A 57,389-nucleotide genomic window follows, 5' to 3' on the forward strand; every position below is an offset into this window, starting at 1 on the left:
ATCGTTGCAGAAAGTGCAATGTAGCTTATCCGAACAAGCTAATTATGGCCAAATGGTTGTAGAAAGTTCAACATAGGCAGACGGAGCCGTTGCCACAGGCATAACTCAGCTGCTACGAAGTAGCTAGCTTGATTTCGTGCGGCTATCCACGGGTTAGCTAAGCTTGTTTTAGTGCTGCAGGCCCCCCTATGTTGTACATTGTGCAACGATGTTAGGGGGTTTTGCCGTTTTCTTTTCCCTTCATTGTACGAAGTGCAATGAAGGCACTGGATTTGTGCTCAAACGGTACTTTTGAGTGCAATTCGTTGCAGAAAGTGCAATGTAGCTTATCCGAACAAGCTAATTTTGGCCAAATGGTTGTAGAAAGTACAACATAGGCACTCGGAGCCGTTGCCACAGGCATAACTCAGCTGCTACGAAGTAGCTAGCTTGGTTTCATGCGGCTATCCACGGGATAGTTAAGCTTGTTATTCAGTGTTAACGAGGAACTTCCGAGCGATGACCACACTTTTATGCTGATACACAACGTTACAGCGAGAAACATGGCGGGATCGGCCTTGCCCGCAGCAGTTAAGCTTGTTCTACAGCATTAGCACAGAACTTCCGAGCGATGACCACACTTTCATGCTGATAAACAACGTTACAGCGAGAAACACGGCGGGATCGGCCTTCACCGCACAACTACGCTACCCGCCGCAACCACGCTTGCTTTACAACACTAACGCTGCACCTCCGGCTGCTTCCCCCCATCATCACGCGAAAAAAACCAATGATTAAACACAAGGGATAGCTGCAGAGTCACCCATATGCTAATGAACGTCCAATACCAGCTCCAAGTATGATATTTGATTAGCTGGGTTTGCGTTTCAAGGATAACCTCAATCACCGTAATCGCTGTCGGAAAGGCCAGCACGAAGAGAAAACGAGCCCACCCCTTTTTCACCTTCGGATAATAAATATTCAAATAAACGGCAATGATCGGATAGCCGATAAATTCAAACGTCAAGCTCGAGTAATTGCGCTGAAGCTCTCTAACCGGATATTCCAGCCATTTGTTTTCCACAACGATAAGGCCCAGAATCCAGCTTAAAAATTGCTGAAATAGAAACGCAACATGCGCTTTACGACGGTCGCGTTTGGGCACAAGGAGCATTCCAATGGCAGAGATCACCCACACGGCTAAGATAATGAAATAGTCTACCTTAACATTCATAACCGTCGTTCTACCCTTCCTTCTGTATCTTCCTCTGATAAAACCACTCCACATACGTTCTTACCGCATTTAAAACCAGCCATAAGAGAACCGTATGAAGGACGATATTGAAATGCACATATTTCAGAATTTCCGTAAAACTGGAAACCGAAGTTAAATAGATTGCCAAAAACAAAACGATGCGAAGATGATAAAAAAACTTGATTACGCCCGAGTTCTCGCTTGGATAATACAGAGCAAACAGCGTTGAGACCATTGGGAAAAAGATGTAGTTATTAGTGAAATTACTCCCGGAGGCAGCAGGGAATTCACGAATCGGATTGACAATGGCCTGCCATTCGACTAACAGCAAGCTCATGATCCAAGCGACCATTTGCGTAGATAAGAATAACAGAACGGCTTCCCGCGTCCGATGTTTGGGTATCTTAATCGGTATGAGAATGATGCAAACGATCCAAATGGCGATCAAAATTACCCGTTCCATTGTCATGGTACTCAGCCTTTCTGCATGAAATCTCCTATTTCCCAATATGCCCGAATTGCTTCCATTTAACCCTGAGACAAGGAGGACCGACTTCGCCGTCCTTTTAGAAAAAACCCGTTTGTCTTACAGCTCTTCGGTAACTTTTTCTACAGCTTGCAGCGGCGCGTCGTCGTTGTTGTCACGCACTGTTTTTTGAAGCACGAAGGAAGACATCGTAAGAAATAAGGCCGTAACCGCGTAATACCCTTTTACAGAAAGCAGTTGTTCGAGATTAATGATGCCGATGAACATGCCGAGCAGCGCAAGAGCGAAAGAGCTCCAGGCCAAGAAGGTGAAAGCCGATGTGTTGCGTTTCCGGGAATCATAGCTGTCTTCCAAATTATCGCGAATAACCTTCTGCAGAACGAACGCCGACATCGTCAGGAATAAGGCGCAGACGGCAAAATAACCTTTTACACTTAGTGATTCCTCTAACGTATATATGCCGATAAACATGGCCAGAAAAGCGCCGATAAAAGATGCCCATGCCATAAATGTAAATGCCGTTGTATTCCGTTTGCGAGTGTTGAGTATCATCTCTGAAATCCTCCTGTGGCTGCTGCTGCAACCGTTTAGTATCTTGCTCTTGATACTTAGTATAGGAGAATGGAAACATCCCAAAAAGTACTATTTACCAATAGTACCCATCATTCACAAACGGCCACACCCAACGCCATATGTTCCCAAAACATCGTCTGGATGTACTTGGCCTCCTCTTTGGTGCAGTTGACGAGAACGACCACTTCGGTCTTCTTGCCCGGCGCTGGATGTTTCACTCCTTTCTTCTTTTTATGCAAAATATCAATAATCACCCCTATCGTGAACCCCGCTGCTGCGCCAATCAGCCCCCAAAGAATCGCTCCTCCTTTTAACACAAAACCATAGGTGGAACCTATAACCGTGAAGGCTGTTGCCAAGGCCGCGCCCGCATCAAATAAACTAATGCCGTCCGATCCATGGATGCTGTCGAACATTCCCGGCTTGCCGGGTCTCTCCTGCAGCGGGACCGCGTAGATATTTTCCTTGAGAATACCCGCTTCTTCAACAGCCGTTATCGCCAGCTCCAAATAAATGGAATGTTCAAATGATGCTATGACATGCATGGTATCCTCCTTATTTTCGAAGCGGTGATTTAGGAAATGAAAACTGTGAAGGTTGGTAGCTGCTTTTTAACATCACAGCCTGTTCATGATCAAATAGCTTGTTGTACTCGACCGTATTGACGTAAGCATCATAAACGGCAAACCCGTAAATGGACGGCAGAAATAGAATCCAGTGCATATGCAGAACACTGCTCGCTCTAGATAGGTCCCAATACAAGAGATAATGAATTCCTTCAAGTAAATGGGACCAATAGGATACAAGGATCCAGTTCCCAAGAACAAAGAAGGCATTAATAATACGTTGGGTATAGAGCTGCCCCATTCCCGGCATCAGCAGCGACCAGACAACGGCTAGCCAAGGGGCGCGTTTATCTAAGTAGTTTATTTCCATTCCAGACATTTTGAAGGGTTCGATCACTGCGTTTTCCCGCCTGGCAAGCAAATAGTGATGATTCATATCCACAGCGGTGCGATAGCTGTCATAGATGGAAAATAAATAAACAGGAGCATAGAGTGACATCCACCGAATGTTTAACACCTCATTGGCTTTCTCGAATTGCCCTGTGAAGGTATACACAATAGCTTCGTTCAAATGCATTTGGCTGTTGATCAGCATCTCCCAACCAATCAGCATGAAGCCGCGAAAGTACTTGGATAGCAGCAAATGCCCGAAGCCCGGGAAAGCCGCAGACCACCAAGCAATGATATAGGGATTCCGCAAATGCAGCTGGGTAATGCCTAATAAACTGACGAAAGCGATTTGACGGCGGGGTTTCTGTGGCATGTGCAGCATCCTTATGAAGAATAAGTTTCCAGTTATTCTATTATCTTCGCTGGTGTGTAAGATATGCATGCCTTTTCGACAATTGTTTGTGTGTAGACATACACCCACTCGCCCGATTTGGAATATGGTAAAGAAAAAAGTAGGCTCGGATCCGGTTCCTTGCTTACGTAAGAAAGTGAGGAATCCCCATGCAAATCCACGTTGTCCAAAGAGGACAGACGTTATATCGCATTTCGCAAACATACGGTGTGTCCGTGGATACGATTGCTGCAGCCAATGAGATGACGCCCAGCCAATCACTGGTCATCGGACAGGCATTGGTCATTCCAATCGTAGGCTCGTACTATTGGGTACAGCCCGGCGAAAGCCTCTATTCGATTGCTCATAAGCTCGGTCTTGACCTCCACGAACTTGCATCTATCAATGGGCTAACCCTGTATCAGCCTTTACCCGTCGGCTTCCGCTTATATATCCCGCCAGCTCCCCGCACACAAGCGGAAGTAAATGCCTACTTGGAAGCAAGGGGGAACGAAGTGTCACCAGCCCTGACGCAAGCCGCCAGGGAAGCAGTTCCACACCTTACTTACTTAGCCCCTTTCTCCTTCCGCATTCAGCGGGATGGGACTTTGCAGCCTCCTCCTCTCGACGATCTTGGCGGCATCGCCTCGCAGCATGGGGCCACCCTGATGATGGTCGTGACCAACCTGGAGAAGGATCAGTTCAGTGCGGAGCTTGGGCATGTGATTCTCACGGACGAAACCGTTCAGAACCGCTTGCTCCAAACGATTCTATCCACGGCCAAGGAGCTTGGCTTCAAAGATATTCACTTCGATATAGAGCATCTATATCCGAATGATCGCGATGCGTACAACCGCTTCCTGCGGAAGGCGGCCGATCTGATCCATCAGCAAGGCTACCTGATGTCGACGGCGCTCGCGCCCAAAACAAGCGCCACCCAAGCGGGCGAGTGGTACTCCGCTCACGACTATAGAGCGCATGGTCAAATCGCCGACTTTGTTATAATTATGACGTACGAATGGGGCTATAGCGGCGGTCCCCCTATGGCGGTCTCCCCTATCGGACCTGTGCGCAAAGTACTCGAGTATGCCATAAGTGAAATGCCGGCATCCAAAGTGATGATGGGCCAGAACCTGTACGGCTATGACTGGACGCTGCCTTTCGTGAAAGGCGGTCCGTTCGCCAAAGCCGTCTCCCCGCAAGCTGCGATCGATTTGGCCCGCAAATACAATGCGCAGATTTTATACGATTACTCAGCGCATGCTCCTCACTTCAACTATTGGGATGATGCCGGCAAAGAGCATACGGTCTGGTTTGAGGATGCACGCTCCATTCAGGCAAAGTTCCGTTTGCTGAAAGAACTGGGCTTACGCGGTATCAGTTATTGGAAGCTGGGGCTTAGATTCCCTCAAAACTGGCTGCTCCTGGAGGAAAATTTCAAAGTCGTCAAACGTGCCTAAACTCGCATAAAAAAAGGATAGAGTGCCAGAAGAATACTGGCGGCTCTATCCTTTAATCGTTTATACACGGAAACGGTCAACTGCTTCCCGAAGCTGTCCTGCCATGTCGGACAACGTCCTGGAGGAAGTGGAGATCTCCTCCATCATGGCGAGCTGCTCTTCATTGGCTGCCGCTGAATCCTGGCTCGCAGCCGCCCCTATATTCGCAGACTCCGTAACGCGCTCCATATGCTTAACGACTTCGTCGCTGCGGGTCGTAACATGGGCGATCGCTGCGCTCACATCCTCCACTTTCATTAAGACCCCGCCAAAAGCTTGTTTCATCGACAGCAGCGAGTCGTTCACTTGTTGTGAAGCGATCACGCCATCTTCCGTCAGCTTCATCCCTTGACACATCGCCGTATCCACATCCCCGGCCTTGTCTTCAATCTCGCGAAGTAGGCTTGCAATCTGTTTCGCCGCATCATTCGTTTGTCCAGACAGCTTCTGCACCTCTCCCGCTACAATGCTGAATCCTTTGCCCGCCTCCCCCGCTCTGGCAGCTTCGATGGAAGCATTCAATGCCAGCATATTGGTTTGCTTCGCAATTTCCGTAATGACGCGAATGATGGAACCTATTTGGCCACAGCTGTCACGCAGTTCGTTCGCAATCGTCCCTGCCGCCGAAACTTTGTCAGAAACGAGCCCAATCCGCTCCCGCATTCTCCCTACAGCCTCCATTCCCGCTAATGACACATCATCTGCCGATTCTGCCAACTGTGCCATATGACGGCTGTCTGCGCTAATAGCAGCCATTTCCTCCTTCACAACTTGAATGGTAAATAACGTCTCTGTAACAATAGCCACTTGCTCCTGAATGCCTTGTGACAAGGAATCTGTCGAAACAGCGATCGTTTCCGCAGCCAGCTTGCTTTGCTCTGCATGGTTGGCGAACTGTTCGGCCTGTTGGGTGAGGACCTGCGCGCCTTGCTGAACATTCCCGATAAACGCCCGAAGGCTGATTAACATGGATTGGAACGAGCGCTGCAAATTGCCAACTTCATCCTTGGAAACAGCCCCCTCAATGAACAGAGAAAGGTTCCCCGCCTCCGCTTCAGCCATAAGCCCCTGCATAACATGCAGCGGTCTGACAATGAGCGCTGATAACCATCTTCCTATCACATAAAAGATGCCGATCGCACAAACCGAGGATATGATCAATGTCCAGATCAGATGTCGGTACTGCTGGTTACGCTCTTTGTTTATCGCCTCCGAGGTTTCCAAACGGTCGTTCAGCAAGCTCTCCACATAACCGTGGATGTCATCCATCGTGCCTTTTATGTGTGTTTTATAGTACTGATATGCCTCTTGGGTCTGCCCCGATGCCGACAGAGACTCCACTTTTCGCTGATTTTCCTCGTAAGAGATTAGCGCCTCTTTTAACTTGGATATCCATAAAGTCCCTACAGGCTCCCCTTCCAGGGATACTTCGTAATCCTTCAATAATTGATTGGTTTTGACACGTGTCTTGCTCATCTCATTTTCCAGTACATCCTTGTAGTGGTTATCCGGTGTTAAGACATGCTCCAGGAGCCTGTCATTTATCGTATGAACGTTGCTCTCCACTTCATTGATCCAAGTTGTTGGCAAATAATCGCTTTGGTACATCTTTTCCGCTTTTTTGTTGATTTCACTGAGAAAAAAGAAGCTCGTCAACGTCAGAACGATGAGGAAAACGACAGCCAACACATTCAACGCCAATATTTTCATGCTAATTTTCAAGTTTCCAACGATGCTTATAAATCTGATCTTCTTCATTTTCTCATCTCCTCTGAGTAATCTGCTTTTAATATACAGGTCATTCAAAAAGTAGACGATAAACACAATTAATTTTTATTTATTTTATTTTAATTAGTTGTTTTAAGTTGTTTTACGGAAAAATGGAACTTCTTTTATCATCCCAAGGTTAAAATTCGGTAGATATTGTGACAGCTATTCATTTCAAGCCCTGATTATCCGATACTAATTAGGTTCCCGGTTTTTCATTCATAACTTAATTACGGAACGATATCGGAGGGATTATTAACGTGAGGTTTAGACACAGCAAGTGGTTATCCTTGGTATTCATTTTCATTTTAGCCAGTCAATCTTTAATCGCAGGAAACGCCTTTGCCGCTGATGAGATTTCCAAACTCGTCCTGAACAAGAATGAGCTTGCTTTGCAAGTTGGGGATACTGCGAATCTAACAGCAACCGCTATTTTTGTAAGTGGATCTACCGAGAATGCAACGGTCAAAACGGATTGGAATTCCGGTGCGACAGATGTTGCTTCCGTTTATGCAGGTGTAGTAACAGCCAAAAAAGAAGGAAAAGCTGTGATTACCGCTACATATATGGGTAAAACCGAAATCGTGAATGTCACGGTAAGCAAAAAAGTAAAATCGTTAACGACAGACAAACGTTCTCTCGAGCTGCGTCTGAATGGCACAGATCAACTATTAATTACCGCTTATTACGATGACGGCACATCCGAGGATGTGACGAGTAAAGCAGACTACACAGTAGATACAAGCTCCATCGTTACGGTTACCAACGGTTTGGTCAAAGGACAAAACCCAGGCAGCGCAAACGTAACGGTCAAATATATGAATCAATCCCTGACGGTACCTGTTGATGTTGAGGTTGTCCGCCGTATTGACGCGGAGAGCTCGACCGTTTCCTTGCTTTTGAACGGAACAGCCGACATTAAAATAATGGCAACTTATCCAAACGGCGATATGGCCGACGTTTCGGAGAAAGTGGTTTGGACAACAGATAAACCTAATGTCGCCGACGCTATCAAAGGGAAAGTTACAGGCTACAGCGTGGGAACAGCCAACCTGACAGCAACTTACGGCACCAAAACTACGACAATTACGGTTGACGTGGATAGCACGCTTAAACTCGAATTAGATAAACAGAATTTGCTTCTGAAGAAAGATGCTACTGGCGTATTGAAATTAACCGCTACGTATGCCGATGGAAAAACGGAAGATATCACAGATCGCGCCGAGTGGGCGTCCAGTGATGCGGATATCGTTCAAGTTTCAAAAGGTAAGCTCTCTGCAATCGCGATCGGCGAAGCGAAGATTTACGCGAAATACGGAGATAAAGCTGTTGTAGCCAATGTAGACGTGGAAGTTCCGCGCCGCTTGGTTGTAGATACCGATCTTGTTTCCTTACAAACAGGACAAGAGCAGCTTCTGGTCCTTCACGCTACCTATGCCGACGGCACAAGTGCTGTCGTTACGGATAACGCCGACTGGAGCGTTGATGATGAGAACGTAGCTTTCGTCATCAAAGGAAAAATCACAACTTACAAACCAGGTATCGCTACAGTAACTGCAAAATACGGTGGCAAAACAACAACTACGAAAGTGGAAGTTGATATCCCTACAATTATTAAACCAAGCAAAAAAACTGTTAATCTACAGATCGGCGGTTCCGACAAAATCACTTTGATGGCGTCTTTCAAGGACGGTCGCGAGGTGGATGTTACGAACAAAGCGGAGTGGACAACCAGCTCCAAGGATATTGCTGAAGCACAGAACGGCGAAATCTTCGGTCTTGCAACAGGCGCAGCGACCATCACTGCAAAATACGGAACGCGCACAGCGGTCATTCAAGTGTCTGTTGGCGTGTTGAAGAGCCTTACGGTCAGCCAAGAGAAGCTGATTATGAAAAAAGGCGACTCGGTTACTCTAAAAGCCGAAGCGCTATACACGGACGAAACGAAAAAAGATGTTACTTCCGACGTGATCTGGACAAGCAGCAATGCGAAAACCGCGACGGTTGACGGCGGAGTCGTGAAAGCTATAGCTTCTGGGGAAGCTACATTGACAGCTCAACTAGACAGCAAAACAGTTACAATCCCGGTTCAAATCGATATGGCAAGTGATCTAACGGCGAATGTACCTAATCTGGTTTTTGACATGAATGAAACACGCACGATCGTTCTGACGGCTACCGATTCCTCAGGCGCATCGCGTACCGTTACCAATGATGCAGAGTGGAAAACAAGCAATAACGCGATTGTATCGGTATCCAAAGGGGTTGTAACTCCGGTATCACGAGGGAAAGCAACCATCACGGCAACTTACGGCGGTAAAAGCGTTTCGATCCCGGTTGAAATCGGCGTAGTTGCAGGACTTACGGCAGACAAGACGTTCATCGTCACAAAACGAGGCGATCAAGTCCAAATTAAATTGACAGCAACACTGTCGAACGGCACAACGAAAGATGTTACAGAATCGGCGACATGGAAAGTTAGCGCCTATAAGCTTGGTACCGTGACTAATGGACTTTTCACACCTACAGCTTCTGGTAAAACAACGATTACCGGGTCCTTCGGTGGCAAAATGGTTGCGATTCCTGTGGAAATCGATTCCCTGAAATATTTGAAAACCGATGTGGTCAAAGTCGAACTCAAAGAAGGCAGCACAGCTAACATTAAAGCTCTAGCCACTTACACAGACGGTTCTGAAGAGGATGTCACGAAGCCAGCTTTGTGGACATCGTCGAACATCATGATCGCAGATGTGAAAGACGGCATCATCAAAGCAACCGGCAAAGGAACAGCAAGAATTACGGTGACGTATTCCAACATGAGAACAACGGTTCAAGTGACGGTTACTAAATAGTACAAAGGGCTATCCTCAAGTAGATGTTTCTACTTCTGGGTAGCCTTTTTTGCGTCATAACGCTCGCCTGCTTTCCATATTTTGTACTATACTAAATAGGTACTTATTTGTTCATGAGAGGGTTGATATTATGTTTGGTAAAGTAGCAGCTGATATTCTGGGGTTAAGTGATGTAGGTTCCGTGATCAAGCCTGAAAATTACGATAAGGTCGATGCCGATGATTACGTTATGCATGAGGATAACGAGAAAATTTTCTTTTTGATTAAATCGAAATCGGATGAATACTGCTTCACGAACCAAGCATTAATTCATCTCGACGGCACTAGCGCCATAAGCAAGAAACGGGTGCTGAACCGCTACCCTTACAGCAAATATGCTCTTTCCCAAGTATCTTTCGAAACAGCAGGTACGGTCGATCTCGATGTGGAGATCAAATTCGTGCTGGGTTCTGTCCATTTCTCGATTGATGTGCACAAAAAGCATGTTGAAGAACTGAAAGACTTGTATAAAGCTCTGTTTAAAATTTCCGAAATTACGCAGGAGAATGAGCACTTCCTAGACTATGCGAAGCAAAGTATCGAGCTGGCTTCCGCCACATTAAACCGTACGACGCAAACCGAGGGGCAGAAGCTCTCTGAGGAATTCAAGCAGGTGAATCAAGGCGCTTTCGACTGGCTTGTGAGCACGCATAAGCAATACAAAGTGAAGGATTTCGGCTTTGTTTTTGAGAAATTCATTAATCAATAAGTTTGTCCTCATTTATTAAATACATAAGTTTTCATGTATTGGGAAAACTAATCCTACCTGCATTAACAGGCCACTATCTAAGAAGTGCTTGGAGGTATGGAACATGTTTCCCCGATTTATGAAACTGGCTTTGATTTCATTTCTGTGCATCACCGTCCTGCTTGGGGCTCATCATTATCGCAAGCATCCTCATAATCAGCAAATGATCTCATCTGCTGAAAGCTGGGAGGCGGCCAAGCAAGGTTCGCCCACTTTTTATCAGACCAATCCATTCGGTATGCCTGGGGCAGAGGCAAGACTACATATGACTACGGATATGAAGCAACATGCCGCGGCATATGGACTTACACCGCCAACCTCAATGAAAGCATTAATGGTCCCTACCCAGGACAAAGCAAATAAGGGCTGGGGCGGATGGAGCTATATCGGCCTGTTGGGACTGCTAGGGCTGCTCGGTATCCGAAGCCGTTCGGAGTCTTCTTATTCGGAATAAGCCATTCTAGGAGCACTGTTCCCGGTTTCGGGAGGCAGGCTCTTTTTCATTTGCGAACGTATCACAGACAAGTGTTTATTTGTTGGACATTTGTCTGAAACTGATATAAACTAGAGATAGTCTACGATCGAAAGGAGTCATTTCATGGATCGTGAACAGCAAATTTTAACGCTCATTCGTCAAAATCCATTCATCTCTCAGCATGAAATGGCCAGCATCATCGGCATTTCCCGATCCGCCGTCGCCGGCTACATCGCTGCTCTGACCAAGAAAGGCACGATCCGCGGGCGCGCATACGTGACCTCGGATGAGAATACGGTCATGTGTATCGGCGGTGCGAACCTAGACAGCAAAGCGACTAGCAAGCAAGCCATCCGTCTAGCCTCTTCGAATCCAGTCACCGTGACGGAGTCCTGCGGCGGCGTTGCGCGCAATATCGCGGAGACGCTGGCGGGACTAGCTTGCCAGGCGGCGCTGCTCACGGTTGTTGGCGATGATAAGGCCGGCCAATGGGTGTTAGAAGAAACGCGAAAGCGCGGCGTTGATGTCAGTCAAGCCATCGTACTCCAAGGTGAGAACACCGGAACGTACACGGCGCTGCTCGACGCGACAGGCGAGATGTTTCTCGCTTTTGCCAATATGGACATCTACGATAAATGTACACCTGCGTTGCTGCGGGACAAATGGCCGCATGTGGCTTCAGCCAAGCTCATCATTGCGGATACGAATTTGCCCGCCGAGACGCTCGCCGAGCTGATTGATCGATGCAAAGAAGAAAACCTGCCGCTATTTATCGATCCCGTGTCTTCGGAAAAGGCCAAAAAGCTCCCGCAAGATCTGCACGGCGTAACGGCTATTTTCCCTAATTGGGAAGAGGCTTGTCAGCTGGCAGGTATCGCTCCCAGCAGCAGCAGCAGCAGCGATTACAGCACGATTGCAGGAGCGATCCGCGCTCGCGGCGTCCGCCATGTCTTTATTACGCTCGGCAGTCAAGGCGTCATATATGCTGGCGAGGAAGGCGAGCGGCACTTCCCCCCTATTCCCACCAAGGTTGTGGAGGTCACGGGTGCAGGCGATGCTTTTGTCGCCGGTATTGCTTACGGGGTCATGCGGCAATCCACCTATATGGAATCGTGTATGTATGGACTTACTGCTTCACATATTACGCTTCAAACCGACCAATCTGTCGCGAGCGAGTTGACGGAAGAACGACTGCAACAAACCCTACTTCACTTGACCAAAGGAGACGAATCCCAATGATGAATACAACTTACTTAACGTTTACTGATGAAGTGAAAGACGCTTTGGCGAATAATAAACCTGTTGTTGCCTTAGAAACTACAATTATTTCTCACGGGATGCCTTACCCGCAAAATATAGAAATGGCCAAAAAGGTCGAACAAATCATCCGCGATAACGGCGCCGTTCCAGCTACGATTGGCATCATGGACGGCAAAATCAAAATCGGCTTGAACGAGCAGGAGCTCGAAGCTTTCGCAACGAACCCTCACGTGGAAAAAGTCAGCCGCCGCGACTTCCCTTACATCCTCTCGTCGGGCCAAATCGGCGCGACAACCGTCGCTGCCACAATGATCGGCGCTGCGCTTGCGGGCATCGAAGTGTTCGCTACCGGCGGCATTGGCGGCGTACACCGCGAAGGCGAAGTCACGATGGACGTCTCCGCCGATTTGACTGAACTGGCACAGACCAACGTTGCCGTTGTCTGCGCAGGCGTGAAGTCCATTCTCGATATTGGTCGCACGCTCGAATATTTGGAAACCCACGGCGTTCCCGTGGTTGGCTACAAAACGAGCGAATTCCCGTCCTTCTACGCCCGCGAAAGCGGCTACGGCGTAGACTTCCGCCTCGATGAGGCAGCTGACGTTGCGGCCATGCTCCGCACGAAGTGGGAGCTCGGCCTTGCCGGCGGCGCCATCATCGCCAACCCGGTCCCTGCGGAATCCGCCATGGACCATGTTGAGATCGAAAGCTTCATCCAGCAGGCGCTTGCTGAAGCCAAAGATCAGAACGTGACCGGCAAGAAGGTCACGCCTTTCCTGCTAGCGCGCATCAAGCAGCTGACCGAAGGCCGCAGCCTGGAGACGAACATCGCGCTCGTGTACCACAATGCAGAAACCGCCGCGAAGGTTGCGGTTGCGCTCAAGAGCAAATAAACAAAACCCTCCATGCCCACGATCATCGTGGATATGGAGGGTTTTCTATTTGTCAGCGAAGACTACTCGCTGACCCAAAGCGTTTTTTGCGCGAACGGGGTACGCGCTGCTTTTGATGGCGGCGCCATGTCCGGGTAACCGAGGTAGACGAACCCGACGAGCTCCTCTTTCGCGCCGAGGCCGAAAACTTCGCGCATCTTCGCATGATACGTCGGCGCTCCCGTCCGCCAGATCGCACCCAGACCGAGCGCGTGCGCGGTCAGGAGCATATTTTGTACGGCGGAGTGTGCAGCCGCGTACTCTTCGATCTCCGGCACAACGGCTTGTGCCGAAGGCGTAACCGCCACGGCGATGACCACCGGCGCGCGGAAGGCTTTCTTCATCTGAGCGCCTTTTAGCGCAGCCAGCTCTTCCTCTGTCAATGCCGGGTCAGCCTCAGACGCCGCGACCTCCGCGTACCCTTTTCCCAGCAGTCCGCGGCCTTCGCCCGTCATGACCCAAAACCGCCATGGTTCCGTATGGCCATGGTTTGGCGCCCAAGTGCCTGCTTCCAATATCTCTTCAATCAGCGCTTTGTCAACAGAGTCCATCTTGACTTTCCCGATACTTCGGCGATTGCGGATTGCTTCTTTCAATTCCATGGTTCTCCACTCCACTCTTAAAATTACACTTCATTAATGTACCTACACTAAGTCTATTGTTATATGTACGATCCTGCAACAGCAAACATACAGGTCACTCAAAAATAATGATATAGACAATAAGACAATAAAAGAACCTAACGGGTCAGGGGAATCTCCCTTTCCATCAGGCTTGGGTGTCTCGTGAGAATTTCTTTGGGAAGCTTAGCGGAACTACAGAAACTTTTTTAGCCATATTGACGTCTATGATAGAGGAAAGTGAAAAAAACAGCGGACTTTTCTTCACTTTTAGCACTCTCGTTCTTCGACTGCCAAGAATTTGACAATGACAATGGCTATCAGGCAAGCTATAGTTATAGCAACAGAACGAACAAGAATGCTTGCTAGAATCATATATTCATACCTAGGAGGTACTACATCTAAATGAAAAAATTAACGATGATTGCGACAGCTGCTATGGCTTTCTCTTTATTAACATCTTCTGTCCTAACACACCCTGCTTCTGCAGCTGGCAAAACGAGTGCTGACTTCACCGATTTAGCCAATGTTGATGCTTCATTAAAAGCAAAAATCGATGCTATGTTGGCATCCGATATATTCGAAGGCGTGTCCGACGACACGTTCGGTATTACGCAGAATATGACTCGCGCACAATTTGCAAAAGTAGCAACGCTGATTTACGACATTCCTGTCGATATTACTGTTAAGGTGTCCAGCTTTACTGATGTTCATGCGGACGATTCCGCTAACGGTTGGGCGATTCCTTACATCGAAGCTGCGAAAAAAGCTGGATTGATCGACGGTGTGACAGATACAACCTTCGTTCCTGGCGATTCCGTCACTGCGGGTCAACTCGACACTTTGCTGCTTAAAGGACTAGGGAAAACCGTTTCCGTAACAGGCACGCCTTGGTACGCGGACGCTGTGAAACAAGCAACGGAACTTGGCATTCACCCGACTGGAAAATCCGGTGATCAAGCTGCTAACCGCGCTGACCTTGTTACTAGCTCTTACGTAGCACAGCAAGCTTTTGACACTGAGAACCAAGCACTTATTTCGATTACAAAAGTTCAAGCTTCATCCGACAATAAACAAGTTCAAGTTACACTGAACAAAAAAGTGGACGCAGCGAAAGCAACATTCACGCTTAAAAATGGTACAACAACCGTTCCTGCAACAACAACTTGGTCGACAGACGGTCTAACAGCAACGCTTGCGGTTGACACTGCGCTTGCTAAGGGAGACTATACTGTAACACTAGGCGGCCTTGACGCATCTACGATTAAAACAGCTACTGGAAGCTTCAGTGTAGCAGCCCCTGTTGACAATGGTAATATTACAATCGAAGATAAGTACACATTGGCAGCTGTCATCGATAGCGGTCTAACAGATTCCGCAACTGACCCGATCACGAAGGCGATTGCCGAGGATCCAACAAAATCTAAATTTGCTAAAGAAATCAAAATACAAGTGAAAAACGCTAGCGGCGACATTGTTGCTGTTCCCGGGATTGTTCAATCCGTCTTCTCATCGAACACGGGTATTGCGAAAGTAGGTCTTACTGCTGACCATCACGCTTACGTACTCGGCAACAAAGCTGGTACAGCGGATGTTACTGTGGTTGTCAAAATCGGGAACAACGATTCCAAACAATTGCACGTACCGGTAACGGTTACTAATGATTCCATTAGTGTGAAACAAATTAAAGCCGATGAAACTTCCATCAAGAAAACGATGACGGTTAGTAACGGCGTCTACACAGCTGACATTAATCCATATACAGAAATGGATCTTACTCTAACAGATAATTTCGGTATCGAATATGAAAAAAATGAGATTGCAGATTACAACTTTGGACTAGGCACACTTATTGTCGCTAAAGCGATTAAAGGTGACGGAGTCAACCCTGTAGGTACGGTAACGGTTGGCGACAATGGGCTCGTTCATGTTGAAGGAAACGTCGTTGGTTTTGAATTATCCATTGTAGCTCCATCCGGCCAACAAGCCGTAAGCTATGTAACACTAAAACGCAACTAATCATACGTTCAAAATGGGCTGCCCGAAGTAGTTTAACTACTTTGTGGCGGCCTTTTTTTGCGTTCTGCGTCTTACATGCACCAACACGCCCATTAAACATATATTGCTAATGCATGCGCAAGCTCAACTTCTTAAGAAAAGGGGTCCGTCCCATGTACAACTATCCTGCTTATTTCTTTCAGCAACAGCCTTTATATCCGCATTCCGCGACTGTGTCCGCTTCGCCTTATACGCGACTATCTGGCCAATATGAACACCAAGATCAGTCGGAAGTTTGGACAGGTTGGGAGCAGCATTACCCCCATTTCCATACAAATACGTTCATTCCTCGTGATTATCCAACGGTTGATTCTAAAATTTTATCCAGCTCGATTGCCTCTTCTCATCATCTGCTGAAGGACGCTTCTCTACTCATTCAAAAGCTTTCTGAACCCGCCATCGCTCACGAGCTAATGACACATGCCCAACAGGGAAATCAAAAAGAAGTGGATCGTATTGTCCACTCCTTCGGCGTTAAATCTGCTATTGTGACTAGTTATTCACCAAGCTCCGTGAAGTTTACCATTGACCCGCAAACCCCTGAAACCCCCTGCTGTGAGGTAACCTTAGCACTCAAATGGGGGCAATAGCCGACTTCCTTTATCTAACGTCGAAAGCATTCCAAATCGGCCACGCCGTCCCCGCCCAAAACGCGAATATCACAAGAAGCAGCCAGTACATCAGATAATAAATATCTAATTTAGAGTAGCTGGATTGATAATAATAAGTGCGTTTGGTTTGTGTGGAAAAACGCTTCGCTTCCATGGCCACAGCTGTCCGATGAGCGCGGCGAATGCTCTGCGCAAGAAGCGGTATGGCATACATGCGCATCACGGTGTACCAGCCTGTCAGCCAGCTGCGTCTCTGCTTCCTGCCCCGCACCTTGAGCGCGTAGCGCAGCGTCTGGAATTCCTCGAGCATAAGCGGCAGCATGCGCAATGCGGCAAGGAAGCTGTAAGCGTACTTCGGCGCGACCTTCCACTGCTGCATCAGCGCATAAAACAGGGCAACAGGACGTGTCGTCAGGCTGAACAGCAAGCCGACAGCCGCCACCTGCAAGCCGCGGAAGCCCAGATGCAGACCGCGGTAAAAGCTCTCTTCCGTGATTCGGATGAATCCGAGACGAAACCACTCCGTGTCCCCGCTGCCGAACATCATCATCCCCGCCGCAGAGGAGATGAAGATGAGCAAGAACGGCGAAGCATACAGCAGCAGGCGACGCATCGGCTGCCCTGAATAAACGAACAGCGGCACCAGCGCGCCCGCTGTCAAATACATCATCGTATTCAGATTATGCGTGAATACCACAAGGACAAAGAGAAGCAGGGACAGGACAAGCTTCACTCCCGGATTAACCCGATGCAGCCAGGTTTCACGATACTTGAACGTTATTTGCATACCATCGGCGCTCCTTCCTCGGTGTGTGCTGCGAAAGTCGCAGACTGTTCCGTTACACAACCGGCCTCAACCCGCCAAACGCGTGTGGCACAGCGTTGGACGATCTCCTCGTCGTGCGTCACCATCACGATGACGGTCCCGCCTGCGCGCAGCCGTTCCAGCTGCTCCAGCATGCGCATCGTGCCGCGCGCGTCGAGCCCGAAGGTGGGCTCATCGAGCAGCAGGATACGCGGGCTGCGAACCATCGCCGAAGCTACGCTTAAGCGGCGCTTCTGGCCCATCGAGAGCTGGAACGGATGCCGCTTGCGCAGCGCGAGCAGATCGTACTGCCGCAGCATCTCCTCCAGCGCAGCCTGCTGAGCATCCTTCCCTCCCTCCGCTTCCGGCAGGGAGTAGAGCAGTTCCTCTTCCACCGAATTCGTCACGAATTGGAATTCGGGGTTTTGGAACACGAAGCCGACTCGCTCCGCAAGCTGCTCGATTTTGCTGCCCTTCACGCCGTCGATCCAGCAGCTGCCCTTGGTCGGGATGAGCCGCATGATGGCGAGCAGGAGCGAGCTTTTGCCCGCACCGTTGGCCCCGATGATCGCGATCCAGTCGCCGGGATAGACGCTCAAGTTATCCACAGAGGTCTTGATCTGTCCGCCGCGAAGCCCGGTGAAATCGCGAAAGGACATGATCGGCTGCCGGTTCTCGTCTTCAGGATTAGCTTCCGCAGCCGACTTGCTCCTGACTACGCGTCCCATGTTGAGCTCGTTCCAAACGCCCGGATACCAAATGCCGTAGTCGGCAAGCTGCTTTTTATACCTATCAAATACGACTTGTGGTGAGCCATCAGCCAGAATCTCCCCCTCCGGAGAGATAACAATCAGACGGTCGATGAGATCGAGAATACCGCCGATTTTATGCTCCACAATGACCAAGGTTTTGTCAGCGCTAATGGACCTGATCGTTTCCCAAACAAGCCCGGTGCCCTCCTCATCCAATAACGCCGTAGGCTCATCCAGAAAAAGCACTTCCGGCTCCAACGCAAGGACGCTTGCAATCGCCAACCGCTGCTTCATTCCCTGCGACAGTTGGTTGATTAAGGTGTGAGCGTCTTCCAGCTGCAAACCCACTAAGCTCAGATAATGCGCAATCCGTTCCGGCATTTCCTCACGGGGGATTTGCCTATTTTCCAATACGAAGGCAATTTCCTCATCCACATACGGCATGCAGAACTGAGCGTCCGGATCTTGAAACACGTACCCCCATCGGCTTGGTGTGACAAGCTTATCGGCTTTCAGCGGAATCTCGATAATATCGGGAACGATCCCACTCAGCACTTGGAGCAGTGTAGATTTCCCGCAGCCGCTTGGCCCGAGCAGCAGCACTTTTTCCCCCGGCATCACTGAAAGGGAAATCCCTTGAAATAACAGGGGAGCCTCGTTACCCGGATATTTTAAGCGCAGATTGGTAACCCCAATGCCCTCGCTCATAGGCATTACCCGAGCACATCGTAATCGTTCTTTGAAACCGGTCGAACCAAGTTCAACACGCCAGTGCGAGCTAATGCTTTAGCCAAGTAATAGGCGAATACCCCAGCTATAATGGCGGAGCCTGCAAGACGAAGCCCAATAAATAAGCAATAATTCCAGAATGTTAGCTGATCGATATAGCCATAATATTTATCTACAAGCAAAGAAAGCGCTGCGGATGCGAATGACGCTAGAACGGTCACACCCACATTCGCCCGGCGATACAAGAAAAACGCGAAGACCAGCTCTGCGCCAAGCCCTTGAAGAATGCCATACGCAAGCGTCGATACTCCCCATGATCCACCAAAAAGAGCCTCAATCGTCGCGGCTGCAACTTCAGCCAATAAGGCGACGCCTGGTTTACGAATAACGAGAAAAGCAAATGTAGCCGCCATGAACCACATCCCGTAGCTTAATTGCTCCGCATGCAGACCGATTGGTTTAAGAAGATCATACATGGGTCCCCATATGCGATAAATCACCCCAAATACCGCCGCGATCACGATGGTGACCAAAATATCGGTCAATTTCAACCCTTTTGCTCCTGTTCCTTTTTGTGCCATTTCTTCTTCCCACTCCTTTTCTGGATACCTTTTTTATTAAAATGAGATAGGCGAACACGACAAAAAAAGCCTACCGGGATGCGGCAGGCATAAAATTAGTGCAGAAAGAGGCACTCGAATTCTCTACGCTGGCATTACCCAGATCAGATTAACGGTCAGTGGCATAGGGCCACTATCTCAGCCTGACTTCATCAAGCACCCGTGTTGCTATTCATTTGGCTTAACTGTAGCGGATTACTCGATATTTGGCAATGCCTTTGGAAAAATTATTTATCCATCAAAAGTTTTAAATCCAGCGTCAATCCATATAACTGGCGGATGCTGTCAACAATATCTTCCACTCGCTTCTGCTGTACTTCCGCGCTGGCAAGCACTTGCTGCACGGATGCGGCGGACTCTTCCGTTATCGCTGCCACGGATGTCATCTCCTCGGCCACCTTCTGGGAAGACACTTGCAACTGCTGGTTCATGCGCTGCAAATTCTCCGCTTGCTCCATGACCTCAGCTGTATTCGTGTTAATAACCTCGAAAAGCTGATCAACACTTTCCGCTGATTTTCTGCCCGATTCTACCGCCAGTTTGCCGATGGCGACCTTCTCCACTGCGGTCTCCACTTTCTGCTGAATGGAGCCTAGAATCTCCGAAATATCCGTTGAAGCTAGGTGAGCGTTCATGGCAAGCTTCCGAATCTCACCGGCAACTACGGCAAATCCCTTGCCATGTTCCCCGGCTCGAGCTGCTTCGATGGACGCATTGAGCGACAGAAGATTCGTTTGATTCGCGATATCGGCAATCGTTGTCACGATATTTCCGATTTTCACATTTTCTTCGTTCACTTCATTCATGATGCTCGACGTTTCCGTTACGATCACGGTAATATCCTTGATTTTATGCGTCAGATCTTCCATCTGGCTCTTGCCTTCATTCGTCATGCGGGCTGTATCCCGGGATCTGCTGCTCATCGTGTTCGATGCGGAAGAGGTCATCTCCACCGTCTCATTCACATCTTGGATAGCCGTTGTAATGTCTGTAATGGAAGTGGCTTGAGATTCAATGCCGATGGAAATTTCCTGAAAAGCCGCAACGACTTCTTCTGTGATTCTGCCTGTCACGGAGGCATTTTCATGAAGCGTATTACTGGAAGTTCCCAGCGCCTCTGTTGTCGTACGAACGCCCGTCAGAACCTCTTCTGTCTTCATCCGTGATACCTCGGACTCCCTGGCACTCTGGGCTACACGGCTTAATAATCGGAATCCTATCTGGCCTTGACCTATTAGCGTAATGATGATTAGAACATAAAAAGCATTGATTGCAATATAGTCAATTGGACCCGACAACGTGGAACAGAAATAGTTCAAATTAACGATTCCGATAACGCCATTAAGCAATAACGGCTTATAATCCATATACAAGGAGACCAGCGCTAAACTTAAATACAAGATAAGCATGCTGGACAAAGCGTGATTATGCGTCATGAAGAAATATGAAATCACATTAAGGCCTATGGCAATGATATATTTGGTGTAAGTGACCCCGATTTTCCTCCAGATCAGCAGCGTGCAAATGACCGCAATAGGCGCTCCAAAAGTCAGCAGCGTCATAACAACTCCCATGGATCTATAGGAAGCCCCCATTCCTAACACCAAACAAGCCCATAACAGCTTCACCATTAACCCGTTTCTTTTATGTAGTTCCAGCATTTGTGCTGTCATTTGGTCATCCCCCCTCTTTTCTATAAATTTTTCTACAAAAATAGACATTTACTTACATGATTCAACAATTGAAAGGGAAAATCCTCCTTTTTTTATGCCCAAAACGGGATCTTTACAAAGAATTTGACTTCTTGCCACTATCGAAACTACAATATGTAGTGTATGACGGATTATCAACGTAAAGGAGCTCATATCAAATGGATACTACCACCATGCAGAACGGGTCAAATCTTACTGCAATTTTGCTTTATATAGGGGCAGCACTCTTCATTTTGGCCGTCATTGGTTACGCGCTTGCCGCGAAGACGAACAAAGCGAACACGAGCAAGTTGAAAAAAGCCGAGAAGATGGCCCTGCACAAAAAGCACAAGACTTGGATGCTGCTGTCTCATGCTCTTATCATTTTAGCGGTTTGCTCTTTAGGAACTTCTCTCATCCAGACCTCATCCAACAAATATAGCGTCGAAAAGCTTAACTACAATGCGCCTATCGAAGTCACGACGGATAAGGATTACGGGCGCAATCATGATGAAGGTATGCTGACCTACGAGATGAAAATCCCAACTTCAGGCACGCATAGCCCGCATGATTTAAAGTTTGGTTTTTACAAGGAAAGACCGACATATGCGATGCTTGTCCATAACTTGGAGCACGGCGACATCATCATCTACTACCATCCCGATGCGCCTCAAGAACTCAAGGATCACCTCGACTATTTGAGCCATTTCAAACAAGCTGGCGCCGGTGTGCTAGCTGTACCTAACCCGGATGTGCCCAGCGATAAAGAGATTGTCGTAACCGCCTGGACGAAAACGATGCAGCTTCCTAAGTTTGACGAAGCCAGCGTGGGAACTTTTATTTACCAGTATATCGATAAAGGTCCTGAGAAGATCCCGCCTGAAGTGCGCCGTGGCGGCGGAACGATGTAATCGATCCAAGTAGACGAGCTCCCGTTATTTACGGACGTTTTCGCGGTCGGAGACCAGATCCGTCGGCACGAGTCCGGTCAACCTTTTAAACACACGATAAAAATAGGACGCGTCATTGTACCCGATGAAATCGGATATTTCCGTCACCGTTAGCGCCGAATGCCTGAGCATGTATACAGCGGTTTTGATCCTGGCTGCATGTACGAATTCACTGATCGTCTGTCCTGTCACTTTGCGAAAAAGGGTCGCCGCGTAGTTCGGCGATCTGCTAATGCAGGCACCCAGTTCCTCCTTGGTGACATGCTCCCTGTAGTGGTTCTGGATGTAGCCCTTCATCTGCTCGACTAGCTGCAGCGTAGCGCTGGTTGCAGCTTCTTGGTCCCACTCCCGATGCAAATAAACGAACAGCTCTGTTAGCAGCGCTTCACACAGCGTCTGATAATAGGGCTGTTTGTCCTGCCATTGCTGATGGATATGTCGCAGCCGATCTAGAATCAGTTCATATTTGCTCGTAAATCGACTCGTCGCGCTGGACAGCCTAAAAAGTGGAAATGACGCTTGAGCTTGCATGGCTGTCGGATCAAATCGAACGACATATTTTTCGTGCAGCATGGTTGGAACACTTCGTCCGTAAAAGGGAATACTGCTCGGGATGAGCAGCCATTGCCCTTTCTCCAGCACCTGCTTTTTTTCCTCGATCCAATAAACGCAGCGGCCGTATGTAACAAGTACAAGCGTCCAATCGTCGCATCCCTCCTGTGATTCCCCGTACCAATTGCTGCTTTTATCATACGTGTAACTTGTTACCTTCATGTTCCACCACCTAAATACTATTTTTCATATAGCATACTATATTTCATGGAATTTTGTCGAAATAAGGCATATAATGAAGCCAAAATTGATTCGTCCACAACGAAAGGAAGTCCTAAATAATGCGTAAAACGAAAATCATTTGTACCATGGGACCTGCTTGCGATTCCGTCCCGACTCTAAAGGAACTCATTCGCTCCGGTATGAGCGTTGCCCGACTTAATATGGCTCATGGCGATTTGGATGAGCACCGCGGACGCATTCAGCGCGTTCGTCAAGCGGCTCAGGAGTTAGGTGTTGTCGTTCCAATTCTGATGGATATCAAAGGACCGGAAATCCGCATCGGACAGCTGAAAGATGCTTCCTATGATTTGAAAGCCGGCGATCGCATCGTCTTGACGACAGAACAAATCGTTGGCGACGGCAGCCGCGTTTCCGTGAATTACCCTGGCCTCCCGCAGGACGTTAAGCCAGGCAACCTTGTGCTTATCGATGACGGCTCCATTGAGCTTCGTGTTGAATCCATCGATGGCACGGAAGTCATCTGCAGCGTCTTGAACCAAAGCGTTCTGAAGCAGCGTAAAGGCGTTAACTTGCCAGGTGTGCGCACCTCTCTGCCGGGTGTAACTGAGCGTGACGTGATGCACATCAAATTCGGTATCGAAGAGAACATCTCCATCGTCGCGATGTCGTTCGTGCGTAACGGGAACGATGTTCAGGAAGTTCGCGGCATTCTGGAGCAGCACGGCGCAGGCAATACGCCGATTATCTCCAAGATTGAGAATGAAGAAGGCATGACGAACTTCGCTTCCATCCTTGAGGCTTCCGACGGCATCATGGTTGCTCGCGGTGATCTCGGAGTTGAAATTCCGACAGAAGAAGTACCTATCGCGCAAAAAGATATGATTCGTGCTTGTAACCTAGCCGGCAAGCCGGTTATTACAGCAACGCAAATGCTGGATTCCATGCAGCGTAACCCGCGTCCGACACGCGCTGAAGTGAGCGATGTTGCGAACGCCGTGCTTGACGGCAGTGACATGGTCATGCTTTCCGGCGAAACCGCTGCAGGCAAATATCCCGTCGAGTCCGTGACGATGATGGCGACTATTGCCGAGCGCGTTGAGCAGACGATGGAGCGCAGCTCCATGATCGATGCACAGCTGCAATCGAACAACGAAGTGACGGAAGTGCTGTGCCAAGCGGTTGTATCTTCCGCGAATAAGCTGAAGGCAGCAGCGATTCTGACGCCGACAGAGAGCGGTTTTACCGCGCGGATGATCGCCAAGTACCGTCCGGAGGCGCCGATTATTGCGGTGACGTCCAACGAGTACGCGATCAATCTGCTTAGCATGGTACAGGGCGTGATCCCGATCCATGGCGAGTTCTGCGAGTCGACGGATGCGATGATTCGCTCCGCTATCGGACATGCCGAAACGCTTGGCTATGTGAAAAAAGGCGATCTTACCGTCGTATCCGCAGGTGTTCCTGTGGGGAAATCGGGAACGACCAACTTGTTGAAGGTTGAGCGGGTTTAAAATCTATAAGTGAGAAAAGACGCCTTATGGGTGTCTTTCTTGCTTTTAATAACCTCAGCCAAGGGGCACATTAACGGTAACTTCATCATGCACTTTTAACGGGAGGCTCCATGATTATCCGACTTGGATTCGTATCGATTGCGCTCGCGATTTTTAATAATACGCCCAGCTCGACGTTTACGTACAAGCTGTTCTCGCAGCGGCCGCGCGAGGAAGCCATTCAGCGTGCGATTGATATCGGACGCAAAAACCTCGAAGCCACACAGCGCATCCTCTTTTACAATGCCGCTCATGGCATTCGCTTGTTTCGTCTTTCTTCATCACTCATTCCACTCGCCACGCACCCTGATGTGCAAATTGACGTAGCCGGCGAATACCAAAAAGAGCTCAAAAAGCTCGGCGACTTCGCCAAGGCCCATGACATTCGCCTCAGCATGCATCCCAACCAGTTCACGCTGCTGAACGGGAGCGACTCGGTCGTAGCGGCGGCGATTCAAGACTTGCGCTACCATGCTGCGATTCTCGACGGGATGGGATTGGATGAATCGGCCATCATCAACATCCACGTCGGAGGCGTGTACGGCGACAAAGCCGCCGCGACGGAGCGGCTGTTCACGAAGATCCCGGAAGTGCCGGATCATATCATGCGGCGGCTTACTTTTGAAAATGACGATAAAACCTACACCCTCGAGGAAACCCTCGCCGTGAGCCAAAAGCTGCAGCGCCCCTGCATGCTGGATTTGCATCATGATTGGTGCAACCCTTCGGAGGCCACTCCTCAGGAGCTGCTCCCGCAGATCGCGAAGACATGGGGAGATATCCCCATGAAAATCCATATTTCGTCTCCGAAGTCTCCAAAGGATACGAAAGAGTTTCGCTCCCATGCCGACTACATTGAGCCGGAGCAGCTGGTCGCTTTCCTCAAAAGCTGCAAGGAAGCTGGGTTGGAGCGAGTCGACGTCATGATAGAGGCGAAGATGAAGGATCTTTCCTTATTCCAGCTGGCGGAGCAGCTGGGCAAAATCCGGGGGATTAAGCGGATTGATGGCGGCATTTTGGAGTGGTAGTTGTGGCAAAGAAAAAACGTAGAACAAAGAAAGACCGTAGAACGGGGCGGATTCCGCTTGGTTCTACGGTTTTTTGGGTTCGATTGAGCAGCGCCGATTACTCCCGTTATTTTCCTCGTCTCATTCATTTTTCGCGCAGATAGATGGATTTTCTACCGCTAATTCGTTCAAAATCAGCCATTACCCTCTACCACAGACGATTTAGATGGAGCTTCTCCAGTTATTCCGTTTCCTGGGCTGATGCAGCTCGGATTAGAGGTAGATTATCCAGTTATATCAGTTAGACTGCATCTCTGGGAGTCGAGGGTGTGGAGCTTCGCCCTAGAAGTCGGAGCGTTACCGCTCCGGTTTGTCCTGCCTGTCCCGCTTATCCAACGGAACCGTGTGAACATGATCCTGCATCTTCACATGCTTCAGGGCATTAATCTCCCCACCGATAATAATGAGCAGCGCGGAGATATAGAACCAAGTCATAAGGACAATAATTCCCCCAACACTGCCATAAGTGGCACTATAATTCGTAAAGTTATTCACATAGAAGGAGAAGCCCAGACCTGTCCCCTGCCAGCCAAGAGAGGCAAAAAAGGCGCCGGGGAGCACACTTTTGCACGTCAGACAGGTGTTCGGAGCTATGTAATAAATGCCTGTGAAAACAATGAACAGGATAATGAAGTTGAGTATCCAGCGAAGATTGTTCCAAACGTTAACCTTCGTTGCCGCCAGATGAACATGCGCCTGCACCCAGTCGCCAATCCAATGGCCGAAAACGCTCAGAAGCAGCGCAGACGCAATAACAATAAGCATACCTAGCGTCAACATAACCGCAAGAAACCGCGAATGAATAAAGCTTTTGCGCTCCGGCAAGCCGTACGCTTTATTCACGGCTATCACGATCGCGTTCATCGCTGCGCTAGCGCTCACCAAAGCCAGGATTAGTCCGAAGGACAGGGTCCCTCCTCTTTTTACATCGAGCAGATTGATCAAGGTATCCTCAAGCCAGCTGGAGACGGCACCTGGTATGTAGCCTCTGATTAGAGCCACCACATCGTCGGATGAGAATGGCAAGTACCCGAGCAAACTCAGAATAAAAAGTAGAAACGGGAACAGCGACAGCAGGAAATAGTAGGCGCACTGTGCAGCCAGCCCTGTAGCATCGTGCTTTTGGAATTGGTGCCAGAGCAATTTTAAGTTAGATATAACCATTGGCGGAGTTATCCTTTCATTGCTCAAGAATTGTGATAAAATAGGTAGTTCAGTCCTGCAAGGAACAGGTGATTACCAATCAATGAACTCTCTTTCTATTTACCCTACTCCAATAAGCTCTAAACCGGCCGCTGAACGAAAGGTTCCGCATGCGCAGATGGCCCGGTTAACGAATAGCTCGGATTTTGTGCCCGACGAGGATCGGGATGCTTATTTTTTCCGCGATTTGGAACGCCATCGCATTTTGTTGAATGAAGCGCAGGTACAGGCTGTGCGCCATTTCAAAGGTCCTCTCCTCACGTTAGCGGGGGCAGGCTCTGGCAAAACAACCGTGCTGGTATGCCGAGTCGCTTATTTGCTGCGCGTTCACCGGGTGCATCCGTCGAATGTGCTGCTCATTACATTTTCGAAAAAAGCCGCTGAAGAAATGCGGGAGCGCCTCGCTTCCCTGCCTGGCCTGGATGCGAGTTTGACACACTCGATGCAAGTGAGGACGTTCCATGCCTTCTGCCTCCGGTTGCTGCGAATGAACGGGTTTAATCAGGAGATTCTGAGCGACGGCCGTTATCAGCAGATTGTTTTCAAACGTATCATGCTGGGCATGGGACTTCAGGATACCTACCAACCCGAGGTTCTCATCTCCATCCTCTCCTCCTACAAAATGCAGCTGATCAATATCAGCGACCTTCCCGAAGATACGGAAGAAGATCAGGAGATGAAGCGAATTTTTCTGCAATATGAACAGTGGAAAATGGAGCAGATGAAGATCGATTTCGACGATATTTTGATTCTCGCGTACCAACTGCTGAAGGACAATGGCGATATTCTGCGCTCACTGGAGCGAAAGTTTTCGTACATCAGCGTCGATGAGTTTCAAGATACGAACACCGTGCAGTATGAGATTATTAAAATGATCGCTCGCAATCATCAAAATTTGATGGTTGTCGGTGATGATGATCAGACCATTTATTCGTTTAATGGAGCTCGGAATGAATTTATTTTACAATTCCATGAACAGTATCCTACTGCGACGACCGTCACGCTCGATATTAACTATCGATCCACTTCGAGTATCGTTGGACTGGGCAATGCCATTATTCGGCATAACGTTCAGCGCAAGAGCAAGACACTGCTCGCCACCAAACAAAGTGAAACGAAACCACTGTATGTGAGGCCTGCCACCAGTGATGATGAAGCCGATTGGCTGATCAACGATATTCGCCTTAAGGTCGCTGAAGGGGGCTGCACGTTTGGGGATTTTGCCATTCTGTACCGCACGCAAAGCAATAGCAGGGCCATTATAGAGCAGTTGATTCTGCATAATCTGCCTTTTGTCGACTATGGCAGCAGCGATTCTTTCTATGAACAGTGGATGGTCAAGCCGATTATCGATCATCTTCGAATCGCTCATGAACGCCGCAATTTTGAAGCGATAGAGGGTGTCCTACCTTCATTATATATAGGGCGTGACCAAGGCATGCGGATTATTCAGGAACAGGAGGCGATTCAGGCTAAAAAGTGGCCGCTGATCCACCTTCTGGGCTTGCCGCAGCTGAAGGATTTTCAGAAAGAAAAGCTTAAAAGCCGCATCCGTCTAATCAAGTCGCTTGCCGAAATGAAGCCGCTGGAAGCCATCCAGGCGATCCGCAAAGACTTCTACGACGCCTTCCTGGAGACGAATAAGCGCAGCAAGCTGACGCATCACCGGGAGATGCTGAAGGAGACGCTCGACGAGCTGGAGTCCTCTGCCAAGCGTTTCGATTCGGTGGAGCAGTTCCTTTATTTTATCCATGAAGTCGCAGAAAAACGCACGGAAATGAGCGCACTGCCAAAAGACCATGCCGCGAACAAAATTTCGCTCATGACGATACACAAATCCAAAGGCCTCGAGTTCAAAGTGGTCTACTTGCTCTGTGCGATCGAGGGCAACATGCCGCATAGCTCGGCACTGGAAGCAAACCAGCTGAACGATGTTCAGCTGGCCGGCGTCACTGCGCGCGACAAAACCGCCGCCGCGCTGGAGGAAGAACGGCGACTCGCCTACGTCGCCGTCACGCGCGCCAAGGCCGAGCTGCTGATCAGCTCGCCGGCGTATTATCGCGGGAAGAAGGCGGAGCCTTCCCGCTTCCTGCTGTCCGCGTTCCCTGACGCGGACGGGATGGTCAGCCGCAAGCCTGTGGCGGCGGCTGCTGCGAAGCCAACCGCGACGGAGTCGGTCGCGGCGTGGGTTTGCGGCCAGGCCGGCTGCAAAGCCTGGTCGCGCATTTCTTCGCCGCAGGAATCGCGGCGAACGGCGAAGGCGTGCCCCTTGTGCGGCGGGGCCATGGTCAAGGGCAGCAAGCTCGTCCCGCTCGCCCGCTAGCTGGCGGCGGCTTGCATGAGCCAAGCTCATCCCCATTCCGAGCCTGGATAACAGACTACCGGGATCTGGAGCAGATCTGGAAAGGCTCACATCCTGATCGTCAAGGAGGGAATCCCGGAAGACAGACCGATTCCAGAGTATGCAGACACACCGGAAGAGTTTGCCCCTGGCATATGCCCGGAGGACTTTATGAAAATTGCTGCAAGACTTCAGCAGTCTGCCGGCATTCACGTATAAACGGGGACGATACACCCTTGAGGAACTACAGGCCACTATTCTAGCAAATTCAGCCCGTTTCCGCGTTCAGCTGTACTACAGGGCCTTATTTGACCGCCTTAGCCCGTTTTCTTTAAGAAAACGGATAAATAACGGCCCACAGTTCCCCTCCACGCGAAAAAGAGCCTATTTCGATGAAATAGTACCCTGTAGTTCCCTTCGCTCGGGTGGAAGGAACCTATGGAATCATCGATGCGCTTTTACGCACAGATTTCGCCGTACGCGCGGCCCCTCCCTTGCTTGGGCTTTCACCAACTAGATCATGCGTGCTGCTAGGCATGCCAACTGAATCTGAGTTAAGCTTCGCTTAACCCAGAACGCCAAAAAAAGGACGAAGCAGGAATCAACCTGCCTCGTCCTTTTATATTAATTAAACAAGTTCTCTCAATGCTTGAAGCGCCGCATCATAATTCGGATGTTCTTTCATTTCCGTTAAATACTCAACATAACGAACAGTATTGTCAGCATCTACAAGGAAGATAGCCCGTTGATCAAGCTGGATCTCTTTAATCAATACGCCATACGCTTGGCCAAAGTTACGATGTTTGTAGTCGGAAAGTGTGATGACTTTATCAATTCCGGCAGCCCCGCAGAAACGGCTTTGGGCAAAAGGAAGATCCACGGAAATCGTCAGGATGACAACATTATCCCCCAGTTTATCTGCTTCTACATTGAATCGGCGCGTCTGCGCATCGCAAGTTGCCGTGTCCACGGAAGGAACAACGGAAATCAGCTTAATTTTACCCGCATAGTCCGAGAGACTCACCTCTGTCATAAGATCCTTATTCACCGTAAAATCAGGCGCTTTATCGCCAACTTTAATCTCTGGCCCTATTAAGGTTACTGGGTTTCCTCCAACTGTTGCTACTCCTGTGCGCTCTTGTACTTGTGTCATGATAGTTCCTCCTGATTGGTTGGTGTCGTTTATATGTTTTGATGCTGGGAAAAGGGATTAAGCTTGCTCAATGACAGCTTTAAGTTTCTCTTTAGGTTGCACGCCTACCAGCTGATCCACCACTTGCCCATCTTTGAAAACCAGCAAAGTTGGAATGCTCATAACGTTATATTTAGCAGCGGACTCCGGGTTGTCGTCCACGTTGATTTTTACGATTTTGGCTTTGTCGCCAACCTCGTTCGAGAGTTCATCCAAGATTGGAGCGATCATTTTACAAGGGCCGCACCATGGCGCCCAGAAATCGACGAGTACAGTTCCACTACTTGTTTCACTTTGAAAGGTTGCATCGGAAATTTGATTCACTGACATGGCTAATTCCTCCTAGAATTTAAGTTGTTTGACGGTTATCTGCTGCTTATCTGCTGGTTACAAGAGCAGCATGTTCTGAAATATATCGCTCAGCATCGAGTGCCGCCATAGCACCGCTGCCTGCTGAAGTGATAGCTTGTCGGTAAATGTGATCCTGCACGTCGCCGCAGGCAAATACGCCTGGTATTGCTGTTTTGGAAGTTCCCGGGATGACCTGCAGGTAACCGAGTTCGTCGGTTGGCAGTTGCCCACCTAAGAATCCTGTATTCGGCGTATGCCCGATTGCAAGGAAAATGCCATCTGCTTCAAGCAGTTCTTCTTCCCCTGTTTCATTGTTGCGCACTCTAAGTCCTTTGACCCCAAGCGGTCCTGCCTCTACTTCCAGCGGGGTGCGGTTCAAGCTCCAGACCACTTTCTCATTGCCGCGGGCGTGATCCTGCATGATTTTCGACGCCTTCAGATCATCACGACGATGCACGACGCGTACTTCAGAAGCGAATCTGGTCAGAAATTGTGCCTCTTCCATCGCGGTATCCCCGCCGCCAATCACGATAATTTTCTTATTCCTGAAGAAAAATCCGTCACAAGTTGCGCAAGTGCTGACGCCTTTTCCGATGTTCTCGGATTCGCCAGGGATACCCAGCTTCTTAGCCGAAGCGCCTGTAGAGATAATGATTGAATCCGCAGTCAGTTGGCCCCCACCTTCTAGAAATAACGTGAATGGACGTTTCGACATATCCACTTCTGTTACGCGCCCCGATTGAATCTTAGCGCCGAAGCGCAGCGCCTGCTTCCTCATGTTGTCCATCAGTTCAGGACCCATAATACCGTCCGGGAACCCTGGGAAGTTATCCACTTCCGTTGTAGTGGTTAGTTGACCGCCAGGCTGTATGCCTTCGATGACAAGCGGCTCCATGCTCGCTCTCGCTAAATAGATCGCAGCCGTTAATCCGGCTGGGCCTGTTCCGATGATGATCGCTTTGTGGTGCATACAAATGCCTCCTTTTATTAATCGATATTTGTTGATTTCATATTGTTGATTGCTTGTTTGTTTGTTTCGTATTTCTTGTCTCTTAATTCTTATTTCTTATTTCTTATTTCTTATTTCTTATTTCTCGCGGTTACTTTGTTAGCAAATTAATTTGATGCAAACCTTATGAACAGATCATATCAATTTCATTTAAATTTGTCAACAATTAAATTGCATGCAAATTAAATTTGAAACAAGAACCTTTTCTCCTTCCAGAAACCGGTTAAGCCTTCATAAAACATTCAGTTAGACTTCATGTGGGCTTCAGATTCCATAGGCATAATAGAAGCATGTCATCCAGAGACACACACACTGAAGGGAGCAATTATGAATAAAACACAAATTAGATCTAATCGCACATGGAAATGGGTATCAGCTGTCCTGCTGATCTGCCTTATCGCATATATCGCTTTCTACCCACCAACTAAGCACGCTGCGGGCAGCGCTGGGACAGTTGAGCCCGTCGCCAAAGTCAATGGTGTCAGCATCAATTCCGAACAGTTATATCAAGCTATGCTCGCTAGCGGCGGTCAGCAGACTCTTGATTCCATGATTTCCGAGGAGCTCATTAATCAAGAAGGTCAAAAAGCAGGCATCACCGTCACCGACGAAGATATTGATAAAGAAGTTGCCAATGTAAAAGGCTCTTATGGTTCTGATGCTGAATTCCAGCAAGCACTCACTTCTTACGGTATGACCATCGACGATCTCAAGAAAAGCATGAAATCGCAGGTCCTTTTGAAAAAAATATTAACGCCTCAAATCACAATCACAGATGATGAAATCAAAAAATATTACGATGAAAACCTCGAAACCTTGAAGGTTCCGGAGCAAGTTCAGGCCTCTCACATCTCCGTTGCGACGAAAGAAGAGGCGGATGCTATTGTAGCTGATTTGAAAAATGGGGCGGACTTTGCCACGATAGCTAAAAGCAAATCTTTAGACACAGCTACCAAAGATAATGGCGGATCTCTTGGTTACATCTCTAGCGGCAGAATGGACGAAGCTTTCGACACCGCGGCCTTTGCTTTAAAAGTTGGCGAAACCAGCGGCGCTGTTAAGACAAGCTCAGGTTACGACATCATTAAAGTAACGGATCACAAAGCAGCTTCCACCCCTACCATGGAGGAGAAAAAAGAGGATATTAAGTCGGCGATCACGACTCAGAAACTGGCTTCCCTCTCCACCACATGGCTGCAGGATAAGAAATCGCAGTCGACAGTTGAGAACTATTTAAGCAAGCCTGCAGGAGCTTAATGTCCTAATGCGTGGAGCCAGAGGCGGCTGCCTCCACGAACAGCACCAAAAAAGGATGCCCAAGGGGCATCCTTTTTCATTTTAAGGTGTACGAGTTTTCATCTCGTCCAAGCTCTTGAACTGATAGCCTTGACTTCTGGCGTCGTCAATGATTTTGGCGAGCGCCTCCGTGTTATCTTTGGATACGGAATGCAGTAAAATCACCGCGCCAGGATGCAGCTGCGCCATCACATTTCTATACGCATACTCCCAGCCTTTTTGCTGCTTGGGCTCCCAGTCGCGGTACGCAATGGACCAGAACACGTTCGTGTAGCCCATCTGCTGGCTGACGGCTAGCGACTGACCGTTGAAGATGCCCCGCGGCGTGCGCAAATAATGCATCTCCTTTTGCCCGGTCACGGCGCTCACGCCATCTCTCACTTGATCGAGCTCTTTCTTGATCCGCTCAGGGGAAATTTGGCTCATATCCGGATGGCTCCAAGAATGGTTGCCAATCAAGTGGCCCTCTTGCGCCATGCGCTTAAGCAGCTCCGGCTCGGTTTTGATATAATGGCCGGTCACAAAAAAGATGGCTGGCACTTGCTTTTCCTTTAGCACATCCAGAATTTTGCCGGTATACCCCTGCTCATACCCATTATCAAACGTCAGGTACAATTCTTTGACCGTTAGATCACCTGTAAAAATAGCTCCATGCTGCTTCAACAAATTCTTGAAGCCTTCTTCATCAATGGAGGGACGTTGTCCGTTGGTGCTTTTTTTGAAGCCGAAATGATAAGACCCGTCAGCAGATACGAGCATGGCCTGTCCGAACAGCATCGCCATCACGACGGTAAGGATACGGATGTAATTCACGGGTGCAGATTCACTCCTTGCCTTCTGTGGTTGAGTTCAGCCTTCATAGACTGTTACTAATATTCCACAGAAAAGGCTGGAGTAGGCGTGATTTGAACAGGGTAATATTGGATGTTGGCACGAATGATCTAATCGATTCAATCAATGACCTTCCCGAAAATCTCCACGATATCCGCGCGGAACGAATGCCCCACCAGCTTTTGAATTTCGGCATAGGCTTCCCGTTGGGACATCTCTTGCCTGTAGGAACGCGGCGTCGTTAGCGCCAGGAATACTTCCACTAATCCTAGCATCTGCGATAGCAGCGGGATTTGGTCACCAGCAAGCTGATACGGGTAGCCGGTGCCGTCCACTTTTTCATGATGATACAGGAATGCCTTCTCCACCTCTTGAAAGTCAGGAATGCCTTCGCATAATTCCTTGGCCATGTAGCAGTGCTCCTGGACAACTTCGAATTCGAATTCGGACAGCTTGCCTTCCTTCTCGAACATATAATCCGGCAGCTTGACCCTGCTAACAAAATGAAGAAGCGACAGCAGATCAATTTCCCATTCCTGCACGCGCAATCCCCCATAAGCCTTCACCAGTGATTTGAGCAGCATGCTCATTTCTCCGATTTCTTTCCGCGACGTCTGGGTTTTCCGCTCCCCAACGGGAATAAAACTTTGCAGAAGGTTAATCACCTGCTGTTTCTGCTGCTGGAAAGCCACAGCTTCAACACGTTTTTTGAACTGGTTGCGTGAAACAAGGATGACTCCTCCCAAGATCGCACTTCCAAATGTATACACACCTCTGGTTATGGCAGCAATAATCGGTGAAATGTCTCCAACTATAACAGAAGTTGGCCCGAATATAGTGAGTAGCACGACGTACATCATAACAATGAGGCAGCCGTATACATATATTTTCGAATCTACCAGCAAACTAAGAAGAATGGGACAAAAGGCTATCGCCACCCACATGTGCCACAAGGACAAAGGGTTGTACAGCGTAGTCACGACAACAACAACAAAGATGATCATGGGAGATATGAGCTTTGTATACACATTCTCTTTGGGCAAGTTCTTTTGAATGACAAGAATTCCCCAACAGAAAAGCGAAGCCGTGAGCGAAGTTACCATATAAAGATATGATTCCGAGTCTCGGATAACGAGCCAGTAGAGCATCCCGCCAATCGTGCATAACGAAGCCATACTTGCAATGATGAACATCATCAGTTGATCGACGGGCTGATTCCCGAGGCGCTGCAAGTTCATATAAGCGAACTCCTTTTGGAGGCTGGATAGGTTCCGAACTCTTTGCATTGGAAATAAGAAATTCCTTTCATAACCTCATCAATGGTCGACAATATGACCTCTGGGCTCGTATCCTTCATTAAATAACCGTCTACACCGGCTTGAAAAGCACGATAAATATCCTCACTTTCATCAAATGCGGTCAGGATAATAATTTTCATCTGCGGATAGATGCTCTTAAGCGCCTTCGCACCTTCAATAATCGGTATGCCGGGCATTTTGAGATCCGTCAGCAGCAGATCCGGCACGATGGAGATAGCGTGCTCAATCGCTTCACTGCCATTCGTAGCTTCGCCCATGACCGTGTAATCGCCACAGCTACCCAGCAGCATGCGGAGACCTGCCCTTACGATGGAACTGTCATCAGCAATAATGACTTTATACATAAGCTGTGCTCCTTTCGCGCGGTATATATGCGGTAACTGTTGTTCCCATAGCTTCCTCAGATTGGAATGTAATTGAGCCATTCAAAGCTCTGATCCGGCTCTCCATACCGCCCAATCCAAACCTTCCCTCATGATGCCTGTCCACGGACTTCATTCCGATTCCGTCATCCTTAATCATTACCGTCCATTGCACGCTCGTAACCTCAATCGTAACGTGAAGCTGCTTCGCTTTTGCGTGTTTGATGACGTTATTGGCCGCTTCCTCCACCAAGTGATAAATCGCGCCTTCGACGTCCACCTGTTCTTGCGAAACCCACCCGATATGTTCAAAAATCGGCTTTACCCCCGTGTGCTCTGTGATGCGCTGCAGCATTTTTTCAATCGCGTAATGGAGATTCAGCGTTCTCTTCTCATCCTTAAGCTCGGTAATGAATTGCCGGATATCGCGGTGGCTTTCTTTCACCTTCTTCTCGATCTCGGTTACGTAAGGGAGCATCTCATCGCGCGCATGCGCAGGTAGGGCATTTTTCAACTGAAACAGCTGAATAGAAATAAAGAACAGCTCTTGTGTGATGCCGTCATGAATGTTTTGTGCAATCGTATTGCGCTCTATCGCGACCGCGGCTTCCTCTGCTTCCAGCAGCTCCTCGTCACTGAAATGAATGGCTTCCAGCCTCATAAGCAGGAACTGGATGTACATTTTGTGCAGGATAGATAATTCATTTTTCTCCGCCTTCACCAACAGCCAGCCATAGGATTTCCCGCCCCGATCGAGCAGCGTCTGGATGTACAGCGACTCTAATTCACCTGTGGGAGATGGCATTTGGGCATACATCCTCTGACCGTGCAGCGACGTATTTTGCTTCATATAGTTCGTGAAATAGGTATGCTTCCAGCTCAGCGCTTTCTCGTTCTGTCTATCGCTTTCCATACAGAGAATGACTTCACGCTCATCCAAAATTTTCTTGAGCAGCCCTTCTAAATAAAGAATGCCCCCCTGCTTCCTCGGCTGTCGCGCCATAAAACGAGAGGAATAAATCATCACCAGCTTGCGGTATTGTTTACGTACTGCTTGGATGGTGTAATGTGCAAAACTTATCAAACAAAAGTAACCGAGAACAACAAAGCTATAATCAAAATGGTTCAGCAAATAAATGTACGCAGCCCTCTCGGAAGTCAGCGCAAAGATGAACGGGAGCAATAGCGCATAACAAAAAGAGATCCGGTAATACCCCCGCCATGTCACGAACCGTTTGACCATTAATAGGCCGGTAAAACAGTAGATTAAGAACGGTGAGGACAACCCTCCCGTTAGCCAAAGCAGGTAAATCCCAAAACCGATATCAACAGCAGATGCTGCAATCGCGGCTTTTTTACCCATTTTAAAAAGATATAACAGACTGTAGGCCGTGTGAAAAAGAACCGCTGCCAACAACAATCCCGGCGTCACGTTCCCCGATTTGGTATAAATCAGGAGCCCCATCAACAGCAGCACCCATCTGCCTCCAAAAAATACATACAAGCTCGATTTGGTAGTTAGAAACATCGACAAATACTCCTAAACTTTATCAATTCTTAATGGTCTTTCGACTACTTTTGTTATACAATGAAGCAGTCAATAACAATCGTAGGTAAAAAGCACTAGGAAATTATACCTAGTTTCAGTATATCATAGATCGTATCAATTTGGAGGGAAACCAATCGATGAATATGATTATCCTTGATGACCATCCGCTTGTTCGCAAAGGCATTTGCACCATTGTTTCATCTGGTCAGTTCATGAATATTGTTGGGGAAGCAGCGAATACGACGGAGGCTTTACGGCTTCTGGATCAGACGAACCCCGATCTTGTGCTCGTAGATTTGAATCTGGGGAATGAGAACGGCATCGATTTCATACAAGAGGCACGCAGGGCTGGACATGCTTGTAAATATATCATTTTAACTTCTTCCATCACGCAAAGTGAGCTTCAGCTCGCACAGTCCATGCAAATTGAAGGCGTCTGTTTAAAGGAAGCGTTTCCAGAAGATTTGTTATACGGCATTGAAGTTGTCGCTCGCGGTCGTAAGTACTATGATCCGGTATTGATGGGATCGATCATGGAGCATAAATCAGGCAGGGAAAAGCAAGAGTTGTCTGAACTGACTCCCAAAGAACTTGAAGTGTTGATGTCGCTCGGCAAAGGCCGCTCGAATAAGGAAATTGCTAACGCCCTCTATATCACTGAGTTTACCGTCAAGAAGCACGTGAGCCAGGTTCTGGCCAAGTTAGAACTAGCCGATCGGACGCAAGCCGCTTTATATGCCTTGTCCAAAGGGTTAGTTCAATTCGAAATGCAGCGTTAATCGCATATATAAAGGAAGATCCGCCGGGATAACCCGCCGGATCTTTTTTTGGCTTTACAGGTCAAGAGGCTCAGCAATCCGATGCATCGGGAGCAGCGAGAAGACGGCATAACCTTTCACATCTTTGATGTGTACAGGACCCAGCGATGGGTCACGGCTATCCTTACTTTCGCCCAAATTGCGATTATCTCCAACTACGAACAGGTAGCCGTTTGGAATTGTCTGTACGTCCATATTTTCCGATTTGCCGGCTGTATACAGCTCAGGCAGCGGTGTTTCGTTGACGTAGATGACGCCATCTCGAATGAATACGCGATCGCCTTGAACGGCAATGACGCGTTTAATAATGCTGAATTCTAAGCGGTCATCCTTGATAACGACCACATCGCCGTACTTTGGCGTTTTAAAAAATAGCGATACTTTATTCATTAGCAGAACATTGCCGCTTTGCAGCGTCGGATTCATGGAATTACCAGAAACCCTCGTCAGTCCTATCATGTTATTAATCAATATAAAGGCTAGAGAGAGCAGTAAAATGAATCGAACCCAACCCCAGAATTCACTTTTATGCCTAGTCGCTGCCGGCTTCTTACGTGCCAAAACTTCATCTGCCATGTTGCTTTCCCACCCTCGCTAACTTTCTTGCTAAATTATGATCGATTGTACGCGACATGACTTACACTTGCATCTTACTTCTGCTGCTGCCCATAAACATCCGAAATGACCGTCGGCGGTTGGATCTCTGGTTGTGCCGCAGGTGGTACTGAAGGTGGTACTGAAGGTGGTACTACTGACGGCGGTACTACAGGCGGTGCTGCAGGCGGTATCGCTGGTGCACTAGGTGGCGGCGCTACCAAAATGATAGGCGGGCTCTGCGTGAACACCATAGCCGGTGGTACGTAGCTGCCTGCTAATGAGTCCATGGCATCTTTGGCGCTGTCGAGAATGGTTTGCAGCTTATCCAAAATTTGTTTGCGGTCCTGCTCCGTTTTGACCTCCGTGCCGGCAAGCAGGCTTTGTGCATGCTGCTCGAGTGCCTGCAGATGAAGCTGTTTCTGCGTATCTGTGAAAGATTGAAGGCTTCTAGTGGATGCTTCAAGTCGAAGCTGCAATTCTTTCTTTAACATTTCCTTCTGCGCATCCGTCTCTGATTTCATGGATTGATCCAATCCTTGGATGACCTGCTCCGTCTTCTTGTTAAACCAAGAAGCCATTGCGCCGGCAATATCCATATCCGCATAGGAAATTCCGGCGGACGCCGTAAGAACGACAGTTAAAGAAACAATTCCGGCTGCGACAATCCGCTTGGACTTCATCTTACGCTTCTTCTCATTTCTGCTCATCATGTCCATTCCTCCCTTTTCTCAAAGTAAGCGTATGACCCCGAAACCGGGGCCCGTCCGCTTAAGGCATTGTATTATTTCAAACCGTTAAGTACGATGTTCTCCAGAGCTGTTTTACCAGAAGCTTCAAGAGCGTCGCCTTTATCCGTAATTGTTTTAATGTTAGCTGCTTCCAGATCATCAGCAAGCTTTTGAAGTTCTGCCAATTTAGCTGCAATTTTAGCTGTTAAGTTATCTTTAATTTCTTTGGATGCTGCTGTTCTTTCTTGGCTCAGCAAGTTGTTAAGCTCTGTTTTTGTCGTTTCAATTTTGGTCGTCAATGTCGCCGCTGCTTGCGTTTGCGTTGTTGCAACGCCAGCTTCCAGAGCATTCAAGGATTTTTTACCTTGCTCGTTTACATCGTGGATGATGTCTAATTTGCCGGCAAATCCAAGGCCATCGATAACACCATTGTTAAAGTTGTTGGCATCACTTACGACTTTGTCATACTCGCCAGGCATGTTAGCTACAATGCTTCCTTTTTTCGCGTCAATGGCATTGGAGTAGGCCGTTACTTGACCGTTGATAGCACCTTGCGTTTGCGTCGTTTCTGTTGTGCCTGCTGTTTTCACATCATTCACAGCACCATTGTTGATCGCTTTGTAATCCGAAACCATCTTGTCGTTATTGGAAGCAACGAAGCTTGCTACATCTCCAGCTACTAAAGCTTTTGTTACTTTAGTCGCGCTGTTATACCAGCTTTGAAGCTGTCCGCCAGCGTCTGTTGCTGCAAATGCTGTTCCCATACCCGCTACTAATCCTGTTGCGATAACCCCAACTGCCAATTTACTTTTCAATGCTTTCATCGTTCATCAATCTCCCTTGGTATCATTTTATTTGTTGAATCATAATTCACAAAGATGGCCTACTTCCCTGATGTTAACGTTAATTCCTGAAGCATCTGAACAGCCAACTGATCTACTTCATGGTCCAGCTTCTCGTTCGAAGCAAGGACATACTTGTCAAATTGCGCCGGCCCTTCGGTCTTCGTCAGCTCTTCCGCTATGCTTTCAATTTGACTTGCGTAGTCTTGGCTAATCGCCTCTACGCGGTTCCTCGCTTGTTGGCTCTGAGCGTCCTGAACCTGCCTCAGTCTGGCGGCATTGCTTGAGAGCATCTCATCCGCCCCTGCTTGCATGGCTTGTCTACTTTCGTTTAAAGCACGCAAAGCTTTGCTGTCCACTTCGCTCTTGCCCGTCTGAAAACTCGCCTTGTACCAGTTTTGCAGCGGCAAACTTGCATCGGAGTAGGCATAGGCCGTACTCATGATGAGGAAAGTCGAGAGGCTCAATGAACCGATCATCACTTTTCGTTTTAAACGGATCATCGTGCTGCCCTGCCTCCTTCGTGTTCTGCACTTGCTTACAAATTTATTGTAGCTCAGCATACACTTTGCGCCTTCCTACACAAGAGTAATTTATTACTGCTACCTTGGTAGGGGGTCGATGGTATACTTTCGTACCAGGTCGAATGGAGACTTCATTTACAACCGCTCTTTGGGGGGTGCTTTATTCTTGCTCTTCTGCTGACAATGGGCACTGAAACCACTTGGGTATCCGGACTTGCTGTCGGCGCGTTGATCGGTCTGAGTATCTCTCTAAAAATCGGCATGAATTACCTATTCGAAAAAGCAAAGCTCCCGCTATACTTCATCACCGTCGGCTACCACCTGGTGGCCTATGTCATCGGCGGCATCATTATTGGTGCTTGGTGGGGGTAGAAAAACGATAAAGAGCCATCCCATCGTGATCTTGCTTGCAAGATTGGGGGATAGCTCTTTTTTTCTATTATCCGTGATTCAATTACGATCAATTGGTGTAATAAGGTAAGTCCCCAAGCCATATCGCGAACCCCTGCATATACTGGAGCAGGACCCTTTTGGGAACACAACCTCCAGCTGAATCCAACAGCTGGACTATAACCTGTCTACGGTGGTATCTACGATGGAAAAACAACTTATAGCCGCAAAATATGACCTGCTCCACGTTCTTGGGCTAGCTTCCGAGGAAGACATCTACAATGCCCAATATAATGGGCTGTCACTGGCCGATATCGCTGAGGCGAATAAGGTCGATGTGCAAAAAGTAATTGATCTTCAGCTCGCTGAGCTCATCGAACAGCTCAATGAGCGCCTGTCCAGCGGCAGTATCACACCTGAGCAGTACTACGCTCAACAAGCTGAACTGCCTGAAATTATTATTAGAAGCGTCTACGCCTTATAATCACGCGAGAGCTGTCTCGAAAGTAGAGATTTCTACTTTTGAGACGGCTTTTTCATGGTTACTGGCTCGCCAAGGTTCAAGTTCCACAAACCTCACCCATAGCAGCTGATCCATCTCCCCCTCCAATTAGCCACCTTTCGCCAGATTTACCCGAAACTCGCCCGCATTTGCAAATTTTCTCCACTTGTTGCAAACCCCTTTCTGTGTCACTATCAAAGAAAGCATTTTCTAGGACTGGAAAGGATTCCGAATATGAATTTTCAACAGCTTATCCCCCTCGTCCCGCTCATTGAGCAGATCGAAACCTGCAGTACCTCCCTTACGCTCGGATGTCCGGCTGGCATGTACCAGCTTATTATTGTTCGTCGCGGTCATGTAACGCTGCATCAGAATAACCAGGAACCATCGGTTTGTTCGCAAGCCTATGCTTGCCATCCCGAGCATGGTTCCTACACCATACAAGTTCCCAAAACCAAAACCGCCGAATACATCGTTATCACCTACAGGATGATACCAGACGGTTACCCATGGTCCTTGCATGGCCCTCTCACAACCTTGAGTGAAATCAAAATCCACTATATGCTGGACGAGCTGCTCCGGACGACGGAGGACATCCATCCACTGTCGGCAGAGGAAATAGCCGCTCAAACGATTCGCAAGCGCATGATGCTGGAGCGTATTCTTTTCATCTATCTATATGAGTCCCATTTAACTCAGGACAAGAAGTCATCCAGCGAATCCATTGAGGAAATCCTTTCCTATATGAACGAGCACTATATGTTGGAGCTTTCACTTCCGATGCTGGCTCGACGGGCAGGTATGAGTGTCGGCTACTTCACCGTTCTTTTTAAAAAACAAACCGGGATGACGATGATGAATTACTTGTACACCCTGCGCATTGAGAAAGCGAAGCAAATGTTTCTTCACACCGATTTACTGGCCAAAGAAGTGGCAGGACGTGTCGGATTCATCGACTATTTCCATTTCAGTAAAGTATTCAAAAAGAAAACCGGCACCTCCCCGTCGGAATTCGTCGCCAACCAAGATTAATCTAATTATTAGACATGCTAATTATGCAAATTAGACATGTCCTTACATAGGAATTGAGCGTATTATTTCAAATGAGAATAATAATCATTGTCATGGGGGAGTCAACAAAATGAAACACTTTTTTACTCGTTTTAGCCTGCTCGCATTGATCACCGTGTTTGCACTGAGCCTAGCGGCTTGCGGCAAATCGACGAATACCGAAACCGCAGCAGCAACAACTACGCCTGCCGCAGCAAGCCAGAAACCTGCCGCTCAAGCGGACGGTAAAATCACCGTACAGGATGCTACAGGAACGCTTGAACTGCCTAAGAAACCGGAACGCATCGTAGCTATGGAATTTGGATTCACGGACATCCTCGTCACACTAGGCGTGCAGCCGGTTGGTGTTGCAGATGATGACAGCCCGGATCTATTGATGGATTCTGTTAAAGCCCAACTCAAAACCTACAAGTCCGTAGGGTCCCGTTACGAGCCAAACATTGAACTAATTTCCTCACTGAAACCGGATTTGATCATTGCTGACATTAACAAACATAAGAATGCCATTGCCCAACTTAAAGGTATTGCACCGGTCCTTGTATTGGATGATTTCCAAGCCGACTACAATCAAATGCTGAAAAACGTTGGCATTATCGCAAAAGCCATTGGTAAAGAAGAGGAAGGCAAGAAACGTCTGGCTGAACACCAAGCTAAGGTTGATGCGGTGAAAAAGAAACTAACCGCTACAAACCTTCGGGTACTTCCAGCGGTTGTGAATCCCAAAGGATTCTTCGCACATTCGGACCACGCTTACAGCGGTTCTTTCCTAGCGATGCTTGGTTACACGGATCCTGTTAAAAATGCCGCTGCCTACCCGCAAATTACACTTGAGCAGCTCGTAGAAGCAAATCCGCAAGTCCTGTTCCTAATGCCAACGGAGAAAGAAACAATTGTTAAACAATGGGAAACAAATCCGCTATGGCAAAAAATAGACGCTGTAGGTAACAAGAAAGTATTTACTGTAGAGCGTCGTGACTGGTCTCTATCACGCGGATTCCTGGGATCCGAGAAAATTCTTGATGATATCGTGAAGAATTTGGGGCAATAGTCCAATGAAGCCTATAACTGAGAAGCAGAGCCAGAAATGGCCTCTGCTCTTCCTATTTTCTGCCGCTGTTCTTGTGATGCTGATCGGCGTGATTTGCAACTTGAAATGGGGCCAGGCCTATGTCTCCTGGCGCACTTTATACGTTGCGGTGACTTATCAGGGCAGCGACAAAGCCCATCTGTACATCCAAACGCTTCGCCTGCCACGCGCCATCATGGCGTGTATCGTTGGGATGCAGCTAGCTTTGGCGGGTATGTTGACTCAAATCACAACCAAAAACCCCTTGGCATCCCCGCATATATTCGGGATTAATGCCGGGGCGGCGTTAGCCGTTGTGATCGGGCTTGTTATCTTGCCCCATTTTGGAAACTTTGGGCTCATCGGCTTTGCCTTTGTCGGGGCCGCGCTAAGCGCGCTGCTAATCTGGTCGTTAGCGGGCGCAGGACGACAGCAATATGTTCGACTGGCGCTAGCCGGCATCACAATCCACTTCCTCATGTCTTCTTTGACGGAAGGCTTCATCATTATGAATCAGCATGCTACGGATAGCATGATTTTCTGGCTTGTAGGCTCCCTGAATCAAGCAGGATGGTCGGACGTGCGAATCATTTTCCCCTTCTTCGTAGGGGGGATGGCGTTGTTCAGACTGATGCTGCCGGCGTTCAAGCTGCTGCTGCTTGATGATGATATTGCGGCAGGCTTAGGCCAGCGCGTCAACATCGTGCGCGGCATCAGTATCGTGCTTGTGCTCCTGCTCGCCGGATCTGCCGTGGCCCTATGCGGCCCGATCGGCTTCATTTGTTTGCTTGTTCCACACATCGCCCGGGCGATGATTGGGCCGAACCTGCATATTCTAGGGCCGATGACGGCACTGCTCGGAGGAATTTTGCTCGTCTATGCCGACTTTCTCAGCAGATTCATTGCTTTTCCCTTCGAATCCCCGGTCGGTATTGTGACTGCGGTGATCGGTGCGCCATATTTCATTTACTTGGCACGTAAGCAAGGAGGTGCGAAGTGAGAAAATCCACATCCACCTCCTCCATCTCACTGATTGTGGCTTTGATTATCATGTTTGTATTAACGGCCCTGTATGTCCATGTAGGCGCTGTGCGCATTCCATTTGGCGATGTGTGGACCGGGTTAACAGATGCACAAAGCCAGTCTTACTTCATCGTGCATCAAGTCCGCTTGCCCCGCGTGTTAGTTGCGATTTTAGCGGGCTTCGGGCTAGCCGCCGGCGGCGTCATTCTGCAAGGCTTAGTGCGAAATCCACTGGCCAGCCCTGACGTCGTGGGAATTACGAAAGGGGCCGGCTTCATGGCGGCAGCGGTGCTCTTTCTATTCCCCAAATCGCCAAGCTACGTCTTGCCGATTGCGGCTTTCGCCGGCGCCTTCCTGGCCTTCCTGCTTCTGCTACTGCTCAGCCGCCGGTTAACGCTCAGCCCCTCCACATTAGCCTTGGTGGGCGTAGCGATCGGTACTGTGTTCCAGGCTGGCACACAGTACTTGATTGTCAGGCATCCCATCGATATCAACATGGCGCTGCTCTGGCTCTCCGGCAGCTTGTGGAGCCGCAGCTGGCACGATGTCTACACCCTGCTGCCGTGGATCGCAGTGCTCCTGCCCATCGTGTGGGCGAATTTTGCCAAGCTGAACGTGTTTCTGCTTGGCGACGACATCACCGCCTCGCTGGGCCTCAACATCGTGAAGCAGCGTTTCCTGCTGCTGTTTCTTGCCGTTGCTTTGGCCGGCATCTCCGTGTCGGCGGTGGGCGCGATCGGCTTCATCGGCCTGATCGCCCCGCACATCGCGCGCAGCCTCGTCGGCAGCCGGCATCAGTGGCTGATCCCGCTGGCGGCTGTCATCGGCGCGGACTTGATGCTGCTCGGCGACCTCCTTGGCCGCATCATCATCCTCCCGCGGGAAGTGCCTGTAGGTATTATGACGGCCGTGATCGGCGCGCCGTATTTTATTTACCTGCTGCGCAAGGAACGTCTGCGCAACAAATAAAGGGGCTTTCCCAGGAGGTCAGATATGACCCTTCTGGGAAGCCCCTTTCAACCTATATGCGATAATCGTCGTTTCTCCAGCTCTTGATGGATTTCTTAATCGTATCCGATGACCATTGCCCGTCAGCCGCCTTCTGACATAGAGCAGGAAACTCTTCGTCGGAGGCAAAGCGAAGCGCAGCGATCTGACCAACTGTTAATCTCGTATCCAGCAGCTTTTGAGTTAACACGTAGTGCCTGAGATTCTCTTCTGCGCGAATCGCACGATCCTGTGCTTTCAACGGATAGGTGCGAATCAGCAGAAATACAATGATCACAATGATAGAAATGATTAGAAAAAGAAATGAAGTCAGCAATTGTTCCCCTGATTGCAAGGAACTAATTAACTCTACGATTGACGTAACCAATAGAATTAACGCTAACAAAGAGAACACATAGTGAAACAATGGATGCATTCTGCGGTGATTTGCATACGTTTGTTCGCCGCTTTTCATGATTTCCCCACAATCTCATCAATCTCGCTTTTCAATAGCAAGTAGCGATGTACACTTCTCATAATTGGCACCTTGGTTAAATTGTTTTTGTCTACATACTGCTTCATCTGATCCTTGGTCAGACCTAACGATTTCCCTGCTTCCATTACCGTTAATACTACTTCATTACTTGTTGCGTTGAACGTTGTTTTCACTTTTTGATTCCAATCCTCAAATACCTGCATGTCCGAAGCAACACCCTTCTGTTCCAATCCTTTCATTATAGCACAGAAGTACGCAGGCAAAGCATCCATTTGCAGGATAAATTCTTACTTTCCGTCATCATCACTCAAAAGCTCAAGCAATGCCTGCGGCAGCGCAAACTGCTGATTGTTAATGACAATCTTATTGAGCGCGTCACTGGCCAAAATGTCGGACGTCTGCTCTTCTTTAATCTCTTCGATTTCCGCATGCAGACGCTCCATTTGCAGATCAAGCGCAGATGCTGCCATAGCCGCTTGTCTAAGCTCTTCCAACAATCGCGCTGGCACTGCTTGATTGCCTTCGTTGAACTTATAAAATATTTTATGCTCCAGGCTGGCCCAAAAGTCCATCGCGATGGTGCGAATTTGAATTTCAATACACACGCTTTCTTGTCGATCTGTCAAGTGCACCGGCACTTCAACCAGCAAATGAAGACTTTGATAGCCATTCGGTTTCGGATGCTTGATGTAATCTTTCTCACCCAGCACCTTCAGGTCGCTTTGGTTTTTGAGCATATTGGAGATGGCATAGATGTCCGAGACGAATGAGCATGTAATCCGCATGCCGGCAATATCTTTCACACATGCTTTGATCCCGTCAAAAGACATGTCCCCTCCCTTCCTGCTGAGCTTATGAAAAATACTCTCAGGCGATTTCAAGCGGGATTTGGTATGCTCGATAGGGTTATATTCATGCAGCATCTCGAATTCCTGCACTAAGATTTCTACGCGGGTTTCCATGGCGTCCAAAGCGAATTTGTACGTCATCATAAACCTTGTAATTTCGTGCTTAAATCGTTTCAAATCATTCATAGAAAGTTGAGTCATCATGGCAGTTCCATCCTTTAGTCGTGGTTATTTTACCAGTCTTATCTAGTGTAAAGTACGAAAGCTCCGTGAGCAAATTTTGGTGTTCGTATTGACACTTTGCGCGGTCGCTTGATATAGTACATTTATCATATTTCGAGCGAAAACTTACGTTGGGAAGCACCCGCAGGATAAGGCTAATGCCTATTCTTGCAGGTGCTTTTTTTGTCTTTCCTCGAAAGTTTAAGGAGGCTTGTATCTGAACCTATTCACTGTACTTATCGCCGCTTTTGTTCTAGTCTCAGCCCTTCCGGGGGAGGCGTCGGCAGCAGCTCCGTTCAACTTCACGGCCGGACTCCTGGATAAAACGCTAGCCGCTTCCACCCAAGCTCAAACCACTCGTATCCACGCTTTGCAGGATGAACTGCTCACCCTTCAGAAGCAGGAAGAAGAATGGGATCATTCAATTACGCTGCAGCACAACCAGAATAAAGAGGCACTGACAATGCTAGGCAAACAGGCTAAAACAATCGACGCCGCTCAACTAGCCAAGCTGGAAGAGGAGGTTTTGCGAACAAGGGAGCGCTACAAACCATTATTATCCCGTTACACCGCAATTAATAAACAAATCGAAGACGTGCGGCCGCTCAAAAACAAAAGCTTGAATACCATGCTCCGCCTTCAGGCTACGGCTTTGAAAATTCCCGCCCAGCTAGCGCGCGCAGACATTCAATCGAAGGAGAAAGCCCACCGGGCTGCCAAGGATAAAGCCTCCAAAGCAACGAAAGGTTTACGTGAACGTCTCGATGACATCAATCCGACTAACGTGCAGATAAAAGCCAAAATGAGCGCTGTCCAATCCACTCGCAAAAGCCTGTCTCCGCTATGGAGCGCTTTTAAAAAAAGCGCCAAGAAAGGGGATGCGATCGGGGTCCAAAGTACCCTAAGCTCCATGGTTTCCCTCCTTCGTCAAGTTAATGACGAGAAGCAGCGAATCTATAAGCTGGAGACCTCCGTCCGCGATAAACTAGCCGCTATAAAAAAAGACACCGGATAAGGTGCCTCTGTTACATTCATTTATTTAATAGGCAAATTTTTTGCTCAATGACTGAAAAACACAATCTGAATAAAGAACAGCACCGCAAATAGATAAAAAATCGGGTGCACATCGCTTCGTTTTCCACGTAGCAGCTTTAATACCGGATATACGATAAATCCGATGCCAATTCCGGTTGCAATACTATACGTCAAGGGCATCAACACCACGATTAGAAAAGCCGGAAAGGCTTCCTCCAAGTCCTGCCATTCTATTTTACGCAGCACATTCATCATAAGGAAACCGACGATAATTAATGCAGGCGCAGTAATCGCCGGAATACTGGCAAGCACGGCAATGATTGGCGAGAAGAACAAGGTTAAGGCCAGCAAGACGCACACCGTGATCGCCGTCAGTCCGGTTCTCCCGCCTACAGCAACGCCGGAACTGGACTCAATATACGCGGAGGTGGGACTCGTTCCAAGCAAGGCACCTGTCGAGGTCCCGATCGCATCGGCCAGCAGCGCGCCTCTTGAGCGCGGAAATTTATTGTCCTTGAGAAGCCCCGCTTGCTCGGCGACACCAAGCATCGTACCCGTTGTATCAAATAACGTAATCAGTAAAAATGTAAAAATGACAGCGAACATCCCGCTCGAAAAAACACCGCTGATGTCTAGCTGAAAAGCCGTCGCAGAAAGCCCCGTCGGCGCTGCAATGAATGCCTCCGGCATTGTCAAAAGTCCCATAATCCAAGCCAATACAGCGGTAATCAACATGCCGAAGAACAAAAAGCCACGCACCTGATAAGCCATCAGGATCAGCGAGACGATAAGGCCAATGATCGTCAATGCGGTCATGGGTTCTCTAAGATTTCCTAATGTTAGCAGCGTTGAGGGAGAAGCTACGATGACCTTGGCATTTTGCAGGCCGATAAATGTGATAAACAAGCCGATCCCCGCAGTGATGGCATGCTTCAAGCTTGTAGGAATCGCGTCCAGCAGCATATATCGGAAAGATGTCAACGATAACACGATGAACAAGACTCCGGCGACAAAAACAGCACCAAGCGCAGTCTGCCAGCTGACACCGCTTCCTCCTACTACGCTAAAAGCAAAATACGCATTCAACCCCATTCCCGGAGCAAGCACAATCGGGTAATTCGCAAAAAGCCCCATAATCAGCGTCGCCACAATGCTTGCCAACACCGTCGCAATGAACACCCCGTGGAAATCCATCCCCGCCTTGCTTAGAATCCCCGGGTTCACAATCACAATATAAACCATCGTCAAAAATGTCGTGACCCCTGCCATGAGTTCCGTTGGCACCGTTGTGCCCCGTTCTTTCAATTTAAACATTGCTGATGACCTCCAACCAACGGGATTTGTTTTTTTATTCTTCCCTTTGTTTGGAACCTTAGTAATCATTTTTCTCCATTGACAGCGCTGCCAAGCGGGGATACAATTGGCAATAAACAACAAGAATCCAACAACATTCACACAATAAACAACACTAAACTATCATGAAACAACAATATTCTAAGCGCTCAGGAGGATTCATTCATGAAGGTTCATTTTCTGGGAACAGCGGCATATGAGGGCATTCCCTCGCTCTTCTGCCAATGTCTTACCTGCAAACAAGCCCGCGAACGCGGAGGGAAAAATATTCGTTCCCGTACTTCCGTCATGTTTGACCATGACTTGAAGGTCGATTTTCCGCCCGATACCTTGATGCACTCGCTGCAGTACGGAATTGATATGAACAGCGTAAAGGATCTGCTCATCACCCATTCACATTCCGACCATCTCTATGCTGAGGATATGGCCATTCGTGCGAAAGGCTACGCCCAGTCAGGCGAAGAAATCATGCATGTTTACGGACATGATCTTCCATTTCGCCTCATCTTTCAAGCACTGAATGGACTGAAGCACAACTATCAATTCCACCGTGTGATTCCGTTCCAGCCTGTAGAGACGCAAACGGCGACGGTCGTTCCGCTGCTGGCGGATCATGATCCTCTCGAAACCTGCTTGCTCTATTCCATCGAAAAGAACGGGAAAACCATCTTGTATGGCAACGACAGCGGGTGGTTCCCGGATGAAACGTGGGCTTGGCTGAAGAATAAGCAGTTCGACTTGGTTATCCTGGAATGCACAACAGGCCGAGTGGGGCACAGAAACAACCATATGAACGTGGATGCCGTACTCGAAACGAAAACATGGATGGATGAAGTCGGCGTATTGAAGCCGGGTGCACAAATCTACGTGACACACTTCTCTCATAATGCGGGGCTGCTGCATGAGGATTTGGTTGATATTTTTCAGCCTCATGGGATTGAGGTTGCTTATGACGGTTTGGTTGTGGAGCTCTAGCTGTAATCCGGCTTTACGCGGGTTATCGTTCTCTTACATAAATGAAAAGACACCTCATCAGGTGTCTTCCCTTCCCCACTCTTTTCTCCGGATTACATCATAATCGGAAGCTTCACATGACTAGGATATTCCTCCGAGTGATAAATCGTTTGCTGCACGATCACTGGCTTCGGATCCTCATAAGGGTTGATGCCGGTATTCGAGTTAGGAAACGCGATAAACTTGCTCGACGATGTCACCGTGAACCGCAATTGGTGGCCTTCGCGGAACGTGTGGGCGATATTTTGCATGAATATATCGTATTTCTCTACCTTACCAGACGTAAGCAGCTCTGGATTATCCAATCCACCACGGTACTTCGCCCGCACGATGTAATTGGAAAGCTTAATCGAGTTACCCTGCGCATCGACATCGCTCAAAGTAACGACCCAGTCCGTATCAACACCAGTGCTTGCCGCATATAGTTCACAAGACAACTCGCCCGCTACGGTTAAATCCCGCTCCAGCACAGCGCTCGAATATACGAGAATATCGCTGCGCAGCTCATGCTTGCGCATGTTCTCCGGCTCTCTTTCACCGCTGTCAGCAACAGGATCCTCAGGGTTATACACAAATGTATCCGCAGGACTTTGCTGAGAAGGAACCTCCATCAGCACGCCGTCTCCATGGCTGGAGTTCGCTCGGCCCTTGCTCCCCAGGTAAAAGTTCTTGATTTGCGCCTCTGCAGGCGTCCAATCCTCGGACGTTCGCCACTCGTTGCTTCCAACAACGTAATACTTCGCCCTTGGCTCTTGATCGATGCCATTTGGCAGTTCCTTCAGGAACCTGTCGAACCAGCGCAGCACGTTTACGTCATAATCGTAAACAACCGCATCGTTGCTGAAGCTGGTATCGAGCAGATCTCTTGCTCGGTTAGGGCCGTGCTCCCACGGTCCGAGCCATATTTTGCGGTTGGGGACATCATGCTTGGTCAGCATCCTCCATGTCTCCGATACGCCTGCGCTGTCTCCGTCGTACCAACCGGAGATGACGAACATCGGCACCTTCACCTGATCGCCACGCTCCGTAAAGGTGCAATTTCTCCAGAAATCATCATATTCCGGATGCTCACTCCACAGATCCCAAGGGCCAGAAGCTCTGCCAATCATCTGCTGGGGAACCTCCCTGATCGGTCTGGCGTCTACGGCTTTCTCCGGATCAACGGTTTTACCCGCAAAAATATCAAAATCCGTCCTTGTTCCAACGGACTGCGCAAGCGTCCAGCAGAGCAACGGCCAGGAGCATACGGTTCCGCCTTTACGTACCGTATCCACAAATGGCGAGCCTACGTTCACTTCATTGACGACCGCCTTCAAATTCGGATGTCCGCTCGTAGATGCTGCGGTCACAACATATCCGAGATAGGACGCACCCCACATGCCGACGCAGCCGTTTGACCATTCTTGCGACACGATCCAGTCGATCGTATCCGCACTGTCGTCCCGCTCGTAAAAGAACGGGACCAGTTCTCCCTCGGAATCCGCACGCCCTCTGACATCCTGATTGACGACGGCATACCCCTTGTTCGCCCAACGCTTGAAAAACTCTTTACGCAAGTTGCGATCATAGCAGGTGCGAATGAGTATCGTCGGCAGCCCCTGCGGGGATTGAGCACCCTCAGGCAGGTACACGTCCGTAGCCAATCGTACACCGTCCCTCATCGGAACGAGGAAGGTGCCCAGATCGTTCACGCCGAACTCCGGCTTCGAGAGGAGCGGATCTTCGTACACCACAAGCGGGGTCAACGCTTCGTACCCTTCCGCCACGAGCACTTCCATACCGTACCGGTTCGGTGCCACGAATGCGGTGATGCGTCCATCTACGGTCACAATGTCGAGTGCCGTATCCTTCCGCATCGCCCAAACTTGAGATGTCTTCTCTTGTCCTGATTGCTCCGTTCCTACCACTTGTCCCGCTCGTCCCGCCACGCCAGCCACAGCCGTATAGCTCACATGCCGTGCATAAAGGTCGCCATTGCCAAGCGTTACCTCGTCTCCCTGCCAAACGGCTTGCTCATAATGCGCCAAGGACGACCTGATTTTGGAAAAAGGCAATATGTACGGTGTCCTCTCCGGAAGGACATTTTCCTGCATTTGTGTTCTCCTGCGAGCGTCCACTTTGGCGTGCATAATCGCTTTTTCGGCAAAACGGATTTTCCCCTCGTACACACCGGCACAATACAAATTAAACGTTGTTGACTGAAAATATGTGCTCATCCCCGTTAACTCCTATCCCCAGACTTGTTCAAAAACACGCAGCCAGTTGCCGCCCATAATCTTCTGAACGTCTTCATCGCTATACCCTCTTGCAACCAAGCCACGGGTAAAATTGATAAAGTAACTGTACTTTTCCAGTCCCTTCACCGTTTCGGTAGACGGCCCGTCCCCTTTGGCAAAGCCAATTCTCGGTGCGATATGCTCTTTAAAATACACCAAGGACCACTCCACATCGCTCATCGGCCAATCCGTACCAATGCCAACATGGTCAACACCGACCAGCCGAGCCACATAATCGATATGATCCAGCACATGCTCGATTGTCGTTTCATTCGGGTCCTGATAGATGAACCACGGCATCGCAAAAACACCGATGACGCCGCCGGTTCCAGCAATCGCCTGGAGCTCTTCATCGCTTTTGCAGCGCATATGGCCAAAGAGAGCCTCTACGCCAGTATGAGAAGCGATCACCGGCGCCGTCGAGAGCCTGCATGCGTCCAGCGTTGTTTGCTTGCCGCAATGGCTGGTGTCGACGATGATGCCCAGCTCATTCATTCTGCGAATGAAGCGCGCACCGAAATTGCTGACACCGCCATTGGCCTGCTCCGCGCAGCCGGAAGCAATGTAGTTCTGATTGTTGTACGTGAGCTGCAAAACACGCAAACCGAAATGATAGAGCGCGTCAAGCAAGGCGAGATTTTTGCCTAAGCCATCCGTTTCCTGCGCGGTTACGATGCCCGCTTTTTTATTGCTGCTTTTGGCGGCGCGAATATCTTCAGCCTTAAGCACTTTGACCAACCAATCATTCGCATCGAATTGGCGCTGTATTTCGCCCATGCTGGTTACAAGGCCCTCTATATCGGATATGTCCAGTTGGCGATTACCCGCGGTAATCCCTGAACGGTACCACTCCTCCTTGAATGCCGGGAGCTCCCCGCGTGCCGCCATATCGTGAATGATTTTGCTCGGCATGCCGCTGTACACCATCGGTTCATCCCGGTAAGGTTCGCAAGCTTCACGGATGTTTTCGGAGATATGTGCAGGGATCGCTTGGGGTGACAAAGGTCCTTGGAACAGCAGATCAATAATGATGCTGCTTTCATGAAGCCGGCTCGCACGGTCCTCCTGCTCTGGCGTTAAGTGAAAAGGATACAAGCCTTCCGCGAGATTGGTTTTCATCTACATTCGCTCCTAAAATGCAATTTGTGTGCCTTTATTCTTACGAACCGCTTCTTGCACAATATAATGAGCAGCTGCCAGATCCTCACAGGCTAGCCCCAATGATTTAAAAAGTGTAATCGCTGCGCTCGAACTCCTACCTGGCTTAAGCCCGATCAATAGCTCTCCGATTTCTCCTAAAATATGATCTTCCCCGATCGCCCCTTCGCTCAGGGGAATCAAGTAATCGCCCGCTTCGTTCACGGCGGACTCCCGGCGATCGACGAACAACTCCGCTTGACGCACGAGTTCGGTATCCAGCTCTCGTTCCTTCGCCCGGCAGGCCCCGACAGCATTGATGTGAGCGCCTTCCTTGACCCACGCTCCCTGCAAAATAGGTGTCGTCGACGCCGTCACCGTGCAAATAATATCCGCGTCCCGTACGGCATCCGCCGCGGAGGAAACAGCCTCGACCGGAAGGTTGTACCGCACTTCCGTCTCTTCCTTCAACTTCCGGGCATGGGCCGGGTTCGGCCCCCATACCGTGATCCTTTCGATCGGGCGAACCAGCATCATCGCCTCGATGTGCGTTCTGGCTTGCTCACCTGTCCCGATCATCGCAAGTTTGCTGGCATCCGGTCTCGCCAGCAGCCGAGTCGCCACCGCACTGACGGCCGCTGTGCGGATCGCGGTGATTTTGGTACCATCAACAATAGCCTCCAATTGACCGTTGGTTGAATTAAACAAAGAAACAAACCCTTGATGCGAAGGCATCCCTTTCGCATGATTATCCGGCAGCACGGTAATCACTTTGGCACCCACTCGCTCTTCCCGCTTCAAGTAAGCCGGCATGAGTCCCATAACATGACTCCCCTGCAGTGGAACAACGCTTCTTAGCGATTGAACGGCATCTCCATTCGTCAAATCTGCCAAAACAGCCTGCATGATTTCCATGCAAGCTGACATGGACAGCAATTCCAGAACCTCGCGTTGATTGATGACTAGCATATCTGAATGATCACCCGCTTCGTTAGTACTTGCCTTTACATTATAGCATCTGTTTATATCCCTTCACTCTCGAAGTTTGAATCAATCGCTGCAGCAAACCGAACAACTGAATGGGATCAAACGGTTTTGTAATATAGCCGCTCATACCCGCTTCGAGCACTTCCTCCTTCACGCCTTTCATCGCATCCGCCGTCATCGCAATAATTGGAATATCCTTGGCATGCTCCAACTGGCGAATCTGTTTGGTCGCCTCATAGCCGCCCATAACAGGCATTTGCAAATCCATCAAAATGGCATCGTACCGCTTGAGCTTCGCGCGGGAGACAGCTTCCAGACCATTTTCGGCCACATCGACTATCACCCCGACTTCCTTCAGCATTTCCGTAGCAACCAATTGATTGATTTCATTATCCTCCACGAGCAAAATGTTCGCATGCTGCAGCGCCTTGAAACGCTCCGACTTCTCCGGGTCTGGCCCTGTGACCTGCTTGGCCACAAAATGCTGCTGAAACAAACTGATAAGCTCGTTATACAATTGCGACTGGCTGATCGGGAAATACAACACCTTATCTATGGCTTGCGAACGGATGCGCGTTTGCAGCTCCGGCTCATGATACGCAGTAACCATTACAATGACCTGCATAGGCGAAGAAAATTCGAGCTGAATGCGTTCAGCAAGCGGAACGGCAACCGATTCCCTCAGCTTCCAATCTACGATCACCAAATCATAGCGGCCATTGCGGTAAATTTGTTCAATTGCGCCACTCTCGGATTCTGCAGTGTTGACAATAAACTGGAATTGTTCGAGCTGGTTTTTGAGAACAAGCTGCATATCCCCGTCATCACAAACGAGCAGCACGCGAAGCAATTTCAACTGTGAGTCTTGATTCATCGACGTAATCCGCGATCCCGTACTATAACCAAAATCAGCAGTAAAGGAGAATGAACTGCCCTGTCCGGATTGACTCTCGACACCTATCGCTCCGCCCATCAGCTCGACAAGATTTTTACTGATCACAAGACCAAGCCCTGTCCCTCCATACTTCCGGGTTGTCGACATATCTGCCTGTGTAAAATGGTGGAACAATTGCTCCTGTTGTTCTTCCGTAATGCCGATTCCCGTGTCGCGAACCGTAAATCCGAGAGTGACCCCCCTTTCACTTTTGGCCAAAAGGCAAATTTCAAAAGAAATTTCGCCCTGATCCGTGAACTTCACCGCATTGTTCGACAGGTTAATCAAAATTTGATTCAAACGGAACGGATCGCCGACAAGCATTTGCGGAACTTCATGATGAATGGAGAAATGCAGCTTTAACCCTTTGTCATACGCTTTCATTCCAATGAGATTTGAAATCTGGTTGAGTACATCATACAGGTCAAAATCCACTTGCTCGATGACCAGCTTCTTGGCTTCGATTTTCGAGAAATCCAGAACGTCATTGATGAGTGCAATCAAACTTTTGGCGGAAATAATCGTTTTATCCACATAGACTTGCTGCTGTTCTGAAAGCTCTGTTTGCTGGAGCAAATAACTTAGACCAATCACTGCATTGAGCGGCGTGCGGATTTCATGGCTCATATTAGCCAGAAACTCGCCTTTCGCGCGATTCGCGGACTCGGCCATTTCCTTGGCTTCCTCGAGCTCCGACGTACGAGCCTCCACCAGTTCCTCGAGGTGGCCTTTGTATTGGTGAAGTGCCTTCTCTTGCCGCCTTAGTTCTGTGATATCATGACCGGTTCCCGTCACTTCCACGATCTCCTTGTTCCGATTAAAAATCGGCGAAATCGTGTAGTGCATACATTTATTTTCACCGCTTGGCAGCAGGCTTTCCGCTTCAAACGACTTGGATTCCTTGGTTCTTAGCACTTCGTTAAGCGCTTGCTTCCACTGTTCGCGAGTCTTCTCCGATGCCATCATATTCAACATATTTTGCCCGAGTAAATCACGTTCGTTCGTTTTCAAGAAATGCGACATCTTGTTATTAGCCTGAGTAATCGTCCCGTCCAAGTCGCAGCAGTAGACGAGGTCAGGCGAGTTTTGCACCAGCGTCCGATACCGGCTCTCGCTCTCGCGCAGCTTGATTTCCGTTTCATAGCTTCTAATTTCATAAGCGATCAATGAGTAGTAAAGTGGGATGGCTACCGTATGAAAAATCACATAACTTATTGCAAATTCTGTCATAAAATAATTCATCGTTTCCTGAGGGGCAAGCAGCGCCCAGCCTACTGTCTGCAAACTGATAACCAGCCCTAGCAGCCAACCGTATCTCTCCATAAGCTTTCTACTTTTCACAGACCATCGATGGACAACTATACTGATCAACGTCGTAGTCACAAGAGATCCTAGTGGAAAAAGCAAATCTCCGCCAAGCATGATGCGATAAGCGCCGACCATCAGAGCTGTAACGATTGCAGAAAGTGGTCCGCCAAAAACAGCCGAAAATATAACGCTTACAAAGCGGACATCCATATGCAGCCCATGCGCGACATGTAACGGCATTTGCATAATAAGCAGACCGAAGATTCCGAAAGCGATTCCGAAAATGAGCGACTGCGCTCTTTTGGAGCATTTTACAT

General features: G+C 48.8%; 55 protein-coding genes, 1 pseudogene and 1 riboswitch (1 of these 57 running past the window's edge). Of the genes and pseudogenes, 23 read left to right on the forward strand and 33 right to left on the reverse strand.

Annotation, left to right across the window (positions count from 1 at the left end):
• Window positions 1-718: 718 nt before the first annotated feature.
• From PCH02S_RS26100 to PCH02S_RS36275, 6 genes and pseudogenes are all read right to left on the reverse strand, one after another.
• Window positions 719-1,213 (reverse strand): CBO0543 family protein, encoded by a 495-nt coding sequence (locus PCH02S_RS26100; RefSeq protein ID WP_127457046.1) that lies wholly within the window; start codon window positions 1,211-1,213, stop codon window positions 719-721.
• A 10-nt stretch (window positions 1,214-1,223) separates the two neighbouring features.
• On the reverse strand, window positions 1,224-1,703 hold the full coding sequence (locus PCH02S_RS26105; protein ID WP_127457047.1) for a CBO0543 family protein: 480 nt from the start codon (window positions 1,701-1,703) through the stop codon (window positions 1,224-1,226).
• Between the two features lie 117 nt (window positions 1,704-1,820).
• Window positions 1,821-2,075 (reverse strand): YiaA/YiaB family inner membrane protein, encoded by a 255-nt coding sequence (locus PCH02S_RS36895; RefSeq protein ID WP_246069263.1) that lies wholly within the window; start codon window positions 2,073-2,075, stop codon window positions 1,821-1,823.
• Window positions 2,064-2,273 (reverse strand): annotated as a pseudogene (locus tag PCH02S_RS36900) (YiaA/YiaB family inner membrane protein); the annotation flags it as partial. The pseudogene PCH02S_RS36900 and the gene PCH02S_RS36895, both read right to left, overlap by 12 nt.
• Window positions 2,274-2,383: 110 nt before the next feature.
• Window positions 2,384-2,839, reverse strand: coding sequence for a hypothetical protein (locus tag PCH02S_RS36270; protein WP_218033185.1), 456 nt, complete (start codon window positions 2,837-2,839; stop codon window positions 2,384-2,386).
• 10 nt (window positions 2,840-2,849) lie between these two features.
• Entirely contained in the window at window positions 2,850-3,623 is a 774-nt protein-coding gene (locus tag PCH02S_RS36275) for a hypothetical protein (RefSeq protein ID WP_246069261.1), read from the reverse strand.
• 188 nt (window positions 3,624-3,811) lie between these two features.
• Between PCH02S_RS36275 and PCH02S_RS26120 the strand changes: the two genes are divergently transcribed.
• Entirely contained in the window at window positions 3,812-5,101 is a 1,290-nt protein-coding gene (locus PCH02S_RS26120; protein WP_127457049.1) for a glycoside hydrolase family 18 protein, read from the forward strand.
• A 60-nt stretch (window positions 5,102-5,161) separates the two neighbouring features.
• Here PCH02S_RS26120 and PCH02S_RS26125 read toward each other — a convergent pair whose 3' ends face one another.
• Entirely contained in the window at window positions 5,162-6,898 is a 1,737-nt protein-coding gene (locus PCH02S_RS26125) for a methyl-accepting chemotaxis protein (RefSeq protein WP_127457050.1), read from the reverse strand.
• 269 nt (window positions 6,899-7,167) lie between these two features.
• On the opposite strand from PCH02S_RS26125, the gene PCH02S_RS26130 reads away from it, so the two are divergent.
• The 5 genes from PCH02S_RS26130 (at window position 7,168) to PCH02S_RS26150 (ending at window position 13,174) form a co-directional block, all read left to right on the forward strand.
• Window positions 7,168-9,759, forward strand: coding sequence for an Ig-like domain-containing protein (locus PCH02S_RS26130; protein ID WP_127457051.1), 2,592 nt, complete (start codon window positions 7,168-7,170; stop codon window positions 9,757-9,759).
• Between the two features lie 130 nt (window positions 9,760-9,889).
• Window positions 9,890-10,507, forward strand: a complete 618-nt coding sequence (locus PCH02S_RS26135; protein ID WP_127457052.1) for a PH domain-containing protein — start codon at window positions 9,890-9,892, stop codon at window positions 10,505-10,507.
• 103 nt (window positions 10,508-10,610) lie between these two features.
• The gene (locus PCH02S_RS26140) at window positions 10,611-11,000 is read left to right on the forward strand and encodes a hypothetical protein (RefSeq protein ID WP_127457053.1); all 390 of its coding nucleotides are present in this window, start codon (window positions 10,611-10,613) and stop codon (window positions 10,998-11,000) included.
• Between the two features lie 144 nt (window positions 11,001-11,144).
• Window positions 11,145-12,260 carry a carbohydrate kinase gene (locus PCH02S_RS26145; RefSeq protein ID WP_127457054.1) on the forward strand — a complete coding sequence of 372 codons (1,116 nt, stop codon included), beginning with the start codon at window positions 11,145-11,147 and terminating at the stop codon, window positions 12,258-12,260.
• On the forward strand, window positions 12,260-13,174 hold the full coding sequence (locus PCH02S_RS26150; protein ID WP_127457108.1) for a pseudouridine-5'-phosphate glycosidase: 915 nt from the start codon (window positions 12,260-12,262) through the stop codon (window positions 13,172-13,174). Before PCH02S_RS26145 ends, PCH02S_RS26150 begins: the two co-directional genes overlap by 1 nt.
• Before the next feature lie 62 nt (window positions 13,175-13,236).
• Here the strand turns inward: PCH02S_RS26150 and PCH02S_RS26155 are convergent, their stop codons facing one another.
• The gene (locus PCH02S_RS26155; RefSeq protein ID WP_127457055.1) at window positions 13,237-13,815 is read right to left on the reverse strand and encodes a nitroreductase family protein; all 579 of its coding nucleotides are present in this window, start codon (window positions 13,813-13,815) and stop codon (window positions 13,237-13,239) included.
• A gap of 423 nt (window positions 13,816-14,238) precedes the next feature.
• Here PCH02S_RS26155 and PCH02S_RS26160 point away from each other — a divergent pair, with 423 nt between their 5' ends.
• Window positions 14,239-15,852 carry an S-layer homology domain-containing protein gene (locus PCH02S_RS26160; RefSeq protein WP_127457056.1) on the forward strand — a complete coding sequence of 538 codons (1,614 nt, stop codon included), beginning with the start codon at window positions 14,239-14,241 and terminating at the stop codon, window positions 15,850-15,852.
• A 152-nt stretch (window positions 15,853-16,004) separates the two neighbouring features.
• Entirely contained in the window at window positions 16,005-16,481 is a 477-nt protein-coding gene (locus tag PCH02S_RS26165) for a hypothetical protein (protein WP_127457057.1), read from the forward strand.
• Between the two features lie 10 nt (window positions 16,482-16,491).
• On the opposite strand, the gene PCH02S_RS26170 is transcribed toward PCH02S_RS26165, so the two are convergent.
• From PCH02S_RS26170 to PCH02S_RS26185, 4 genes are all read right to left on the reverse strand, one after another.
• Entirely contained in the window at window positions 16,492-17,289 is a 798-nt protein-coding gene (locus PCH02S_RS26170; protein ID WP_127457058.1) for an energy-coupling factor transporter transmembrane component T family protein, read from the reverse strand.
• Window positions 17,280-18,767 carry an ABC transporter ATP-binding protein gene (locus tag PCH02S_RS26175; protein WP_127457109.1) on the reverse strand — a complete coding sequence of 496 codons (1,488 nt, stop codon included), beginning with the start codon at window positions 18,765-18,767 and terminating at the stop codon, window positions 17,280-17,282. The genes PCH02S_RS26170 and PCH02S_RS26175 overlap by 10 nt, the downstream gene beginning before the upstream one ends.
• A 5-nt stretch (window positions 18,768-18,772) precedes the next feature.
• Window positions 18,773-19,369, reverse strand: a complete 597-nt coding sequence (locus PCH02S_RS26180) for an ECF transporter S component (RefSeq protein WP_127457059.1) — start codon at window positions 19,367-19,369, stop codon at window positions 18,773-18,775.
• A 103-nt stretch (window positions 19,370-19,472) separates the two neighbouring features.
• A riboswitch (TPP riboswitch) is annotated at window positions 19,473-19,582 on the reverse strand.
• Between the two features lie 53 nt (window positions 19,583-19,635).
• A complete protein-coding gene (locus tag PCH02S_RS26185) occupies window positions 19,636-21,081 on the reverse strand; it encodes a methyl-accepting chemotaxis protein (RefSeq protein WP_164819745.1) in 1,446 nt (481 codons plus the stop codon).
• Between the two features lie 197 nt (window positions 21,082-21,278).
• Between PCH02S_RS26185 and PCH02S_RS26190 the strand changes: the two genes are divergently transcribed.
• Complete coding sequence (locus PCH02S_RS26190) at window positions 21,279-22,010, forward strand: DUF3105 domain-containing protein (RefSeq protein WP_127457061.1); 732 nt, start codon at window positions 21,279-21,281, stop codon at window positions 22,008-22,010.
• A 24-nt stretch (window positions 22,011-22,034) separates the two neighbouring features.
• Here the strand turns inward: PCH02S_RS26190 and PCH02S_RS26195 are convergent, their stop codons facing one another.
• Entirely contained in the window at window positions 22,035-22,823 is a 789-nt protein-coding gene (locus tag PCH02S_RS26195) for an AraC family transcriptional regulator (protein ID WP_127457062.1), read from the reverse strand.
• A 119-nt stretch (window positions 22,824-22,942) separates the two neighbouring features.
• Between PCH02S_RS26195 and pyk the strand changes: the two genes are divergently transcribed.
• The 3 genes from pyk (at window position 22,943) to PCH02S_RS35905 (ending at window position 25,565) form a co-directional block, all read left to right on the forward strand.
• The gene (gene pyk, locus PCH02S_RS26200) at window positions 22,943-24,355 is read left to right on the forward strand and encodes a pyruvate kinase (protein ID WP_127457063.1); all 1,413 of its coding nucleotides are present in this window, start codon (window positions 22,943-22,945) and stop codon (window positions 24,353-24,355) included.
• 110 nt (window positions 24,356-24,465) lie between these two features.
• Window positions 24,466-25,422 (forward strand): UV DNA damage repair endonuclease UvsE, encoded by a 957-nt coding sequence (gene uvsE / locus PCH02S_RS26205; protein ID WP_127457064.1) that lies wholly within the window; start codon window positions 24,466-24,468, stop codon window positions 25,420-25,422.
• 2 nt (window positions 25,423-25,424) lie between these two features.
• Window positions 25,425-25,565 (forward strand): hypothetical protein, encoded by a 141-nt coding sequence (locus PCH02S_RS35905; RefSeq protein WP_164819746.1) that lies wholly within the window; start codon window positions 25,425-25,427, stop codon window positions 25,563-25,565.
• 193 nt (window positions 25,566-25,758) lie between these two features.
• On the opposite strand, the gene PCH02S_RS26210 is transcribed toward PCH02S_RS35905, so the two are convergent.
• A complete protein-coding gene (locus PCH02S_RS26210; protein ID WP_127457065.1) occupies window positions 25,759-26,625 on the reverse strand; it encodes a YihY/virulence factor BrkB family protein in 867 nt (288 codons plus the stop codon).
• An 82-nt stretch (window positions 26,626-26,707) separates the two neighbouring features.
• On the opposite strand from PCH02S_RS26210, the gene PCH02S_RS26215 reads away from it, so the two are divergent.
• On the forward strand, window positions 26,708-28,987 hold the full coding sequence (locus PCH02S_RS26215) for a UvrD-helicase domain-containing protein (RefSeq protein WP_127457066.1): 2,280 nt from the start codon (window positions 26,708-26,710) through the stop codon (window positions 28,985-28,987).
• A 646-nt stretch (window positions 28,988-29,633) separates the two neighbouring features.
• Here PCH02S_RS26215 and tpx read toward each other — a convergent pair.
• Genes tpx through trxB form a run of 3 tightly spaced genes read right to left on the reverse strand, consistent with a single transcriptional unit; the run spans window position 29,634 to window position 31,518 of the window.
• Window positions 29,634-30,158 carry a thiol peroxidase gene (gene tpx, locus PCH02S_RS26220; protein ID WP_127457067.1) on the reverse strand — a complete coding sequence of 175 codons (525 nt, stop codon included), beginning with the start codon at window positions 30,156-30,158 and terminating at the stop codon, window positions 29,634-29,636.
• 57 nt (window positions 30,159-30,215) lie between these two features.
• Window positions 30,216-30,527: a thioredoxin gene (gene trxA, locus PCH02S_RS26225; protein ID WP_127457068.1), complete on the reverse strand. Its 312-nt coding sequence runs from the start codon at window positions 30,525-30,527 to the stop codon at window positions 30,216-30,218.
• Window positions 30,528-30,573: 46 nt separating this feature from the next.
• Window positions 30,574-31,518, reverse strand: coding sequence for a thioredoxin-disulfide reductase (gene trxB / locus PCH02S_RS26230; RefSeq protein ID WP_127457069.1), 945 nt, complete (start codon window positions 31,516-31,518; stop codon window positions 30,574-30,576).
• Window positions 31,519-31,884: 366 nt separating this feature from the next.
• On the opposite strand from trxB, the gene PCH02S_RS26235 reads away from it, so the two are divergent.
• The gene (locus PCH02S_RS26235; RefSeq protein ID WP_164819747.1) at window positions 31,885-32,814 is read left to right on the forward strand and encodes a peptidylprolyl isomerase; all 930 of its coding nucleotides are present in this window, start codon (window positions 31,885-31,887) and stop codon (window positions 32,812-32,814) included.
• 81 nt (window positions 32,815-32,895) lie between these two features.
• On the opposite strand, the gene pdaA is transcribed toward PCH02S_RS26235, so the two are convergent.
• The 4 genes from pdaA to PCH02S_RS26255 form a co-directional block, all read right to left on the reverse strand.
• Window positions 32,896-33,636, reverse strand: coding sequence for a delta-lactam-biosynthetic de-N-acetylase (pdaA, locus tag PCH02S_RS26240; RefSeq protein ID WP_127457110.1), 741 nt, complete (start codon window positions 33,634-33,636; stop codon window positions 32,896-32,898).
• Between the two features lie 167 nt (window positions 33,637-33,803).
• Window positions 33,804-34,922, reverse strand: a complete 1,119-nt coding sequence (locus PCH02S_RS26245) for an HD-GYP domain-containing protein (RefSeq protein ID WP_164819748.1) — start codon at window positions 34,920-34,922, stop codon at window positions 33,804-33,806.
• Window positions 34,919-35,347, reverse strand: a complete 429-nt coding sequence (locus PCH02S_RS26250) for a response regulator (protein WP_164819749.1) — start codon at window positions 35,345-35,347, stop codon at window positions 34,919-34,921. The genes PCH02S_RS26245 and PCH02S_RS26250 overlap by 4 nt, the downstream gene beginning before the upstream one ends.
• The gene (locus PCH02S_RS26255) at window positions 35,340-36,893 is read right to left on the reverse strand and encodes a sensor histidine kinase (protein WP_127457073.1); all 1,554 of its coding nucleotides are present in this window, start codon (window positions 36,891-36,893) and stop codon (window positions 35,340-35,342) included. The genes PCH02S_RS26250 and PCH02S_RS26255 overlap by 8 nt, the downstream gene beginning before the upstream one ends.
• Before the next feature lie 158 nt (window positions 36,894-37,051).
• Here PCH02S_RS26255 and PCH02S_RS26260 point away from each other — a divergent pair, with 158 nt between their 5' ends.
• Window positions 37,052-37,693, forward strand: a complete 642-nt coding sequence (locus PCH02S_RS26260; RefSeq protein ID WP_127457074.1) for a response regulator — start codon at window positions 37,052-37,054, stop codon at window positions 37,691-37,693.
• A gap of 54 nt (window positions 37,694-37,747) precedes the next feature.
• On the opposite strand, the gene lepB is transcribed toward PCH02S_RS26260, so the two are convergent.
• The 4 genes from lepB to PCH02S_RS26280 form a co-directional block, all read right to left on the reverse strand.
• On the reverse strand, window positions 37,748-38,308 hold the full coding sequence (lepB, locus tag PCH02S_RS26265; RefSeq protein ID WP_127457075.1) for a signal peptidase I: 561 nt from the start codon (window positions 38,306-38,308) through the stop codon (window positions 37,748-37,750).
• Window positions 38,309-38,382: 74 nt separating this feature from the next.
• Complete coding sequence (locus PCH02S_RS35910; RefSeq protein WP_164819750.1) at window positions 38,383-39,039, reverse strand: hypothetical protein; 657 nt, start codon at window positions 39,037-39,039, stop codon at window positions 38,383-38,385.
• Between the two features lie 71 nt (window positions 39,040-39,110).
• Complete coding sequence (locus tag PCH02S_RS26275) at window positions 39,111-39,881, reverse strand: hypothetical protein (RefSeq protein WP_127457076.1); 771 nt, start codon at window positions 39,879-39,881, stop codon at window positions 39,111-39,113.
• Between the two features lie 59 nt (window positions 39,882-39,940).
• Window positions 39,941-40,402, reverse strand: a complete 462-nt coding sequence (locus PCH02S_RS26280; protein ID WP_127457077.1) for a hypothetical protein — start codon at window positions 40,400-40,402, stop codon at window positions 39,941-39,943.
• 183 nt (window positions 40,403-40,585) lie between these two features.
• Here PCH02S_RS26280 and PCH02S_RS37065 point away from each other — a divergent pair, with 183 nt between their 5' ends.
• The 6 genes from PCH02S_RS37065 (at window position 40,586) to PCH02S_RS26310 (ending at window position 45,444) form a co-directional block, all read left to right on the forward strand.
• Window positions 40,586-40,795 (forward strand): DUF1761 family protein, encoded by a 210-nt coding sequence (locus tag PCH02S_RS37065; protein WP_407670131.1) that lies wholly within the window; start codon window positions 40,586-40,588, stop codon window positions 40,793-40,795.
• Between the two features lie 223 nt (window positions 40,796-41,018).
• Window positions 41,019-41,297, forward strand: a complete 279-nt coding sequence (locus PCH02S_RS26290) for a hypothetical protein (RefSeq protein ID WP_127457079.1) — start codon at window positions 41,019-41,021, stop codon at window positions 41,295-41,297.
• A 252-nt stretch (window positions 41,298-41,549) separates the two neighbouring features.
• Entirely contained in the window at window positions 41,550-42,347 is a 798-nt protein-coding gene (locus PCH02S_RS26295) for an AraC family transcriptional regulator (RefSeq protein ID WP_127457080.1), read from the forward strand.
• Between the two features lie 109 nt (window positions 42,348-42,456).
• A complete protein-coding gene (locus PCH02S_RS26300) occupies window positions 42,457-43,434 on the forward strand; it encodes an ABC transporter substrate-binding protein (RefSeq protein WP_127457081.1) in 978 nt (325 codons plus the stop codon).
• A gap of 4 nt (window positions 43,435-43,438) precedes the next feature.
• Window positions 43,439-44,452, forward strand: coding sequence for a FecCD family ABC transporter permease (locus PCH02S_RS26305; RefSeq protein ID WP_127457082.1), 1,014 nt, complete (start codon window positions 43,439-43,441; stop codon window positions 44,450-44,452).
• Between the two features lie 50 nt (window positions 44,453-44,502).
• Window positions 44,503-45,444, forward strand: a complete 942-nt coding sequence (locus tag PCH02S_RS26310) for a FecCD family ABC transporter permease (RefSeq protein WP_127457111.1) — start codon at window positions 44,503-44,505, stop codon at window positions 45,442-45,444.
• A gap of 52 nt (window positions 45,445-45,496) precedes the next feature.
• Here PCH02S_RS26310 and PCH02S_RS26315 read toward each other — a convergent pair whose 3' ends face one another.
• From PCH02S_RS26315 to PCH02S_RS26325, 3 genes are all read right to left on the reverse strand, one after another.
• Complete coding sequence (locus PCH02S_RS26315) at window positions 45,497-45,937, reverse strand: DUF6526 family protein (protein WP_127457083.1); 441 nt, start codon at window positions 45,935-45,937, stop codon at window positions 45,497-45,499.
• Window positions 45,934-46,161, reverse strand: coding sequence for a DNA-binding protein (locus tag PCH02S_RS26320; protein WP_127457084.1), 228 nt, complete (start codon window positions 46,159-46,161; stop codon window positions 45,934-45,936). Before PCH02S_RS26320 ends, PCH02S_RS26315 begins: the two co-directional genes overlap by 4 nt.
• Before the next feature lie 84 nt (window positions 46,162-46,245).
• A complete protein-coding gene (locus PCH02S_RS26325; protein ID WP_127457085.1) occupies window positions 46,246-47,010 on the reverse strand; it encodes a GTP pyrophosphokinase in 765 nt (254 codons plus the stop codon).
• 229 nt (window positions 47,011-47,239) lie between these two features.
• Here PCH02S_RS26325 and PCH02S_RS26330 point away from each other — a divergent pair, with 229 nt between their 5' ends.
• A complete protein-coding gene (locus PCH02S_RS26330) occupies window positions 47,240-48,043 on the forward strand; it encodes a hypothetical protein (protein WP_127457086.1) in 804 nt (267 codons plus the stop codon).
• A gap of 44 nt (window positions 48,044-48,087) precedes the next feature.
• Here PCH02S_RS26330 and PCH02S_RS26335 read toward each other — a convergent pair whose 3' ends face one another.
• On the reverse strand, window positions 48,088-49,377 hold the full coding sequence (locus tag PCH02S_RS26335; protein WP_127457087.1) for an NCS2 family permease: 1,290 nt from the start codon (window positions 49,375-49,377) through the stop codon (window positions 48,088-48,090).
• 204 nt (window positions 49,378-49,581) lie between these two features.
• Between PCH02S_RS26335 and PCH02S_RS26340 the strand changes: the two genes are divergently transcribed.
• On the forward strand, window positions 49,582-50,391 hold the full coding sequence (locus PCH02S_RS26340; RefSeq protein WP_127457088.1) for an MBL fold metallo-hydrolase: 810 nt from the start codon (window positions 49,582-49,584) through the stop codon (window positions 50,389-50,391).
• A gap of 92 nt (window positions 50,392-50,483) precedes the next feature.
• On the opposite strand, the gene PCH02S_RS26345 is transcribed toward PCH02S_RS26340, so the two are convergent.
• The 4 genes in view from PCH02S_RS26345 to PCH02S_RS26360 are tightly spaced (at most 40 nt apart) and all read right to left on the reverse strand, a layout consistent with a single transcriptional unit that may run on beyond the window.
• The gene (locus tag PCH02S_RS26345; protein ID WP_127457089.1) at window positions 50,484-52,646 is read right to left on the reverse strand and encodes a CocE/NonD family hydrolase; all 2,163 of its coding nucleotides are present in this window, start codon (window positions 52,644-52,646) and stop codon (window positions 50,484-50,486) included.
• Between the two features lie 12 nt (window positions 52,647-52,658).
• Window positions 52,659-53,825, reverse strand: coding sequence for a dipeptidase (locus PCH02S_RS26350; RefSeq protein WP_127457090.1), 1,167 nt, complete (start codon window positions 53,823-53,825; stop codon window positions 52,659-52,661).
• A gap of 12 nt (window positions 53,826-53,837) precedes the next feature.
• Window positions 53,838-54,812 carry an ornithine cyclodeaminase family protein gene (locus PCH02S_RS26355; RefSeq protein WP_127457091.1) on the reverse strand — a complete coding sequence of 325 codons (975 nt, stop codon included), beginning with the start codon at window positions 54,810-54,812 and terminating at the stop codon, window positions 53,838-53,840.
• Window positions 54,813-54,852: 40 nt separating this feature from the next.
• Window positions 54,853-57,389 carry the 3' portion of a hybrid sensor histidine kinase/response regulator gene (locus PCH02S_RS26360; protein ID WP_164819751.1) on the reverse strand. 82 nt of this gene lie beyond the right edge of the window, so 2,537 of the gene's 2,619 nt are visible here — the last part of the coding sequence; its start codon lies beyond the right edge, outside the window — the gene reads right to left on this strand; the stop codon is at window positions 54,853-54,855.

The sequence above is a fragment of the Paenibacillus chondroitinus NBRC 15376 genome (assembly GCF_004000765.1).
GTDB lineage: Bacteria > Bacillota > Bacilli > Paenibacillales > NBRC-103111 > Paenibacillus_E > Paenibacillus_E chondroitinus.

Excerpts from the sequence above, each read along its gene's own strand:
- PCH02S_RS26100 (WP_127457046.1), bottom strand. The coding sequence starts at position 1,213 with ATGAATGTTAAGGTAGACTATTTCATTATCTTAGCCGTGTGGGTGATC.
- PCH02S_RS26105 (WP_127457047.1), bottom strand. The coding sequence starts at position 1,703 with ATGACAATGGAACGGGTAATTTTGATCGCCATTTGGATCGTTTGCATC.
- PCH02S_RS36270 (WP_218033185.1), bottom strand. The coding sequence starts at position 2,839 with ATGCATGTCATAGCATCATTTGAACATTCCATTTATTTGGAGCTGGCG.
- PCH02S_RS36275 (WP_246069261.1), bottom strand. The coding sequence starts at position 3,623 with ATGCCACAGAAACCCCGCCGTCAAATCGCTTTCGTCAGTTTATTAGGC.
- PCH02S_RS26120 (WP_127457049.1), top strand. The coding sequence starts at position 3,812 with ATGCAAATCCACGTTGTCCAAAGAGGACAGACGTTATATCGCATTTCG.
- PCH02S_RS26125 (WP_127457050.1), bottom strand. The coding sequence starts at position 6,898 with ATGAAGAAGATCAGATTTATAAGCATCGTTGGAAACTTGAAAATTAGC.
- PCH02S_RS26135 (WP_127457052.1), top strand. The coding sequence starts at position 9,890 with ATGTTTGGTAAAGTAGCAGCTGATATTCTGGGGTTAAGTGATGTAGGT.
- PCH02S_RS26140 (WP_127457053.1), top strand. The coding sequence starts at position 10,611 with ATGTTTCCCCGATTTATGAAACTGGCTTTGATTTCATTTCTGTGCATC.
- PCH02S_RS26145 (WP_127457054.1), top strand. The coding sequence starts at position 11,145 with ATGGATCGTGAACAGCAAATTTTAACGCTCATTCGTCAAAATCCATTC.
- PCH02S_RS26150 (WP_127457108.1), top strand. The coding sequence starts at position 12,260 with ATGAATACAACTTACTTAACGTTTACTGATGAAGTGAAAGACGCTTTG.
- PCH02S_RS26155 (WP_127457055.1), bottom strand. The coding sequence starts at position 13,815 with ATGGAATTGAAAGAAGCAATCCGCAATCGCCGAAGTATCGGGAAAGTC.
- PCH02S_RS26160 (WP_127457056.1), top strand. The coding sequence starts at position 14,239 with ATGAAAAAATTAACGATGATTGCGACAGCTGCTATGGCTTTCTCTTTA.
- PCH02S_RS26165 (WP_127457057.1), top strand. The coding sequence starts at position 16,005 with ATGTACAACTATCCTGCTTATTTCTTTCAGCAACAGCCTTTATATCCG.
- PCH02S_RS26170 (WP_127457058.1), bottom strand. The coding sequence starts at position 17,289 with ATGCAAATAACGTTCAAGTATCGTGAAACCTGGCTGCATCGGGTTAAT.
- PCH02S_RS26175 (WP_127457109.1), bottom strand. The coding sequence starts at position 18,767 with ATGAGCGAGGGCATTGGGGTTACCAATCTGCGCTTAAAATATCCGGGT.
- PCH02S_RS26180 (WP_127457059.1), bottom strand. The coding sequence starts at position 19,369 with ATGGCACAAAAAGGAACAGGAGCAAAAGGGTTGAAATTGACCGATATT.
- PCH02S_RS26185 (WP_164819745.1), bottom strand. The coding sequence starts at position 21,081 with ATGACAGCACAAATGCTGGAACTACATAAAAGAAACGGGTTAATGGTG.
- PCH02S_RS26190 (WP_127457061.1), top strand. The coding sequence starts at position 21,279 with ATGGATACTACCACCATGCAGAACGGGTCAAATCTTACTGCAATTTTG.
- PCH02S_RS26195 (WP_127457062.1), bottom strand. The coding sequence starts at position 22,823 with ATGAAGGTAACAAGTTACACGTATGATAAAAGCAGCAATTGGTACGGG.
- pyk (WP_127457063.1), top strand. The coding sequence starts at position 22,943 with ATGCGTAAAACGAAAATCATTTGTACCATGGGACCTGCTTGCGATTCC.
- uvsE (WP_127457064.1), top strand. The coding sequence starts at position 24,466 with ATGATTATCCGACTTGGATTCGTATCGATTGCGCTCGCGATTTTTAAT.
- PCH02S_RS26210 (WP_127457065.1), bottom strand. The coding sequence starts at position 26,625 with ATGGTTATATCTAACTTAAAATTGCTCTGGCACCAATTCCAAAAGCAC.
- PCH02S_RS26215 (WP_127457066.1), top strand. The coding sequence starts at position 26,708 with ATGAACTCTCTTTCTATTTACCCTACTCCAATAAGCTCTAAACCGGCC.
- tpx (WP_127457067.1), bottom strand. The coding sequence starts at position 30,158 with ATGACACAAGTACAAGAGCGCACAGGAGTAGCAACAGTTGGAGGAAAC.
- trxA (WP_127457068.1), bottom strand. The coding sequence starts at position 30,527 with ATGTCAGTGAATCAAATTTCCGATGCAACCTTTCAAAGTGAAACAAGT.
- trxB (WP_127457069.1), bottom strand. The coding sequence starts at position 31,518 with ATGCACCACAAAGCGATCATCATCGGAACAGGCCCAGCCGGATTAACG.
- PCH02S_RS26235 (WP_164819747.1), top strand. The coding sequence starts at position 31,885 with ATGAATAAAACACAAATTAGATCTAATCGCACATGGAAATGGGTATCA.
- pdaA (WP_127457110.1), bottom strand. The coding sequence starts at position 33,636 with ATGGCGATGCTGTTCGGACAGGCCATGCTCGTATCTGCTGACGGGTCT.
- PCH02S_RS26245 (WP_164819748.1), bottom strand. The coding sequence starts at position 34,922 with ATGAACTTGCAGCGCCTCGGGAATCAGCCCGTCGATCAACTGATGATG.
- PCH02S_RS26250 (WP_164819749.1), bottom strand. The coding sequence starts at position 35,347 with ATGTATAAAGTCATTATTGCTGATGACAGTTCCATCGTAAGGGCAGGT.
- PCH02S_RS26255 (WP_127457073.1), bottom strand. The coding sequence starts at position 36,893 with ATGTTTCTAACTACCAAATCGAGCTTGTATGTATTTTTTGGAGGCAGA.
- PCH02S_RS26260 (WP_127457074.1), top strand. The coding sequence starts at position 37,052 with ATGAATATGATTATCCTTGATGACCATCCGCTTGTTCGCAAAGGCATT.
- lepB (WP_127457075.1), bottom strand. The coding sequence starts at position 38,308 with ATGGCAGATGAAGTTTTGGCACGTAAGAAGCCGGCAGCGACTAGGCAT.
- PCH02S_RS35910 (WP_164819750.1), bottom strand. The coding sequence starts at position 39,039 with ATGATGAGCAGAAATGAGAAGAAGCGTAAGATGAAGTCCAAGCGGATT.
- PCH02S_RS26275 (WP_127457076.1), bottom strand. The coding sequence starts at position 39,881 with ATGAAAGCATTGAAAAGTAAATTGGCAGTTGGGGTTATCGCAACAGGA.
- PCH02S_RS26280 (WP_127457077.1), bottom strand. The coding sequence starts at position 40,402 with ATGATCCGTTTAAAACGAAAAGTGATGATCGGTTCATTGAGCCTCTCG.
- PCH02S_RS26290 (WP_127457079.1), top strand. The coding sequence starts at position 41,019 with ATGGAAAAACAACTTATAGCCGCAAAATATGACCTGCTCCACGTTCTT.
- PCH02S_RS26295 (WP_127457080.1), top strand. The coding sequence starts at position 41,550 with ATGAATTTTCAACAGCTTATCCCCCTCGTCCCGCTCATTGAGCAGATC.
- PCH02S_RS26300 (WP_127457081.1), top strand. The coding sequence starts at position 42,457 with ATGAAACACTTTTTTACTCGTTTTAGCCTGCTCGCATTGATCACCGTG.
- PCH02S_RS26305 (WP_127457082.1), top strand. The coding sequence starts at position 43,439 with ATGAAGCCTATAACTGAGAAGCAGAGCCAGAAATGGCCTCTGCTCTTC.
- PCH02S_RS26310 (WP_127457111.1), top strand. The coding sequence starts at position 44,503 with ATGTTTGTATTAACGGCCCTGTATGTCCATGTAGGCGCTGTGCGCATT.
- PCH02S_RS26315 (WP_127457083.1), bottom strand. The coding sequence starts at position 45,937 with ATGAAAAGCGGCGAACAAACGTATGCAAATCACCGCAGAATGCATCCA.
- PCH02S_RS26320 (WP_127457084.1), bottom strand. The coding sequence starts at position 46,161 with ATGCAGGTATTTGAGGATTGGAATCAAAAAGTGAAAACAACGTTCAAC.
- PCH02S_RS26325 (WP_127457085.1), bottom strand. The coding sequence starts at position 47,010 with ATGATGACTCAACTTTCTATGAATGATTTGAAACGATTTAAGCACGAA.
- PCH02S_RS26335 (WP_127457087.1), bottom strand. The coding sequence starts at position 49,377 with ATGTTTAAATTGAAAGAACGGGGCACAACGGTGCCAACGGAACTCATG.
- PCH02S_RS26340 (WP_127457088.1), top strand. The coding sequence starts at position 49,582 with ATGAAGGTTCATTTTCTGGGAACAGCGGCATATGAGGGCATTCCCTCG.
- PCH02S_RS26345 (WP_127457089.1), bottom strand. The coding sequence starts at position 52,646 with ATGAGCACATATTTTCAGTCAACAACGTTTAATTTGTATTGTGCCGGT.
- PCH02S_RS26350 (WP_127457090.1), bottom strand. The coding sequence starts at position 53,825 with ATGAAAACCAATCTCGCGGAAGGCTTGTATCCTTTTCACTTAACGCCA.
- PCH02S_RS26355 (WP_127457091.1), bottom strand. The coding sequence starts at position 54,812 with ATGCTAGTCATCAATCAACGCGAGGTTCTGGAATTGCTGTCCATGTCA.